Genomic DNA, 56,491 nt, shown 5'->3' with positions numbered 1-56,491 from the left:
ACTAACGACTTCCCTTCCACGCGTGTCCAGGTTAGTCAGCGGCCCCACCATGCAGCCGCGTGACTTCAAGGTGTTCGCCGGGAACTCGAATCCCGGCCTGGCGCATCGCATCTGCGAGTACCTCAAGCGTCCGCTGGGCAAGGCGGAGGTCGGTCGCTTCTCCGACGGGGAGATCCACGTCGAGATTGGCGAGAACGTCCGCGGACACGACATCTTCGTGCTCCAGTCCACCTGCCCGCCGGCCAACGACCACCTGATGGAGCTGCTCATCATGTGCGACGCCCTCAAGCGGGCGAGCGCCGGCTCCATCACCGCCGTCATTCCCTACTACGGCTACGCCCGGCAGGACCGGAAGGTCGCCCCGCGCACGCCGATCACGGCGAAGCTGATTGCCGACCTCCTGGAGGTCGCCGGTGCCGAGCGCGTGGTGTCCATGGACATGCACGCCGGGCAGATCCAGGGCTTCTTCAACATCCCCTCGGACCACCTCTACGGCTCGCCGGTGTTCCTGGAGGACCTGCGCAAGCGCTTCCCGGAGTCGCAGGAGCTCGTCATCGTGTCGCCGGACGCCGGCGGCGTGGAGCGCGCCCGTGCGTACTCGAAGCGGCTGAACACGGGCCTGGCCATCATCGACAAGCGCCGCCCGCGCCCCAACGCCTCCGAGGTGATGAACCTCATCGGCGACGTGAATGGCAAGGACGCGGTGCTGGTGGATGACATGGTGGACACCGCCGGCACGCTCGCCCAGGCGGCCGCCGCCCTGAAGGCGAAGGGCGCGCGCCGGGTGGTGGCCTACGCCGTCCACCCCATCCTCTCCGGCCCGGCCATCCAGCGCATCTCCGACTCGGTGCTGGAAGAGGTCGTCTTCACGGACACCGTGCCGCTGTCGCCCGCGGCGCAGGCCTGCTCGAAGATCCGCCTGCTCACCACCGAGCGCCTCTTCGGCGAGGCGATTGCCCGCATCCACCGCGCCGACTCGCTCAGCTCGCTGTTCGTCTGAGCCGTCGTCCGTCTGCCCGCCGGGCGGCTTGACTCCGAGCCTCCCGGCTGGCATGTGCACCCACCTCCATCGGTCCCCTTCTTCCCCAGGGCGCCGTCTTCGGGGCCTGCCATCGGGGCAGGATGCCGAGGGCGCCAGGGTGACTGGTGGCAACCGCAGTCCCCTTCAGTGAGGCATTTCCATGTCCGTCGACAAGAGCACCCTCGAGGCCAAGGCGCGTGAGGGCGCCGGCAAGGGCCCCGCCCGCCGCCTGCGCGCGCAGGGTCTGGTTCCCGCCGTGGTGTACGGCAAGCACCTCGAGAAGCCGGTGCACATCGCCGTGGACCCCAAGTCCGTGCGCGTGGCCATCAACACCCCGCACAAGTTCAACACCCTCATCCAGATCAAGGTGGAAGGTGGCACCCGTCAGGTCCTGCTGAAGGACTACCAGATGGACCCGCTCACCCGCGACATCCTCCACGTCGACTTCCTGGACGTGCGTGAGAACGAGCAGGTGAAGGTGAACGTGCCCCTGACGCTCGTGGGCAAGGCGCAGGGCGTGGCGGACGGCGGTCTGCTCACCCAGATCCGCCGCGAGCTCGCGCTCTGGGCGCTGCCGAACGCCATCCCCGAGCGCATCGAGGTGGACGTGACGCCGATGAAGATCAACGACGCGCTGCACGTCAACGACCTGAAGCTGCCCGCGGGCGTGTCCGTGAAGACGAACGTCAACTACACCGTGGCGGTCCTCAGCGCGCCCGAGGCGGCCGAGGCGGCTCCGGTGGCGGCGGCTGCGGCCCCCGCAGCGGCGGCTGCGGCTCCGGCGGCGGCGAAGGCGGGCGACAAGGCGGCGGCTCCTGCCGCGGCGGCCAAGGCCCCGGCGGCGAAGAAGTAGTCTTCGCCTCACGCAGTCCCACTGGAGCGGGGCTGGCCCGAAGAGGGGCTGGCCCCGTTCTCGTTTCAGGAGCCTTCCATGAAGCTCATCGTCGGGCTGGGCAACCCGGGGCGCGAGTACGAGCGGAACCGGCACAACATCGGGTTCATGGTGGTGGAGGCGCTGCTGCCCCGCGCGCGCGGGGAGCTCAACCAGGAGAAGTTCGCCGCGAAGGTGGGCCAGGGCACGCTGGCCGGTGAGCGCGTGCTCTTCGTGGAGCCCCAGACGTACATGAACCTGTCGGGCCGCTCGGTGGCGGAGGCGGCGCGCTTCTACAAGGTCGCCGTGGAGGACGTGCTCGTCATCCACGACGAGCTCGATTTGCCCTTCGGCCGGCTCCAGCTCAAGGCGGGCGGCGGCAGCGGCGGCCACAACGGCCTCAAGAGCACCGTGGCCAGCCTGGGCGACGAGTCCTTCATCCGCCTGCGCTTCGGCATCGGCAAGCCGGAGGGCCCCAACGCCCGCGAGCGCGTGTCCGGCTACGTGCTGGGCAACTTCGACGACGGCGAGCGCCGCCAGCTGGACGAGCTCATCGGCCGCGCGGTGGACATGACGGAGACCTGGATTCGCGAGGGCCTGTCGGTGGCGATGAACCGGTTCAACCGGAAGGCCTGAGGAGCCCGCCTGCCCCCCGGGCGGACGGAGAGACTGCCCGGCCGCTTGACTTGGAGGGGGCCCCCCCTTACAAGGCGCGTTCCTCTACCGGATGGGGTGCGCCTTGCGCACACCAGAGGCAGTACCGGTGGGATGTTCTTTCACAGCTTCCCGTGTTGGTGCACGGGACGTAGCGCGAAGGTGACGGGCGCGCGGTTTCCTGTCCCCGGCGGTGGCCCTCCTGGGTTTGCCGACCGTTTCCCCGCTCCTCGGATTCACCGGGGGGCACTCGACCCCAAGGGGAGAGAAAACATGGCTGAGACGCAGGCCGCGACGCGGCTTCGTGAGTACGAGACCATCTTCCTGGTCAAGCCGGACCTGACGGACGACAACGTGGACAAGCTCAAGGAGCGCGTCCGCGGCATCGTTGGCCGTGAGGGTGGCAAGCTCCTCCGCTTCACGGTGTGGGGCAAGAAGAAGACCCTGTTCCCCGTGGCGAAGCAGCCCCGCGCCATCTACGTGCACGCCAGCTACCTGGGCGGCTCGAAGCTGGTGGCCGAAGTGGAGCGCAACCTCCGCAACCTCGACGAGGTCTCCCGGTACATCTCCGTGAAGATCGCGGACGAGGTGGACCCCGAGTCCCGCCCGGTCCTCGAGGACCTGAAGCTGGCTGGCGACGTGGAGGAGACCCGTCCGGGCGCTCCCCTCGAGCGCGAGAGCCCGTTCCGGAGCGAGGAGCCGGTTGGCGACGCTGAGGAGGATGCGACCGAGGAGGCCTGAGGCCTTCGCAGGTCAGCTCCCTAGGGACCATTCCAGGAATCGAGAACGCTCATGAGCAACGGAACTGAGAGCAAGACGGGTGCTGCCTCCGGCGGCCGCAGTGGCGGCTTCGGTGGCGGTGGCGGTGGTGGATTCGGTGGCGGCTCGCGCGGTGGTGACCGCGGCGGCGACCGCGGCGGTCGTGACGACCGTGGCGGCCGTGACGACCGCGGCGGCGGGATGGGCGGCGACGACGACAAGCGTGGTGGTGGCCGTGGCTTCGGCCGCAAGAAGGTCTGCCGCTTCTGCGCCGAGAAGAACGCCTCGGTGGACTTCAAGGACCAGGCGACGCTGAAGTACTTCGTCACCGAGCGCGGCAAGATCATCCCCCGCCGCATCTCCGGCAACTGCGCGAAGCACCAGCGTGAGGTGGCGGTCGCCATCAAGCGCGCCCGCGGCATCGCGCTCCTCCCCTACAACGCGGTGGTCGGCTAGCCGCCGGGTCCGCACAGGAGACTGAACATGAAGGTCATTCTGCGTGAGGACATCGAGAACCTCGGCAAGTCCGGGGAGCTCGTCACCGTGAAGGACGGCTTCGGCCGCAACTACCTGCTGCCTCGCAAGAAGGCGGTTCTGGCGAGCGAGCAGAACCTGCGCCAGCTCGAGCACGAGAAGGGCGTCATCACCGCCCGGAACGCCAAGCTCAAGGGCGCGGCCGAGGAGCAGGCGAAGAAGATCGGCAACATCAAGGTCACCATCAAGCGCAAGGTCGGCGAGCAGGACAAGCTCTTCGGCTCCGTCACCGTGCTGGACATCGCCGAGGCGGTCGCTGCCCAGGGCCAGACGGTGGACCGTCGCGCCATCCACCTGCCCGAGCCCATCAAGTCGCTCGGCAGCTACGAGGTGGAGCTGCGCCTGCACCGCGAGGTCGTGGCGAAGATCAAGGTCGAGGTCGCGGCCGAGTAGTCGTCGGCTGTACCGCTGAAGTCCGAAGGGCCGTCCGGGGAGACCCGGGCGGCCCTTCTCCTTTCCGGCGCCGCCCCCGTCGTCCGGCTGGCGCCGTCCCCGGTCCGTCCCGCGACATGTGCATGGAGGGCGGGCCGCGCGGTGCGTATCCCGGAGTGGAAGGAGGCTCTCCCATGAGCACCCCCACACTGCCCCGGTCCACCCCCGACGAGCACCACCCTGACCTGGACTGGCTCCGCGTCGTCGCCATCCTGCTGCTGCACCTGTTCCACACGGGGATGATGTTCAACACCTGGGACTGGCACGTGAAGAGCCCCCAGGCGCTGCCCGTGCTGGAGCCGGTCATGGAGGTGATGCACCACCTGCGCATGCCGCTGCTGATGTTCATCTCCGGGGTGGGCACCGCGCTGGCCCTGCGGCGGCGCACGCTGGGAGGCTTCGCCGCGGACCGCGCGAAGCGGCTCCTGTGGCCCCTCGTCTTCGGCATCTTCGTGGTGGTGCCGCCGCAGATCTACGTGGAGCGGCTGCTCCGGGGACAGTTCCAGGGGGACTACGCGGCCTTCTACCCGTCGGTGTTCGAAATCGTGCCCTACCCGGCCGGCAGCTTCAGCTGGCACCACCTCTGGTTCGTCGCCTACCTCTTCGTCTACTGCGTGCTGGCGCTGCCCCTCTTCGCGGCGCTGGCCACGGCGCGAGGGCAGGCCTTCCTCGCGCGGGCGGAGGCCTGGCTGTGCCGGGGGTGGAACGTGTGCTGGTTCTTCCTCCCGCTCGCGCTCAACGGGGTGCTGCTGCACGAGTACCCGACGACACACGCGCTGTTCGACGACCCGAGGACCTTCGGCCACTACGGCCTGCTCTTCCTGATGGGCCACCTCTTCGGCCGCTGCCCGCGCATCTGGGACGTCCTGGTGGAGCGCCGGCGCGTGCTGCTGGCCCCCAGCGCGGTGCTCTTCGTCATCATGGTGCCGGACAGCGAGTTTCCCCTCGTCTGGGAGATGCTCGGCGCCATGGCCGCCCTGTGGCTCTTCATCCTGACGGCGCTCGGCTGGGCGCGGGCGCGCATCCACGTCCGCCGGCCGTGGCTGAAGTACGCGCAGGAGCGGGCCTATCCCTTCTACATCTTCCACCAGACGGTCATCATCGTCGTGGGGTACCTGATGCTCACGCTGCCGGTGGGGCCGTGGGCGCTGCTCGGGCTGGTGCTCACCGTGTCCTTTGCCGCCACCTGGGCCCTGAGCGAGGCCGTGTCGCGCGTGGGCTGGCTGCGGCCCTGCTTCGGGATGAAGCCGCGCACGGCGCAGGCCCGGGTCCCCCGGACGGCGGAGGCGGGGCATACTGCGTGACGAAGCCCATGTCCCCCTCCCCTTCCGAGGACGCGCCAGTCTCCACCGCCGGCTGGCAGTGGCCACGCATCCGCGCCCGCCCGGCGCTGGCGCTGTTCTGCCTCTTCCTCGGCATCGGGCTGGTGAACGGGCTGACGGTCTGCCTGACCATCCTGGGCAATGGCGGCACCGTCCCGGGGCTGGAGCCCTTCCTCTGGGAAATCACCGGGGCGCTGGCGGTATGGGTGGTGCTCCCCGTGGCCCAGACGGCGGTCCTCAATGCGCCGGGGCCGCGCGTCGGCTGGGCCCGCTTCGGGGTCATCCATGTGGCGGGCTTCGCGCTCTTCACCAGCCTGCACATCCTGGTGATGGTGCCGCTGAGGTACCCGCTCTACCGGCTGCTCGGCTGGGGCGAGTACGACTATGGAGCCCTGGCGTTCCGCATCCCCATGGAGGTGCTGAAGGACGTCATCGCGTACTCGGCCGGTGCCACGCTGTGGAGCTTCGTCAACGACTGGCGGGCGCGGCAGGCACAGGCGCTGCGGGAGTCGTCGCTGGAGAGCGAGCTGCGCGCGGCCCGGCTCCAGGCGCTCACGGGACAGCTCCACCCGCACTTCCTCTTCAACGCGCTGAACACCATCAGCGCGGTGATGTACGAGGACCTGGCGCGCACGGACCGGATGCTGAGCGATTTGGGCGGACTGCTGCGCGCCAGCCTCGAGCGCCAGGAGGCGACGTGGACGCTCGCGGAGGAGCGCGCCCATGCCGAGCGCTTCGTCGCGCTGCTGACCGCCCGCTTCGGCGAGCGCGTGACGGTGCGCTGGGACATGGCGCCCGGGCTGGACGGCGCGCGCGTGCCCTGCTTCGCGCTGCAGGCGCTGGTGGAGAACGCGGTGAAGCACAACCAGGACCGGCGGGAGGCGCTGGAGGTGCGCATCCGCGCCCGTGAGGATGGCGCCGGGTGGAGGCTGGAGGTGGAGGACACGGGGCGCGGCTTCGCGGAGTCCTCTCCTGCGGCGGGGCCCGGCGTGGGGCTGACGCACCTGGAGCGCATCCTCGCGCTGCTGCACGGCGGGCGGGCGCGGCTGGAGCGCGGGCGTGGCCCGGAAGGCGGGGCACGTGTGTCGCTGTGGCTGCCTCGTGAGGTGACTGCATGACGCCCTTCAACGTGCTGGTGGTGGACGACGAGGCGCCCGCGCGCACCAAGGTGAAGCGCCTGCTGGCGGATGACAGTCGCTTCGTCCTCGCGGGCGAGGCCGTAGACGGGACGGAGGCGCTGGCGCGGGTGGAGGCGCTGCGCCCGGACCTGGTGGTGCTCGACGTGCAGATGCCCGGCCTCACCGGCTTCGAGGTGCTGGAGGCGCTGGGACCGGAGGGCTGCCCCGCAGTCATCTTCTCCACCGCGTATGACGCCTTCGCGCTCCAGGCCTTCGAGGCGCATGCGGTGGACTACCTGCTGAAGCCCTATGACGCGGGCCGCTTCACCCGGGCGCTCGACAAGGCCCATGCGCTGCTCGTCGGAGGGCGGACGGAGGCCGAGGCCGGCCGGCTCCAGGCCCTGCTGGACGGCCTGTCCCGGGCCTCGCCCTCGCGCCCGCTGGAGCGGCTGGTGGTGAAGGTGGGCGAGGCGTGGGTGCCACTGCGGCTGGACTCCGTGTGGCGCCTGTCGTCCGAGGACAAGTACGTGCGGCTGTACACGGACCAGGGCGAGCACCTGGTGCGCCAGAGCCTGCGCGCGCTGGAGGAGCGGCTGGACCCGGCGCGCTTCGTCCGCGTGCACCGGGGCGACATCGTCAGCCTGGAGGCCGTGGCGCGCCTGGAGCCTTGGACCCACGGCGACGGCATCCTCGTCCTCAAGAACGGCACCACGGTGGTCCTCAGCCGCACGTGGCGTGAAGTCTTCCTGCAGCGCTGGGGCATGGAGGGGTGATCCAGGGGGTAGAGCCGCCCCCCTCCACCCACCCGGTGCTACAGGTCTGTGGCAGAAAATTGGGCGATGTCAGGCACGCCTGTAGAGTGGGCAGGCAGCCATGGATAACGTCCTCGACATCAGAGAAGGCCGGCGGGTTCACGAGGATCTGGCCGCTGAGCGCGCGGTGCTGGGTGCCATCCTCGCGGACAACACGCTCACGGCCGCCGTCGGTGAGGTGGTCCATCCGGACGACTTCTCCAGTCCCGCGCACGCGCAGATCTTCGCGGCGATGCTCAAGCTGGACGGCCAGTCCAAGCAGGTCGACCACCTGACGCTGGCCGAGGAGCTGAAGGTCCTCGGGCAGCTCGTCGCCGTGGGCGGCCCCGCGTACCTGATGCGGCTGGACCAGGTGGTGCCGCTGGCGTCCAACGCCGTCCAGTACGCGCAGATCGTCAAGGACCAGGCCCTGCGGCGGCGCCTGGCCCACGTGGGCAAGGAGATTCAAGACCTCGCCAGCACCGAGACGGGCGAGCTGGAGGTGCTGCTCGACGAGGCCGAGCGCAAGGTGTTCCTCCTCGCGGAGAAGAAGCGCGAGGGCGACCTGCGCCCCGTCAGCGAGCTGATGGAGCAGACGCTCGACCTGCTCGACAAGATGAAGGCCGCGGCCACGGGCGTGACGGGCCTGTCCACGGGCTACATCGACCTGGACATGCAGCTCACGGGTCTGCACGCGGGCGAGCTCATCATCCTCGCGGCGCGTCCCGGCGTCGGCAAGACGTCCTTCGCGATGAACATCGCGGTGCACGCGGCGCTGAAGGAGAACAAGGCGGTCGGCATCTTCAGCCTGGAAATGCCCGCGGACCAGCTGCTGATGCGTCTGCTGGCGTCCACCGCGCGCGTGGACATGAAGAAGCTGCGCGGCGGCCGGCTGACGCCGCACGACGAGGAGAAGTTCCAGGAGATGGCGGGCGCGCTCTACAACGCCCCCATCTACATCGACGACTCGGGTGGTCTGTCCCCGTTCGACCTTCGCGCCAAGGCGCGCCGCGTGAAGCAGAAGGACCCGCGGCTGTCGCTGCTCGTCATCGACTACCTCCAGCTGATGCACCAGAAGGGCAAGGTGGAGAGCCGGCAGCTCGAGGTCGCCGAAATCTCCCGCGCGCTGAAGCAGCTGGCCAAGGAGCTGGAGGTGCCCATCATCGCGCTCAGCCAGCTCAACCGTAAGGTGGAGGAGCGCAAGGGCGGCAAGCCCATGCTGTCGGACCTGCGTGAGTCCGGCTCCATCGAGCAGGACGCCGACGTGGTGATGTTCATCCACCGCGAGGAGTCCGAGGAGGGCCCGGATGGCGCGCCGGCCCAGTCCTCCAGCACCGTCATCCCCGTCGAGCTCATCATCGCCAAGCAGCGTAACGGCCCGGTGGGCTCCATCGACCTGGTGTTCCTCTCCGAGTACACACGCTTCGAGAGCCGCACGCGCGGCGAGTAGCGACCGCGCGCCACGTCGTTCCCGCTCGCGAAGCCCCGCCCATGACTCGCGACCGGGCTCGCGGAGCGCCGCATCACGCGCGGCGCCATGAGCCCATCGGGGCGCCGCGCCCGTGCGCACGTAGCGCACCACCAGCCCTCGCCGCTACTCCGTACCCGTACGCAGGTAGCGCACCACCAGCTCGCGGGCCGCGCGCACCGCCGTGTCCAGCGTGCGTCCCCGTCCGAGCTCCGTCGCCAGCGCGGAGGCCAGCCGGCAGCCGGTGCCCCTCCGCCCCGGCGTGCGCGCCAGCCACTTCCCGTGCAGCACCCGCACCCGTGCCGGCGTGGCCAGCACGTCCGCCAGCCCCTCCACGTCCGGCAGGTGCCCGCCCTTCACCAGCACCGCACCAAAGCCGTACCGGGCCAGCGCGGTGGCGGCCTCCACGGCCTCATCCACCGTGCGGGCGACTGGCCGGCGCAGCAACCAGGCCGCCTCGTCCAGGTTGGGCGTGAGCACCACGCGCGGGCCCGCCAGCGCCAGGTAGCCCCGCGCGGACAGGCGCGACAGCGACTCTCCGCGCGACGTGCGCACCACCGGGTCCACCACCCACCACGCGTCCATGCCCGCGAGGGCCCTGCTCGCGGCGGCCAGCTGCGCGGGCCCGGGCACCATACCCCACTTCACCGCGTGCAGCGGCCCCAGCTCACACGCGGCGGCCACCTGCGCGGCCAGGATGCGCGGCGCGGACGCAAGCCAGGTGAACGTCGCGGTGCCCTGCGCCGTCTGCGCCGTGGGCACGGCTACCGGCAGCCCGCCCCGGGCGCGCACGGCGGCCACGTCCGCCAGCAACCCCGCCCTCCCCGTGGGCTCGTGCCCGGCCAGCAGGAGGACCCGGGGACTCAACGCCGGTGCTCGCGCGCCTTCTGCACGAAGGACTTGTACAGGCCCACGTGCACCGGAATGGTGGTGGCCATGTACTCGGGGTGCCACTGCACGCCCACGGCGAAGACATGCGCCGTGGACTCGATGGCCTCCACCACGCCGTCCGGCGCCACCGCGCAGACATTCACATTCTGACCGGCGGCCCGCACCGCCTGGTGGTGCGTGGAGTTGACCATCAGCTGCCCGTAGCCCACCGCCTCCGCCAGCAGCGTGCCGTTCTTCACCTCCACCGGGTGCTGCGGCTGGGTGCGGTCATGCTTCTGCTCGTGCTCGCGGGCACCCGGCACCTCGCGGCCGATGTCCTGGAACAGCGTGCCGCCCAGCACCACGTTGAGCAGCTGCATGCCGCCACACACGCCCAGCACCGGCATGTTGCGCTTGAGCGCGCCCTTCATCAGCGCCGCCTCGAACGCGGTGCGGCCTTCCTTCAGCGCCCCCAGGCCCTCGCGCGCCGTCTCCCCGTACGCCTCCGGAGGGATGTCGAACGCGCCACCGGTGATGAGCACTCCGGAGACGCGGTCCAGGTACGCCTCCACGCACGTCGGGTCGTCCGAGTACGGCAGCACGAAGGGCAGCCCGCCCGCGCGCAGCACCGCGTCCGAGTACGGCACCTTCAGCTCATAGCGGGGGAAGGCCTGGTCCTCGGGCTGGCTCCAGTCCGGGGTGATGCCGATGTTCGGGCGGCGCGGCGGCGGCCCGTGGTGACGCGGATGGTTGTTCATGGCGCTCCTGAGCCTTCGAGGCTAGTCCCCCGACCTTCCCCGTTCAAACGCGGCCAGGAGCAGCCGCACCCGCTCGGCGATGTCCTCGGCGAGCAGGGCGTCGGACACCACCGCCGCGCCATGCGCGCCCGCCGCCGCCACCCGGCCGATGTTCGCCAGCCCCACGCCGCCAATGCCCACCACCGGCAGCGGACTGTCCCGCACCACCGCGGCGAAGGACTCCAGGCCCAGCACCGGCGCCGCCACCTGCTTCGTCGTCGTGCCGAAGAGCGGCCCCACGCCCACGTAGTCCGCGCCCGCCGCCTGGGCCACCCGCGCCCCCTCCACCCCCCGCACCGTCACGCCCACCAGCCTGCCGGGCCCCAGCAGCTCGCGCGCGGCCTCCGGCGGCAGGTCGTCGTCGCCCACATGCACCCCGTCCGCGCCCGCCAGCAGCGCCAGGTCCACCCGGTCGTTCACCAGGCACAGCGCGCCCGCGCGGCGGCACAGCGCGGCCACCTCCCGCGCGGCGGCCAGGGCATCCCGGGGCGGTGTGCGCTTCATGCGCAGTTGCACCACCCGCGCCCCACCCGCGACCAGCCGCGCCGCCTTGTCCACCAGCGGGACGTCCGGCAGGACGGTGTCGTCGCACAGCAGATACGGGCCTCGGGGAAGCATGGGGCGGGACGGGACGTTCATCGGCTCCGGTAGGCGGGACGGCGGCGTTGACAGATGGCCTCCCTGCTATAAGGTGGCGCGCTGATTTCCAAGCAATTCTGAGGATTTGAACATGGCGGATGCGGCGGACCCGAAGTACCTGGATAAGCGCACGGCGGAGCGGTACCTGCGCTCCGGCCACCTGGACGAGAAGGCGTACGAGCGCCACGTCAAGGGCCTGCCGGACGTGGCGGAGAAGTCCGTCCCCGTCGAGACGCTGATGCTCGACGACGTCGACGACTACGAGGATGACGAGGACGACGAGGACGAGGACGACGCCGAGGATGAAGGCGACGACACCGACGACGAGGGTTCGGCCTCCGCATGAGCTCCGGGGACGAGAAGCGCGGCGAGACCTTCGTGATGCGGGGGGAAGCGCGCTCCGCGTCCGAGGAGTCCATTTCGTTCAGCACCTTCATCGTGGGGTTGGGCTCCGCGGTGCTCATCCACCTCGGTGACGCTCCGAATCCGGAGACGGGCCAGAAGGAGAAGGACCTGCCGCTGGCCCGGCAGAACCTGGACCTGCTGTCCATGCTGCGGCTGAAGACGCGGGGCAACCTGACGGCGGAGGAGGAGAAGCTCTTCGACGGGCTCCTCACCGACCTGCGCCTGCGCTTCGTGGAGGCGAGCAAGCGGTGACGGTGTCTGCTTCCCGCTCGAGCGGGCTGCCTCGGGGCATCCGCTTCGCGGCCATGGTGAGTCTGGTGCTGGCCGCCTTCACCGGCTGGTCCGCCCTGCGCGAGGCCACGGAGCTCGCCCACTTCTACGAGGTCCGCGAGCTCCACCTGGAGAACGAGCCTCCCGCCTGGATGGGCGACAGGAACGTCATCCAGCAGGTGGTGAAGACGCAGTACGCCGCCCTGGAGCCCATGCGCGAGCCCCGCGCGGTGCTGATGGGCATCCTCTCCGTGGCGTGCGCCTTCGTCTTCGTGGCCGCCGGACGCATGCTCCGTCCGGACGGGCTTCCGCGAGAGGGCATGCGGCGGCTGCTCGGCCGGGCGGCCATCACCGTGGCCGTGCTGCGCACCATCGACGGCGCCCAGTTCGCCGTGGTGTCGCGGCGCATGGGCACCGTGCTGGCGGAGACGCTCGGCCGGCTGCCGGAGAACCAGGACCCCGTGGCCGCCCAGGTGGTGAACTCCGTCGCCCCGTGGTTCGCGGTGGGCCTGTCCGTCCTCGGGACGGTGCTGGTGGCGGGCACCTTCGCCCTGCTCGGCCAGTACTTCCGCAGCGACGCGGTCCGCGACGTCGTCCTCGCCCACGACGGCCCTCAGGACGAGTAGGCAGCACCGGGAGCCACGACGCCCTTCAGGGGCGTCCAGGCCGTGCCGCCGCCGCGCCCCTCAGTGCGCGTCCGGCACCGGGTGCGGCATGCGCGAGCCCGGCAGCAGGGCCTCCAGCGCCTCGGCGACATCCTGCGCGGCGCCGTCCAGCGGCAGCACCTGCGCGGGAGACACGAGCGGCAGGCGCAGCAGCTCCTTGCGCGTGAGCCCGAAGACGTAGGCCAGGTGTCCCAGGGGCCAGCGCTCCTGCATATGCGTGAAGGCCGCTTCGTCCACGTCCTCCGGACGACCGGGCAGCTCCACGTCCTCGTAGACCACCCGCTCACCGCCCACGCGCCTGCCGTTGCCGTAGGCGATGACCTCTTCGCCCTCGTCCGGGTCATACACGCAGGCGTGCACCGTGACGTTGGCCGCGCGCGACAGCAGCCTCGGCAGCGCGTGGTGCGCCGCGTACCAGTGGGCGCCCTGCCGTCCGGCGGTGAAGGGCCCCACATAGGCCAGCCGGACCACCTTGCGACGCCGGTTCACCGAGACGTGCAGGCCCGTGGCGCCCGCCGCTCCGTCCAGCACCAGCGCCTCACGCGCCAACTGGATGAGCTCCAGGCCGCTGAGGCTTTCGAGTCTTACGAGATAACCGCCGTGCGCTTCCAGGATCTGCCCCCCGGGATGGGCGCCGCCTATACCCGGCCGCGCGATGACTGGCAACCCCGGCTCCGTGAAAAGCCGGCTGCTACCAGGGGTCCAAAGTATTCCATGGCAGGCGGACATTCGACGCGCTGCGCCAACTTGCCATGACCTCTTGGGCTCTTACGTTCAGTGCATGCGACTCGACAAGTACACGGTTAAGGCACAAGAGGCGATCCACGAGGGTCAGTCGCTTGCCCGGCGAGCGGACCACCCGCAGTACGAGCCTGAACACCTGGCGACCGCGCTGCTCGGCCAGAAGGACGGCATCGTCGAGCCCCTGCTCCGGAAGATTGGCGTGGACGCCAAGCTCTTCGCGGCGCGACTGGCGGAGGCGCTCGGCAAGCTTCCGCGGATGCAGGGCGGTGAGGCCGCCATGCTCGGCCAGCGCCTGCTCAAGACCTTCGACAAGGCCGAGGACGAGGCCAAGGGCCTCAAGGACGAGTTCATCTCCTCCGAGCACCTGCTGCTCGCGCTGACGCACGACAAGGGCTCTGTCGGCGAGGTGATGAAGTCCTCCGGCGTGACGCGTGAGCGCGTGCTGGCCGGCCTCAAGGAGGTCCGCGGCTCCGGGCGCGTGACGAGCCAGGACGCCGAGGCCACCTACCAGGCGTTGGAGAAGTACGGGCGCGACCTCACCGAGGCGGCCCGCTCCGGCAAGCTGGACCCCGTCATCGGCCGCGACGAGGAGATTCGCCGCTGCATCCAGGTGCTGAGCCGGCGCACCAAGAACAACCCGGTGCTCATCGGTGAGCCGGGCGTGGGCAAGACGGCCATCGCCGAGGGGCTCGCGCGCCGCATCATCGACGGCGACGTGCCCGAGGGCCTGAAGAACAAGCGGCTGGTGTCGCTGGACCTGGGCGCCATGGTGGCCGGCGCGAAGTACCGCGGCGAGTTCGAGGAGCGCCTCAAGGCGGTCCTCAAGGAGATTGCCGACGCGGCCGGGGAGATCATCCTCTTCATCGACGAGATGCACACCATCGTCGGCGCGGGCAAGGCGGAAGGCGCCATGGACGCGGGCAACATGCTCAAGCCGGCGCTGGCGCGCGGCGAGCTGCACTGCATCGGCGCCACCACGCTGGACGAGTACCGCAAGCACATCGAGAAGGACGCGGCCCTGGAGCGGCGCTTCCAGCCCGTCATGGTGGGCGAGCCCAGCGTGCACGACACCATCAGCATCCTGCGCGGCCTGAAGGAGCGCTACGAGGTGCACCACGGCGTGCGCATCCAGGACAACGCCCTGGTGGCCGCCGCCACGCTCAGCCACCGCTACATCTCGGACCGGTTCCTCCCGGACAAGGCCATCGACCTGGTGGACGAGTCCTCCAGCCGCCTGCGCATCGAAATCGACTCGATGCCGACGGAGCTGGACGACGTGCGCCGCAAGATGACGCAGCTGCAAATCGAGAAGGAGGGCCTGAAGAAGGAGACGGACCCCCACTCGCAGGAGCGGCTGGGCCAGATTGAGCGCGAGCTGGCGAACCTGGGCGAGAAGTTCAACGCACTCAAGGTGCACTGGGACGCGGAGAAGCAGGCCATTGGCGCCATCCGCGGCCTGAAGGAGAAGCTGGAGAAGGCGAAGAACGACCAGGCGGCGGCCGAGCGTCAGGGCGACCTGAACAAGGCGGCGGAGCTGAAGTTCGGCGTCATCCCCTCCTTGGAGAAGGAGCTGAAGGCGCAGAACGAGAAGCTGGCCGAGCTGCAGAAGACGCAGAAGTTCCTCAAGGAAGAAGTCGACGCGGACGACATCGCCGAGGTCGTGGCCAAGTGGACGGGCATCCCCGTCTCGCGGCTGATGGAGGGCGAGGTCCAGAAGCTGGTCCACATGGAGGAGCGGCTGGCGAACCGGGTGATTGGCCAGCGCAGCGCGATTGAGGCCGTGTCCAACGCCGTGCGCCGCGCGCGCAGCGGGCTGCAGGACCCGAACCGTCCCATCGGCTCGTTCATCTTCCTGGGCCCCACGGGCGTGGGCAAGACGGAGACGGCGAAGGCGCTGGCGGAGTTCCTCTTCGACGACGACGCGGCCATGGTCCGCATCGACATGTCCGAGTACATGGAGAAGCACGCCGTGTCGCGGCTGGTCGGCGCGCCTCCGGGCTACGTCGGCTACGACGAGGGCGGCCAGCTCACCGAGGCGGTGCGCCGGCGGCCGTACACGGTGGTGCTCTTCGACGAAATCGAGAAGGCGCACCAGGACGTGTTCAACGTCCTCCTCCAGATTCTGGACGAGGGCCGGCTGACGGACAGCCAGGGCCGCACGGTGGACTTCAAGAACACGGTGCTCATCATGACGTCCAACCTGGGCTCGCAGGACATCCAGGCGGGCATGGCGGGCAAGGACGTGCTGGACGAGAAGACGCGCGACGAGGTGATGGACGCGCTGCGCGGACACTTCCGGCCGGAGTTCCTCAACCGCGTGGACGAGGTCGTCGTCTTCGAGCCGCTGCGCAAGAAGGACATCTTCCGCATCGTGGACCTGCAGCTCGGAAGGCTGTCGAAGCTGCTGGCCGACAAGCGGCTCACGCTGGAGCTGACGGACAAGGCGCGCGACTTCCTCGCGGAGCGCGGCTACGACCCGACGTACGGCGCCCGACCGCTGAAGCGCGCCATCCAGAAGTACCTGCTGGACACGCTGGCGCTGAAGGTGCTCAACGCCGAGTTCGTCCCTGGCGACCACATCCAGGCCGACGCGGGCCCCAACGGCCTCACGTTCGCCAAGGTGCTGGTGGACACCGCGAAGAACGTGAAGCGCTCGGCGTAACGCGCGGGGCAGGCCTCATGGAGCACGGGCTCGGAACCGCTCACCGGTTCCGGGCCCGTTGTCTTTCGTCCCCGGGCCCGTGGTTCAGCCCGATGACGGAGCCGGGACGCCGCTCAGCCCACGGAGCGGGCCGCGACCTGGGACGGCGGAGCCCACGTGCTGTTGAGGGCCTGGATGGTCGTGAGCGGGATGCCCAGCAGGTACATGTAATAGAGCGCCCGGTGCTGGTCGTTCACCTCGGACTCGAACTTCCCGACGAGGCCCGTGGAGTAGAGCTGGCCGGGGAGGCTCGTGCTGGAGGCGGGCTGCTGGTACGTCAGGCCCGCCTTCTGGAGCGCTTCCAGGGTCCCCTCCACTGCCTTCTTGCAGAGCCAGCCGCACTGCGGCCCTCCGACGTACATCGACAGGATGGACTCCAGCCCGCTGGCCGGCCACAGGCGGGGCACCACGTCCAGCGTGTTGAAGTAGCGCATGGCGCTGCCGAAGGCGGTGTCGAAGGCCGAGGCGAAGGCCGGGTTGCCCGCCGTGGGCGCGGCAAAGGTGAGGGGCAGGAGGGTGGCCCCGGTGAGCGCGCTCTGGAACCACGCCGCGAGCACGGTGGCCATCTGCCCGCCGAGGCTGTGGCCGGTGATGAGGATGCTCGGCGCGCCCGACAGTCCCTGCAGGAACGACAAGAGCGAGCCCGTGCCCGAGCCCGGCACCGAGGAGACCATCTTGTCGATGTTCGTCCAGACCTCCACCACACCCTCGGACACCATGGCCCCCGAGAACGAGGGCGCGGCGGTGAAGGGCAGCGGCTCCTGCTTCTTGACGCGCTTGTCCTGGATGACGTCCTCGATGCGGTCGAACAGCGTGCCCCGCACCACCACCGCGTACTCGCCTGCATTGTTGGAGGCGACGTAGACGAGGTCCTCGCCCTGCGTCGCCGGGCCCCAGACGATGTTCCACCCGCCCTGCACCGTGGAGGCCATGGCCTGGTTCATCAGGGTGAAGCGCTCGGAGTTCGTGTTGAGCTGCCCCAGGTACGAGATGGCGGACAGCGTGATGGCGACCTGCGCGGTGCTGAAAGTGGAGGACATGGGCGTTTCCTTTCGTTGCCGGACCCCAGTGCAGCGGTCGTGCCGGGACGCAGGTGCCTGGAATCCCTCGTGCGGCCGCTGCCGGGCACCCCGCCGACGTGTCGGGCCGACGTGTCGGCGGCACCGGAGTGCCTTGACGTGGCGCGGCCTCCGCGCGAAGAGCCCCCTGCATGAAGCCCTGGGAGACGCTCGACACCACGCAGGTCCCCGAGGTGGGGGAAGTCACACTGGCCCGGCGCGGTGACGAGTACGTCCTGCGGGTGCGCGGACAGACGCTCATGTCCAGCCGGAGGCATGGCTCCGAAGAGGCGCTGGCGGAGGCGGGCTGCGCGGACCTCGTGAGCCGGGGCACGGGCCGGGTGCTAGTGGGAGGCCTGGGCTTCGGCTACACGGTCCGGGCCGTGCTGGACCGCGTGGGCCCCGGCGTGCGCGTGACGGTGGCGGAGCTGCTGCCGGCGGTGGTGTCCTGGAACCGGGGCCTGCTCGCCCCGCTCGCGGGCGCACCGCTCGAGGACTCCCGCGTCACCGTCGTCGAAGGCGACGTGGGCGCGCTGATGGGCCGGCATGCCAGCACCTTCGACGTCATCCTGCTCGACGTGGACAACGGCCCCAGCGCCCTCACCCACCCCGACAACCAGGGGCTCTACGGGCTCTACGGGCTCACGCGAGCCGCCACGGCCCTGCGCTCGAAGGGTGTGCTCGGCGTCTGGAGCGCGGGGCCCGCGCCCGGCTTCGAGCGCCGCATGGAGCAGGCCGGCTTCACCGTCCAGGTGCTGCACCCGGCCGCGCATGGCACGAAGGGCACGCGACACACGCTCTTCATGGGCAGACGCCGCTGAGTCAGCCGCGCGCTGTGACGAGGCGTGCCACTGAAACACTGATACATGTGACAGGGCACGCTACAGCAGGCAATTCCTCCCAGCGGCGCTCTCCTCTGGAGCAGGCCCCGGGTCCGTGACGAACCGCGCTGGCGCGAGGGGTGCAATGTCTTCCCAGCGCCGCCCACGAGGACCGCGTGCCGCAGGGGGGACATGGCACCGGAACGCGTGTGGCGGGCAGACAGCATCCCCACAACCAACGAGGTAATACATGCATCCGAAGATGATGGGACGACTGCTGGCCGCCGCGCTCCTGAGCGTCGCAGCTGGTTGCCAGGGCGATGGAACCGACGACGCGCAGGACGCGCTCGGGACCCAGGAAGCGAACGCGGAGACGCAGTGTGTGCAGCGCTTCGACGGCATCAACAGCTGCGCCACTGGCAACGCGCGGCTGACCCAGAGCACCCAGGGGCTCAAGGTCTCCGGGCTCGTGGACGCGACGCGGGACGGTGTCGCCAGCAGGTTCAGCAACGCCGTGAAGTGGTCGCAGAGCACCGACATCAAGTTCGGCGGCCCGCAGGGACGCCTGGAGCTGGCCGCGCGCTCTGGCGACCAGGTCGTCAGCACGCTGAAGGTCGTCCCGGGCCGCGACGGGAGCTCGGCGGCCATCCTGCCGACCTTCACCGGCTCGCCGGGCGGCTCCGCCTACCGGATGAGCGTGTACAACAACGGCGTCCTCCAGGGGACGTCGACCCAGCCGGCCGGGCGCATGATGGTCTTCAACAGCTGGCGGGACCTCATCCGCTGGGTCGTCGCCAATTTCGACTTCCTCCAGTACGACATCATCATCTGGAAGAACGGCGTGCAGGCGTCCGCGGAGCAGCCCGAGGTGGGTGCCTGCGCGTGGCGCATGCGCGACACCCGCGGCACGTTCTCGGTGACGCTGGATGACGGCCGGGTCCTCACGGGCAACGAGGTCGAGTTCACCGAGGTCATCGCCGATGGCCACTATCCGTACACCGCGTTCACGGGCATCGACGTGAAGGCCGCCGCGAGCGAGCTCACCATCCTGGGTGAGTCCATCGTCCAGGCGAAGTAGTCCCGTCCCATCCGGGCGTGTCGCCGGGCAGGCGCTGTGTCCTGCCCGGCGTCCCCCGGAGTCCCCTCCCCTCCGGCTTGGCCAGGAGCGTCTTCGATGCGCGGGCGGTTGTTCCTTCCAGGCATTCCCATCGTCGCCCTCGTGCTCACCGCGGTGTGGGCCGACACGGTGCGACGTCCACCGCTGCTCGAGCTGGGGGAGCTCGCGTCCGCGGCGGAGCCGGGAGAGGAGCTCTCGGGCGGGGCCACCACGGTGGTGGACGCGGGGCGCAACTCCTTCGGCCGCTCGCCCATGAACCTGGACCGGGCGCGCTGGCCGGACTTCCACCACGGGAAGAAGGTGTTCGCCCGTGACTGGAGCGACCCGCGCAAGACGCCCGTCCCCGTGGGCCCGCTCTTCAGCGCGGCCTCCTGCATGACGTGCCACGTGAAGGACGGGCGCGGGCGTCCGCCGGCCTCGCCCGCGGAGCCTCCCGTCTCCATCGTCTTCCAGCTCAGCGCCTCGGGAGGACGGGGGCCGCACCCGAGCTACGGCGAGCAGCTCGACTTCCACGGCGTGGGCGGCAGCGCGGGCGAGGGCAGCGTCACGGTGGACTACGACGAGCGCTCCGACGAGTTCGCGTCGGGCGAGTCCTTCTCGCTGCTCCAGCCGCGCTACACCTTCAAGCACCTGGCCCGGGGCCCGCTCGGCGAGGGCGTGCCCTTCTCCCCTCGCGTCGCTCCGGTCAACTTCGGGCTGGGGCTGCTGGAGGCGATTCCCGAGGAGGCGCTGCTCGCGCTGGCGGACCCGGACGACCGGGACCAGGACGGAATCTCAGGCCGGCCCAATCAGGTCGAGGACGTCGCCGAGCGGCGGACGAAGCTCGGCCGCTTCGGCTGGAAGGCCAACCAGCCCTCCGTCCTCCAGCAGTCCGCGCACGCGCTGTTCGCGGACATGGGGCTCACCACGGAGCTGTTCCCCGGGCAGGCGGGCTCCGCGCCCGAGGTGACACCGGAAGACCTGGAGCGGCTCCTCTTCTACACGCGGCTCGTCGCGGTGCCCCGGCGCAGGAACTGGGACGCGCCGCCGGTGCTGCGGGGCAAGGCCGTGTTCCGTGCCATCGGCTGCTCCGGCTGCCACGTCTCCACGCCGTTCGAGACAGGGGACGTCCCCGGCTTCCCGGAGCTGTCACGCCAGAGAATCTTCCCGTACACGGACCTGCTGCTGCATGACCTGGGAGCGGGGCTCGCGGACGGCCGTCCGGACGGACAGGCCAGCGGGCAGGAGTGGCGCACCCCGCCCCTGTGGGGAATCGGGCTGGTGGAGGCAGTCAACGGCCACACCCGCTTCCTGCACGACGGCCGGGCGCGGAACCTGGAGGAGGCCATCCTGTGGCACGGAGGCGAGGCCGCCCCCACGCAGGAGCGCTACGTCCGGCTGCCCCGCGAGGACCGCGAGGCGCTGCTCGCGTTCCTGAACTCGCTCTGAAATTGCCTGTCAGGGTCTATTGCCCGCGCCGTCCGTGAGGATTGAGCGCGCCCGGCCGGAAAGGTCCTACACGCTTGCCTGACGGTTCGACTCCGTCCACCTCCACTTGTCTATGGGGGTGCTGCCGAGGGTTCGGCGTCTGACTCCAACTCAGAATCCCCAACGGCTTTTTCACTCGGGCGCGCTCTACCTCTTCCTCTCGTCGCCTCAGGACGTCGCCGCTCCCGCGGCCCCCTCCCGCGCCGCCAGGCGCATGGGCTGGACGCGGCCGTAGGTGAGCGAGCGCCACAGCCACTCGGCCGGGCCGAAGCGGAAGCGCGCCAGCCACCAGTGGCTGAGCACCACCTGCACGGCGAAGATGCCCAGCGCCATCGCCACGACGCGCGAGGGCGGCAGCTGGCCGATGAGCCCCAGCCCCCAGCCGTTGTAGAGGCACACGCTGATGACGGACTGGAGCAGGTACATGGAGAGCGCCATGCGCCCCACCGGCTCCAGGACGCCCAGCACCCGCCGCCAGCGCTCGCGCTGGAACAGCAGGGCGAAGAGGGACACGTACCCCGCGGCCATCGCCACGTAGCCAATCTCCTGGCTGGAGTTCAGCAGGAACATCCACACGTTGTCCGGCGGCGTGTAGACGCCCGCCGTGCGCAGGCGCTGCATCACCAGCCCGGTGCCGTTGAGCAGCAGGCCCACCGCCAGCCCCCAGGGGAGGATGCGGCGGTGCAGGGCACGGCGCCCCTCCACGTCCTGGAGCAGGAGGAGCCGCCCCGCCAGCAGACCGAAGAGGAACCGGGACAGGATGAGGCCCATCCAGAGCAGCTTGTTGGGCCTGATGAGCGTGTCCAGGAAGTAGCGCCCGTTGCCCGCCTGGGCGGTGAAGAACGCGTCACTCGACAGCGCCGCCAGCAGTCGTGCCCGGTGGCCGGCTTCCTCCGCCGTCCTCGCCTTCGCCGCCTCGTCCGCCGCCTCCGCGCCGTGCAGCAGCACCGGCCCGTACTTGAGGATGGAGGGCACCAGCAGCGGCATCACCACCAGCAGCCCGAAGGCCCATATCGCCACCGTCCGGGTCGAGCGACTCCGGAAGAGCAGCAGCGCCAGGCCGACGATGGCATACGTGTGGAGGATGTCGCCGACCCAGATGGCGAACAGGTGCGTCAGCCCGAGGCCCAGCAGGATGAGCAGCCGCCGCGTGTAGAGCGGGACGATGGAGGCCCCGCGCGCCTCGGCCCGGGACATCTGGATGGAGAAACCCAGCCCGAACAGGAACGAGAAGAGGGTGATGAACTTCTGATTCACGAAGAACTGGTAGAGGGAGCCGACCACGACCTCCAGCAGCGGCGCCATCTGCGCCTGGGCCTGCTCCCGCGGCAGGAGCGTCCTGCCGCTGAACCACATGAAGCTGTTGGAGATGAAGACCCCGCACAGCGCGAAGCCGCGCAGTGCGTCCAGCAGGTTGACGCGCTCCGTGAGGCCTACCGGGCGGGCCGGGGTGTCCGCATCGGTCGGGGGAGCTGATGGCGTGAGCTCGGACATGCGCCAAGCAGACGCCTCCGGCCCGAAAGCGTCAACCGCAACGCGGTGTCATACCGAGCGCAGCGCGGGGAGTACGTGCTGCGCGAACGCCTCGATGAAGGCGTCCTGCCCGCGGTTGACGTTGTGCAGGTACAGGCGGCTGAACCCGAGCCGCACGTCCTCCGCCAGCCAGTCCACGTGACGCTGGAGGCTGGAGGACACCCGCACATGGCCCTCCAGGTCCTTCGGTTGCACCGTGCGCGCCATCTCCTCGAACTGCGCGGGACGCCGCAGGTCCGTCAGCACGGAGCTGGCGAAGATGTTGGTGCCCCACTGCTCCATGGCGCCCTGGAGCGCCACCGCCTCTTCCGGCGCCCACGACAGCTGCACCTTGAGGAACATGGGCTTGCCCTCGCCGCCCCCGCGCCGGAAGGCGTCCACCATCTTCCGCAGCTCCTCCGGCGGCTTGCTCACGGTGATGAGCGCGTCCGCCCAGCTGCCCACCCACTCCGCCGTCTGGGGGGTAATCGCCGCGCCCACCAGCATGGGCGGCGTCGCCGGGCGGGAGTAGAGCTTCGCCTCCTCCACGCGGACGAGCCCCCGGTGCGTCACCGTCTCGCCCCGGAAGAGCGCGCGCATCACGTCCACGCACTCGCGCAGCCGGGCGTTGCGCAGGTCCTTCGGCGGCCACGTGTCGCCGGTGATGCCCTCGTTGACGAGCTGCCCGCTGCCCAGCGCCGCCCAGGCGCGTCCGGGGAACATCTCCGCGAGCGTGCCCAGCGCCTGCGCGATGATGGCCGGGTGGTAGCGCTGGCCCGGGGCGTTCACCACGCCCACGCTGGTCAGCTTCGTGGTGGCCAGCGCCGCGCCCATCCAGCTCCAGGCGAAGCCGCTGTGCCCCTGCGCTTCGTTCCAGGGGTGGAAGTGGTCCGAGTTGAGCGCCGCCGTGAAGCCAGCCGCGTCCGCCTTCTGCGCCAGGCGCAGCAGCTCGCTGGGAGGAAACTGTTCGTGGGAGGCGTGGTAGCCGAGGGTGAGCATGCGGCCGCGCACGTTGGGCCCCCTCCCCCGCCTCCGCGAGCCTCCCGTGCACCGGAGTGTCCGCTGATGGAAGGCGTGGCCCCCCGGTTGTGCGCTGGCGCACGCACCATGCAGGTCACCCTGACGACTTCCGCGCGCAAGCCCCACCCTTGGGCCCAGGGAGACGGAATGATTCAGGACCTCTGGTACAAGAACGCGGTCGTGTACTGCCTGGACGTCGAGACGTTCATGGACGGCAACGGCGACGGCGTGGGCGACTTCATCGGGCTCCAGCGGCGGCTGGACTACCTGGCGGGCCTGGGCGTCACCTGTCTGTGGCTGATGCCCTTCCAGCCCACGCCCAACCGCGACAACGGCTACGACATCACCGACCACTACGGCGTGGACCCGCGGCTGGGCTCACCGGGCGACTTCGTGGAGTTCACCCACCACGCGAAGCAGCGCGGCATGCGCGTCATCATCGACCTGGTGGTCAACCACACCAGTGACAAGCACCCGTGGTTCCAGTCCGCGCGAAAGGACCCGGACAGCCCCTTCCGCGACTTCTACGTCTGGGCGGACAAGAAGCCGAAGGACGCGCACAAGGGCATGGTGTTCCCCGGCTCGCAGGACTCGACGTGGACGTATGACCGCGAGGCGAAGGGCTGGTACTTCCACCGCTTCTTCCCCTTCCAGCCGGAGCTCAACGTCGCCAACCCCAAGGTGCGCGAGGAGCTGCTCAAGGTGATGGGCTACTGGCTGGAGCTGGGCGTGTCCGGCTTCCGCGTGGACGCGGTGCCCTTCCTCGTGGAGCTCAAGGGCGTGAAGGGCCACGGCATCGAGGACCCGTACCAGCTGCTGACAGAGATGCGGGAGTTCCTCACGTGGCGCACCGGCGACGCCATCCTCCTGGCGGAGGCCAACGTCACCATGGACGAGGTGATGAACTTCTACGGCACGGACGGGGACCGCATGCAGATGGTCTTCAACTTCGCCGCCAACCAGAACCTCTTCCTGTCGCTGGTGACGGAGGACGCCACGCCGCTGGCGGAGTCGCTGGCCTCCGCGCCGGACCTGCCCCACACCGCGCAGTGGGCCAACTTCCTGCGCAACCACGACGAGCTGGACCTGGGGCGGCTGCCCGCCGCCGGGCGCAAGCGCGTGTTCGCCGAGCTGGGCCCGGAGCCGAAGATGCAGCTCTATGGCCGAGGCTTGAGGCGGCGCCTGGCGCCCATGCTCTCCGGAGACCGCCGCCGGCTGGAGCTGGCCTTCAGCCTGATGCTGTCACTGCCGGGCACGCCGGTGCTCTGGTACGGGGACGAGCTGGGCATGGGCGAGGACCTGTCCCTCTTCGAACGCCAGAGCGTGCGCACGCCCATGCAGTGGTCGGCGGAGCCCCACGGCGGCTTCACCCGCTCGGCCGAGCCCTTCCGGCCCGTGGTGGCGGAGGCGCCCTACGGCTACCGCCAGGTGAACGTGGAGCAGCAGCGCAGGGACCCGGCCTCGCTGCTCAACTGGATGGAGCGCATGGTGCGCATGCGCAAGGAGTGCCCCGAGCTGGGCTGGGGCGAGTGGAAGGTGCTGCGGGTGAAGCCGGAGAACGTGCTCGCGCTGCGCTACGACTGGAAGGGCGAGACGCTGGTGACGCTGCACAACCTCTCCGGCAAGGCGTGCGAGGTGAGCTTCTCCCCGGGAGGGCCTCCGGCGCGGCTCGTCCACGCGCTGTCGGAAGCACACTCCGCGCCCGGCAAGGGCGGCAGGCACCGCGTGACGCTGGAGGGGTACGGGTACCGGTGGTTCCGGGTGGAGCCCCTGGAGGCCGGGGACGAGGAGGGCTGAGGCGCCACTCAGGCCTTCCGCAGCACCCGGCCCGACGTGGGTGGCAGGGGCCCGAGCTGGAGCCGCCCACCGCGCAGCGGGAAGCGCCGCGAGGGCTCCAGCAGGTCCACCCACTCGCCGTCCGGCGCGCCCGGCATGGGCAGGTCCACCCCGTCCGACGGCTTGTCCGCGAGGTTGACCGCTACGACGAGGGCGTCGGCACCCAGCTCGCGCGCGTAGGCGAGCTGCTCGTTGCGGACGAGCAGCTCCCGGTAGTGCCCGCGCCTGAGCGGCTCGTGCTGGTGGCGGAGCGAGATGAAGCGGGAGAGGGCCGCGCGCAGGCCCGGTGGATTGTCGGGCGGGCCCGGCGGCGCTGGCAGCGGCGGCCGGAGCGGCCGGTCATTCCCGCCCTCCTTGCGTCCCTGCTTGCCCCACTCGCCGCCGTAGTACAGCGACGGCGCGCCCGGCAGCGTGAAGAGGAGCAGGTAGAGCAGCGGGAGGTGCCGCAGGTCCTTGAGGAGGCTCGCGACGCGGTTCACGTCGTGGTTGTCCGCGAAGGTGTAGAGGGTGAGCCCCTCGTACATGCCCTCGCCCTGCGCCACCTGCCGCTTCAGCGTGTGGGCCAGCTCGAAGTAGTTCCTGTCGTTGTGGCTGGACCAGAGCGCCTTCCACAGCGCGTAGTCCGTGGTGGCGTGCAGCCGCCCCGGCCGGGCCCAGTTGCGGTAGTCGCCGTGGATGACCTCGCCCATCAGCCACAGGGGCTTGTCCAGGCCCCGGCAGAAGGCGTGGAGCCCGTCGAAGAAGTCCAGGTCCATGTCGTCCGCGGCGTCCAGCCGCAGGCCGTCGATGCCGTAGCGCGCCACCCAGTGGGCCACCGCGTCGAAGAGGTGCCGGCGCACCGCGTCCTGGCGCAGGTCCAGCTTCACCAGCTCCTCCACCCCGCGCCACCCCTGGTAGACGAACGGGTCGCCGAAGCGGTTGCGCCCGTCGAAGCGCAGGCCGGAGAACCAGCTCCGGTACGGCGACGCCTGCCCCTTCTCCCTCACGTCGCGGAAGGCCCAGAAGCCCCGCCCCACGTGGTGGAAGACGGCATCCACCACCAGCTTCATCCCCCGCGCATGCAGCCCGTCCGCCAGCCGGGCAAGCGCCGCGTCGTCGCCGAGGCGCCGGTCCACGTGGAAGTAGTCCGCCGTGTCGTAGCCGTGGGTGGACGACTCGAAGACGGGGCCCAGGTAGACGGCGTTCACCCCCAGCGCGGCCCAGTGGTCGAGCCATGGCAGGAGGCCGTCCAGCCTCGCGACTGGCGCACCGTGGAAGTCATTGGTGGCGGGGGCGTCGCAGGCGCCCAGCGGGTACACGTGGAGGAAGACGGCGTCGTGTATCCAGGCGGGGGCTGCGAGCGGAGTCTCGGTAGGCATTACAGCCATGGGTGTGCACCCCGGGTACGGACCTCAACGCCGTGCGTCGAGGTGTGCTCTATTGCCCGCCGTTCCCCCCACGGACAGGAGACCGCCTGGTGAAATCGCTTGCCCTGCTTGCCGCCCTCTTCGCCTGTGTCGCCGCGCCCGGCGGTACCGCGCTCGCGGCGGACGCGCCCTCGCCCGTCCTGGGCGGCATCGACGCGCTCTACCCGGAGTTGGACGCGCTCTACCGGGACCTGCACCAGACGCCCGAGCTGTCACTCCAGGAGGAGAAGACGGCGGCGAAGCTGGCCGAGCGCCTGAAGAAGCTGGGCTACGAGGTGACGACGAAGGTGGGCGGACACGGCGTGGTGGCGCTCATGCGCAACGGCACGGGCCCCACGGTGATGCTGCGCACGGACCTGGACGCGCTGCCCGTGGAGGAGAAGACGGGCCTGCCCTACGCCAGCAAGGTGAAGGTGAAGGACGCCACGGGCGCCACGGTGTCGGTGATGCACGCGTGCGGGCACGACGTGCACATGACGACGTGGCTGGGCACCGCCACGCTGCTGGCGAAGTCGAAGGACCGGTGGCGTGGCACGGTGATGCTGGTGGGCCAGCCGGCCGAGGAGCTCGGCGCGGGCGCCCGGGCCATGCTGGCCGATGGCCTCTTCAAGCGCTTCGGCAAGCCGGACTTCGCAGTGGCCCAGCACACCGTGGCCACCGCCGCGGCGGGCACGGTGCAGTTCACCCCCGGCTACTCGATGGCGAGCGTGGACTCCATCGACGTCACGCTCTACGGGAAGGGCGGGCACGGCGCCTACCCGCACACCACGGTGGACCCGGTGGTGATGGCGGCGCGCACCATCCTCTCCTTCCAGATGCTCGTCAGCCGAGAGAAGAGCCCGCTGGAGCCGGCGGTGCTGACGGTGGGCTCCATCCACGGCGGCACGAAGCACAACATCATCCCGGACGAGGTGCGCCTGCAGCTCACGCTGCGCACGTACAAGCCGGAGGTGCGCAAGGCGCTGATTGCCGGCATCGAGCGCGTGGCGAAGGCCGAGGCCCAGGCCTCCGGCGCGCCCCGCCCGCCCGACATCTCCGTCACCGAGGGCACGCCCGCGACGTTCAATGACCCCGAGCTGACGAAGCGGCTGGTGGCAGCGGTGGGGCGGGTGCTCGGCGAGAAGAACCTCAGCGAGGCCCCGCCCGTCATGGGCGGCGAGGACTTCTCCGAGTACGGCCGCGCGGGCGTCCCCGCGGTGATGCTGTGGCTGGGCATCACCGAGCCGAAGCGCTTCGCCCAGGCGAAGGCTGCGGGCGAGACGCTGCCCTCGGCGCACTCGCCTCTCTACGCGCCGGACCGGGAGCGCACGCTGCGCACCGGCGTCACCACGCTGACCACCGCCGCGCTGGAGCTCCTGGGCAAGCCCTGACGTCAGGGCTTCCGCGCGACGAGGCGCAGGCCCACCGGCTTCAGCACGCCGGAGGCCACGTCTCGCCGCTCGGCTTCGAAGAGCTGGGCCGACAGCGACTCCATCAGCTGGATGTCCCCGCCCACCGCCTCCGCCACACCCGCGACGAGGTACCGGTACAGGTAGGGACCTTCGCGTGCGTCGAGCAGCTCCAGCCGCCGGCCCACTTCCTCCCGCATGCGCCGGCCCTCCGAGAGCGGCTCATGCTCATGCGCGTGCCGCCAGCGCTCCAGCGGGTCCATGGAGGCGTCGCCGGTGATTCGCTCGGGCGGGTAGCGGCCCGCGGCGGCCAGCAGCTCCTGCACGCCGTAGTACCAGCGCGCGGTGGTGGCATCCGGCGCCTCCAGCGCGAACTCCTCGACGAGGAGCAGCCCGCCGGGCACCAGCAGCCGGCGCGCCTGCTCCACCGCGTCGGCCAGCGGACTGAGGTGGTGCAGCGACGTCACGAAGAGGATGGCGTCGAACGGCTCCGACTCGAATGTGAGGAAGCCCTCCTCGTGCCAGGTGAGCCCCGGCACGGGGGCGGGCGCCATGGGCAGCTTCACGTCCAGGGCCGTCACCTCATGGCCCGCCCATGCGAGCGCCTGGGCCAGCTCGCCCTGCCCGCAGCCCACGTCGAGGACGCGGCGGCGCCCCTGGAGCAGGGGCTCGAGGAAGGCCCGCGTCTCCCCCAGCGCCCGGGTCGCTGACAGCGGCACTCCGTGCTTGTGGTACTGCATCCGCATGACTCCCTCTCGCTTCAGCTGAAGGCCTGGAGGCCCGTCTGCGCGCGCCCGAGGATGAGCGCGTGTACGTCGTGCGTGCCCTCGTAGGTGTTCACCGCCTCCAGGTTCATCACGTGGCGGATGACGTGGTACTCGTCCGCGATGCCGTTGCCGCCCAGCATGTCCCGGGCGGTGCGCGCGATGTCGAGCGCCTTGCCGCAGTTGTTGCGCTTGAGCAGGGAGATGGCCTCCGGCGCGGCCCGCTCCGCATCCTTCAGCCGTCCCAGGCGCAGCACCGCCGTCAGCCCCAGGGTGATTTCCGTCTGCATGTCCGCCAGCTTCTTCTGGATGAGCTGCGTGGCCGCCAGCGGCCGGCCGAACATCATCCGCTCCAGCGTGTACGTGCGCGCCGTGTGCCAGCAGAACTCCGCCGCGCCCATGGCGCCCCAGCAGATGCCGTAGCGCGCGTTGTTCAGGCACCCGAACGGGCCCTTCAGCCCCTTCACACCCGCGAGCAGATGCTCCTCGGGGACGAACACGTCATCCATGGCGATGCCGCCCGTCACCGAGGCGCGCAGCGAGAACTTGCCTTCAATCTTCGGCGCGCTGAGCCCCTTCATGCCCTTCTCCAGCACGAAGCCGCGAATCTCGTCTTGCTCGTCCTTCGCCCAGACGACGAAGACGTCCGCGATGGGGGAGTTGGTAATCCACTGCTTGGTGCCGGAGAGGCGGTAGCCCCCAGGGGCCTTCACCGCCCTGCTCCGCATGGAGCCGGGGTCCGAGCCCGCATCGGGCTCCGTCAGGCCGAAGCAGCCGACGAGCTCTCCCTTCGCCAGGCCCGGCAGGTACTTGCGCCGCTGCGCCTCCGAGCCGTACGCGAAGATGGGGTACATGACGAGCGAGGACTGCACGCTCATCGCCGAGCGGTATCCCGAGTCCACGCGCTCCACCTCGCGCGCGAGCAGCCCGTAGCTCACGTACGACGCCCCCGCGCCCCCGTACTCGGCGGGTAGCGTCGCGCCCAGCAGGCCGAGACTCCCCATCTCGTTCATGATCTCCCGGTGGAAGACCTCGTGCCGGTTCGCCTCCAGCACGCGCGGCATCAGCTGCTCCTGGCAGTACGCGCGGGCGCTGTCGCGCAGCAGCCGCTCCTCCTCCCGCAGCTCCTCGTCCAGCAGGAGCGGGTCTTCCCATTGGAATGGGGTTCGCTGGCTCATCCGCCGAGCGTAACCCGCCACCGCAACCGGCTCCCCTGGTGGGACCCCGCGTCACGGGACTGTGAAACCCAGGACATCGGACCGCTCGAACTTACAGTCCGAGTGAATTTGACTCTACTCACTGTAGAACTGTAAACAGTAAATCTTGTAGGTCCCGCGAGAGGATTTATTCCGTGTTCAACAGCAGACGCGCGACGAAGGCCCTGATGGGCACCGCGCTGTGGCTTGTCAGTGGTTGCCAGAGCTCCTCCTTCATCAGCCACGAGGCACGAGTCGAGAGCGGTGCTTCCGTCCCCCTCGAGCTGCATGCGAGGTTCGGCTCGGGTGCGTCCTCGTCGCTGGACGGACAGATGGTGGCCTGCGTGGCCCTGCCCACGGGCTGGAGCGCGCCGAGCGGCAGCTACTCCTTCAACGGTGGCAGCAGCGCCGAGGGACGTGCGGCCGCGGAGGTCGCCACGGAGGCCCAGGCTGCCCACGCGGTGGAGGGCGCCGCGTGGCACTGCCTCACGTCGGACCGCGTCACCATCGAGGGCCAGACGGCGTCCACCGCGAAGGCCTCGCTGTCGCTGAGCGTTCCCGCCGTGGCCCAGGGCGCGTACCGCCTGGCGTACGCCACGGGCTTCCGCGCGGTGGAGCCGGGCGAGGGCGAGCCCACCTACGCCGGCACGAAGTTCTCCGGGCGGCTGGAGCGCGTGCTCCACGTCAACGTGGCCGCGGCCACGACGTTCGACGTCTGGGCGGCCTCGTCCTACGGCACCGACGGCTCCGATTCCCTCGCGTCGCGCGTGTGGTACGGCAACGGCGGCTTCCTGGCGCTGTCGGGTGAGACGTCCCTGCTGAGCTCGACGGACGGCCGTGAGTGGAGTCGCATCACGCCGGTGCGCGAGGGCACCGAGGACAGCCTCTCCATCAACCACCTGGCCTTCGCCCACGAGAAGTGGTTCGGCATCTCGGGCGGCGGCATCTTCTCCTCGGCGGATGGCGGTCACACCTGGGCCGCCGTCTACAGCGACCCGGTGGCCGAGGGCGCCGAGACGGGCCGCGAGTTCGTGGCGCTGGCCGCCAACGGCACGCGCCTGGTGGCCACGGGCCACGCGGGCCTCATCGCCGTCTCCGCCAACGGCACCGAGTGGACTGACCAGACCGCGAACCGCGCGTACACCTTCTCGCGCGTGGTCGCCGCGCAGGACACGTTCATCGCCGTGGGCACGCCGGAGGACGCGGAGGCCACCACGGGCGACATCCTGGTGCGCGCGAACGCGGAGGGCTCCGGCTGGGACGTGCTGGAGTCGGCCGCGCTGGCGGGCCGCGAGGTTCCCCAACTGGTCGCCGGCAACGGCCGCCTGATGGCCTTCACCTGGAAGGAGAGCGGCGAGACGCCTTCCACCGAGTCGCCGGGCAGCCTCTTCCTGTCCAGGGACCGGGGCACGAGCTGGACGAAGGTGGAGGGAATGACCGCCGTGGGCACGGCCGTCGCTCCGGAGTCCATCCTGCTGACGTTCGTGGACCGCACCTTCGTGGTCGCCACGACGCTGGCCCGCCTCGACACCCTGGAGACGCTGAACCCGCTCGAGCTGCAGGCCTCGCCGGATGGCATCACCTGGACGTCGCACGCCACCGGCGCCGCGGGAGCCTTCAGCGCCGACTCCTTCGCGACGGGCACCACGACGGTCGTCGGCGTGAGCGAGGAGCTGGCGCTGGTCGCCGAGCGCAAGGCGTGGGCCGGTCCGGAGATCGTCACCGCCGCGCTGCCGTACGCCGTCATCGGCACCGCCTACAGCGTCGAGCTGGAGACGCGCGGCCCCGGCGGGAAGACGGACTTCGTGGTGGAGGGCACGATGCCCGCGGGCCTGAGCCTCGCGGACGGCGTCATCTCCGGCAGCCCCACCGCGGAGGCCTCCGCCGCCCTGACCGTGGTGGCCACGGACGCGCGCGGTGAGCGCGCCGCGCGCCCCTACACGCTCGACGTGGTGCGGGCGCTGGCCATCTCGGGCGGCGGCCCGACGACCATCGTCCCGAAGGGCGCTGGCTTCGAGGCGCGCCTCACCGCCGACGGTGGCCGCGCGCCGTACACGTGGAGCCACACGGGCGCGGTGGCCCCGGGCACGACGCTGCAGCAGGAGGGCGCCGCCTACGTGCTCTCCGGCACGCTGACCGCCACCGGCACCTTCGCCTACACCGCGTCGGTGGTGGATGCGCTGGGGCAGAAGTCGACGCGGTCCGTGTCCATCCGGGTCGTCCCGGGGGCCGTCCCGGAAGTCGTCCCCGAGGAGACCGACTCGCAGAGCTGCGGCGGCTGCAGCGGCACCGGTGGCGCGGGCTTCCAGGCGCTGGGCCTCGCCGCCCTCGCCCTGCTGCGCCGCTCGCGCCGGAAGAAGTAGTCCGGACGACGTCGCTGTGAAAGCGCCCTGCTGCCCGTGAGGGTGGCAGGGCGCTTTCTCTTGTAGAACGGCGGCATGATTGGAACGTCCTCCGCCCGCTCCTCCGTCCCACGGCTGCTGCTCGTCGCGTGCTGTGGCCTGCTCGCCTGCGCGCGGCAGGTTCCCGCCTCCGCGCCTCCCGAGCCGACCGGAAGCCCCCAGGCCACCACCGCCCGGAAGGAGTCCTTCCCGGAGCTGGTGGATGCCATCTTCGACGCGGCCTTCGCCTTCGCGCCCTCCAATGGCACCGCGTACGGCCTGCACGCGTACGACGCCCGGCTGGAGGACCTGAGCCGCCCGCGCATCGAGGCACGCATCCGCGAGCTGGAGACGCTGCTGGCCCGCCTGCGCGCGGTGGACCGCGCGTCACTCTCCTTCGACGAGGCCGTCGACGCCGAGGCGCTGGAGCACCAGCTGCTGTCGGACCATCACGAGCTGAGCGTGACGCGGAGCTGGGAGAAGAACCCCATGCTCTACGCCGGGCTGCCGGGCGGCGCGGTGGACGGGCTGATGAAGCGCGACTTCGCCCCGAAGGCGGAGCGGCTGCGCTCGGTCATCGCGCGCCTGAAGGCGGTGCCCGCCGTGTTCGCCGCCGGCAAGGCCAACGTCCAGGAGCCGCCCCGCGAGTTCACCGACCTGGCCCTGCGCATGTCGAAGGGCTCGGTGGGCTTCTTCGAGGGCTCGGTGGCGCAGTGGGCGAAGGACGCGGCGGGCGGTGACGCCGCGCTGCTGGCCGAGTTCGCCCAGGCCAACGCCCAGGCCGTGGCGGCGGTGAAGGACTTCACGCGCTGGCTGGAGCAGGACCTGCTGCCCCGCTCCACCGGCAGGTATGCGCTGGGTGAGGAGCGCTTCCTCACCAAGCTCCGCTACGAGGAGATGATCGACCTGCCGCTGCCGGAGCTGCTCGCGCGGGGCGAGGCGAACCTCGAGAAGGACTACCAGGAGTTCGTCGCCACCGCGAAGCGCATCAACCCCAGGCTCACACCCGCGCAGGTGATGGCCTCGCTGGAGGAGGACCACCCCACCGCGGAGGGCCTGATTCCGTCCGTGCGCCGCTCGGTGGAGGACGTGCGCCGGTTCCTCGTGGAGAAGGACCTGGTCACCATTCCTTCCGAGGTCCGCCCGCGCGTGGAGGAGACGCCGCCCTACGCGCGCTCGGGAAGCTTCGCGTCCATGGACACGCCGGGGCCGTACGAGACGAAGGCCACCGAGGCCTTCTACTACGTTACGCCGGTGGAGCCCAAGTGGGACGCGAAGCACAAGGAGGAGCACCTGCGCCTCTACAACAAGCCCGTCGTGGAGGTCATCAACATCCACGAGGTGTGGCCCGGCCACTACTTCCAGTTCCTCTACGCGCCGCGCTTCCCCACCAAGGTGCGCAAGCTGGTGAGCGTGGGCAGCAACGCGGAGGGCTGGGCGCACTACACGGAGCAGATGATGCTCGACCAGGGCTACGGCAACGGGGACCCGAAGCTGCGGCTGGCCCAGCTCTCCGAGGCGCTGCTGCGAGACTGCCGCTACGTGACGGGCATCAAGCTGCACACCGCGGGCTGGACGGTGGAGGACGGCGCGCGGCTCTTCCGCGAGAGGTGCTTCCAGCAGCCGTCCACGGCGTACGAGGAGGCCCGCCGTGGCGCGTACAACCCCACGTACCTCTACTACACGTTCGGCAAGCTGGAGGTTCAGCGGCTGGCGCGCGACTACACGGCGAAGGGCGCCAGCCTCAAGCAGTTCCACGACGCCTTCGTGGCCCAGGGCAGCCTGCCCCTGCCGCTCGTGCGCAGGCTGCTGCTGCGCTGAGGGGCGCGGCGGGTCGGGCACAGCCTGTCCGACTGTCCGACAGGTTGGCTGCCTGCCCCTGCCCGGGCGGGCACTCGCACGGTAGCGCGGGAAGCTCCTCGGAGCCTGGAGGCACGGCCATCTTCAAAGGTGGGCCGTGCCTGGAACGGCAACGGAAGGAGCGACCATGCGGAAGCACCTGATGGCGATGGCGGCAATGTGCCTGGGCGCGCTCTGCGTGGCGCAGGCGCAGGACGTGGATGAACAGGCCTCCCAGTCCACCTGGGACGACGGCTCCTCCGTGAGCTACGAATGGCAGCAGCCCGTGCCCGGGGACCTGACGCCGCAGCAGGACTCCGCATGGCAGCAGTCCCTGGCTGGGGACGAATACGCGCTGGAGCAGCCGCTGGCGGGCAGCTACCAGCTCGAACAGCCGCTGGCGGGCAGCTACCAGCTCGAACAGCCGCTCGTCGGCAGCTATCAGCTCCAGCAGCCCATTGCGGGCAGCTACCAGCTCCAGCAGCCCATGGCCGGTAGCTATCAGCTTCGGCAGCCGATGGCCGGCAGCTACCAGCTCCGCCAACCCATGGCGGGCAGCTACCAGCTCCGGCGCCCCATCGGCTCGCGGTAGCCGCGGCGCCAGCCCCGTGCCTCTAACTACGGCTGTGCCAGCAGCGCCGAGAGCTCCGGCACGGTCCGGAACGAGGTCAGCGTCGGGTCGTCGAGCACGGCCTTGCGAGACAGGCCCGCGTCCAACGACTGCCGCAGCTCGCGCACCGCCAGGGCCGTGTCTCCCCGCTTCGCATGGAGGTGGGCCAGCCCTACGAGCACGCGGGGCACCAGCATGTTGCGCGGTCCCACCGCCGCTTCGTAGCCCTGCACGGCCCGCTGGAACAGCGCCTCCGCCTCCGCGTGCGTCTCCGGGGTCTCCGTCAGCACCAGGCCCAGGTTGTACGTCGCGTGCAGCGTCTGCATGTGCTTCGGCCCCAGCACGCGCTCCATCCCGGCGTGCGCCTCGCGCATCAGCGGCGCCGCGCGCGCGGAGTCGCCCGTGCGGCGGTACAGCAGCGCGAGGTTCTGCATGGACACCAGCGTCTCGGGGTGGTCCGGCCCCTGGACCTCCCGCCGCACGCCCAGCACCCGCTGGTTGAGGGCAATCGACTCGTCGTAGCGCCCCAGGCTCTTGTACACGACGGCCAGGTTCGAGGCAGCCGCCAGCGTGTCCGGGTGGCGCTCCCCCAGCTTGCGCTCCCGTGCGTGAAGCACGGTGGTGAAGAGCTCCGCCGACTCCGTGTACCGGCCCGACTGTCCGCGCGACGCCGCCAGGTCGCTGGCCACCGCCAGCGTCCGCACGTCCCCGAGCCCCACCTCCGTCCGCAGCCCCTCGTAGGCCGCCTCCAGCAGGGGCGTCGCCTCCGGCAGCCGCTCCTGGCCGAGGTACACCGCGGCGAGCCCGCTGGTCGCCAACCACACCTCCGGATGCCGGGGCCCCAGCGCCCTTCGCGCGGCCTCCAGCGTCTGCTTGAAGGTGGCCTCGGACTCCTTCAGCCGGCCCAGGCGGCGCTGCACCAGGGCCACCTCGCGCCGCAGCACGAAGGTGTTCTCCAGGTCCTCTCCCAGCAACTGCCGGCTGTCGGCCAGCGCCTGCTCCACCAGAGGCAGCGCCTCCGCGTACAGGCCCAGGTTGAGGTGCGCGCGCCCCAGCGCCTGGAGCAGCCGGGCGCGCGCGGGCGACGGCGTGGGCAGGTCCGCCAGCACGCGCTTCGTGCCCCGGTCCAGCAGTTGCCGCGCCGTGAGCTCCGCGCCCGCGGCACGGGCGTTGGGGTCGGCGGCGCGGAACACCTCGGCCAGCAGCTCCGTCACGCGGTTCGCGGTGGCGGCCTCGGCGTTGGCGCGGTCCCGCTCATGCGCCACCTCGCGCGCCTGCCGCGCCAGCAGCACCGAGGAGAGCGAGAGCACCGCCACCACCAGCGCGACGGCCCCCGTGAAGGCGCGGTGCCGGCGCACGAGCTTGCCCAGGCTGTAGGCCAGCGACGGCGCATGCGCCTCCACGGGCTCGTCCTTCAGGTGCCGCGACAGGTCTCCCGCCAGCGCCGCCGCCGTGGGGTAGCGACGCGAGCGGTCCCGGGCCAGCGCGCGGAGGACAATCCAGTCCACGTCTCCCGACAGGCGACGCGCCAGCGCCCCCACCGAGTCCGCGCCGCAGCGCCGTGCCTGGGCGGCCCCCTCCTCCGAGCCCCGCACCCGCGCGCTCGGCTTGGGTGGGTCCACCTCCCGCAGCCGGGCCTGTACCTCCGCGAGCGCATCTCCCCGCTTGCCGAAGCCATGGGGCGTTGCCCCCGTGAGCAGCTCGTAGAGGATGGCGCCGAGCGCGTACACGTCGGTGCGCGTGTCCACGTCCAGGGGCGTGCCCGCCGCCTGCTCCGGGCTCATGTAGTCCGGCGTGCCCATCATGTGGCCCACGCGCGTGTGCAGGCTCGAGTCCGTGAGCGGGGCGCTCGTCGCCTTGGCGATGCCGAAGTCGATGACCTTGGGCTGGGGCTGGCCGTCCACCTCGGTGACGAGGATGTTGGAGGGCTTCAGGTCACGGTGGATGACGCCCTTGTGGTGTGCGTGCTGCACGGCCGCGCAGACGTCGAGCATCAGCCGCAGGCGCGCCTCCACGCCCAGGCCGGCCTCGTCGCAGTAGCGCGTCAGGGGCACGCCCGGCACGTACTCCATGACGAAGTACGGCCGCCCCGCCTCCGTCGCTCCCGCGTCCAGGATGCGGGCGATGTGCGGATGGGACATCAAGGCCAGCGCCTGGCGCTCGGCATCGAAGCGCGCCAGCACCTCGCGGCTGTCCATGCCGGGCTTCACGACCTTGACGGCCACCAGCCGCCGCACGGGCTGGGACTGGGCTGCGAGGAACACCGTCCCCATGCCACCCTCGCCCAGCCGCTGCAGCAGCTTGTAGCCGCCGAGGAACTCCCGGGGCACGCCCTCCGCGCCGTCCGCCGGAGAGAACGTCGTCGTGACTGCCCGCTCGTGGATGCCCAGCAGCCGCCGCACCCGCTCCACCAGCGCCGAGTCCCCGCCGGAGAGGGCCTGCTGGAGCCGGTCCGCGCGGGCCTCGGGCTCCAGGTCCAGGCACTCCAGGAACAGCTCCTGCTCCCGCTGCTGCGCCGCCGCGCGCTCCTGTTTCATCGGCTCGCCGGACACGGCGGCCCTCCCGTCTTCAGTTGCCCAGACGCTCCAGCAGCCAGGCCCGGGCGTAGGCCCAGTCCCGCTTGACGGTGGCCGGGGAGACCCCCAGCGCCGCCGCCGTCTCGAGGATGCCCAGGCCCGCGAAGTAGCGGAGCTCCAGCATGCGGGCCAGCCTCGGCTGGAAGGTCTCCAGCTCCGACAGCGCCTGCTCCAGCTCCAGCACCTCGATGTCCACGCCGGCCGGGGCCTCCACCTCCACGTCACTGAGGCTCAGCCGCTCCTGCCCCGCGTCGCGCTTCTGCGCCCGGCGCACCCGCGCCCGGTCCACCAGCACCCGGCGCATGGCCTGCGCCGCCGCACCGAAGAAGTGACGCCGGTTCTCGAAGGCCACCCCGCCGCTGGACAGGCGCATCCACGCCTCGTTCACCAGCGCCGTCGGCTGTAGGGTGCTGTGTGAGGCCTCGCTCCGCATGGCCGAGTGGGCCAGCTGCCGAAGCTCCTGGTAGGCCACCGCCATCAGCGCATCGCGCGCGCCCCGGTCTCCCTTGCGCGCGCCGTCCAGCAGCACTGTCAGCTCCGACGTACTCATGGTGCCCTCCGGGGCAGTCGTGCACCGAGACGCGGCCTCGTCTCAATGCCCTCCCATGACCTACGGCTTCGCCGGAAATCCTTGAGTAGGAGGAGCAAAATGGCTTCACGGGGAAACCATTTCTTCGCCCCAAGGTCGGGTAACCCACAGCATCCCACACCCAGCGGGTCAGGTCTGCCCCTCACCCAGGACTCAGCCCGCGGCCTTCCGCGCTCCGGGCCGCCACGTCATCAGCGCGTGCAGGCTCACGTAGAGGCAGGGCACGACGAAGAGCGTAAGGAGGGTGCCCACCCCGAGGCCGAAGAGGGTGACGAGGGCCAGCGGGCGAAGCAGCTCGGTGCCCTCGCCGAAGCCGATGGCGAGCGGCACCAGGCCCAGGGTGGCCAGCAGCGTGGTGATGAGGATGGGACGCAGGCGCATGGGGGCGGCGAGCCGCATGGCCGTCAGCCGTGACATGTCGGGCGACTCCTCCCGGAGCTGGTTGGCCAGCTCCACCAGGATGATGCCGTTGCCGACGATGATGCCCACCAGCAGCACCGCGCCGATGAGGGCGGTGGCCCCCAGCGCCACCCCCGTGAGCACCAGCCCCGCCAGCCCTCCGACGAGGGCCAGGGGGATGGTAAAGAGGATGACGAAGGGGTCGATGAGCGAGTCGTACTGCACCGCCATCACCGTGAGCACCAGGAACACCGCGAGCGCGCCCAGGATGGCCAGCGAGCTCTGCAGCTCCCGGTTGCTCTGGGCGGCGTTGCTCGGCAGCAGCGACACGCCCTGGGGCAGCTTCACGCCGGCGACGATTCGCTCCGTCTCCGCGAGGGCGTCTCCCAGGCTCTCCCCTTCCGCCAGGTCGCCGGCGAGGATGAACACCTCGCGCTGGTTGATGCGCTGGACCTCGCCCGGAGTGGTGCCCTCGGTGACGGTGGCCACCTCGGACAGCCGCACCGGGGCCCGGCCGGAGAAGACGAGCGGGAGCTGCTCGAGCTGGGCCTGCGTGCGCAGCGACTCGGGCGCCAGCCGGACGCGCACGTCCACCAGGCGCTCGCCGCGCTGGAGCTGCGTGGCGATGGAGCCCTCCAGGGCCGTCGCCACCGCCTGGCCGATGTCACCGGAGGACAGCCCGAGCAGCCCCGCGCGCTCGGCGTCCCTGCGGACCTGGATTTCCGACTGCGTGGGGTCCGCGTCCGGGCGGAAGCGCGCCAGCTTCGCGCTGGCGTCGAGCGCCTCCAGCACCTGCCGGCCGGCACGCTGCAGCGCCTCGGTGTCGTCCCCCGTGAGCACCACGTCCACCTCCGCGCGCACCGGGGAGTTGCTGGTGATGAGGCCACGAATCTGCTCCGGCGACAGCCGCAGCCGGATGTCCACGAGGTTGAGCTTCGCCAGCTCCTTGTTCATCCGGGCGACGAACGCCTGCGTGTCCGTGCCCTGCTTCAGGGTGATGGTGGACGAGGCGCGCAGCGGGTTCTCCGACGTCGCATTGCCGAAGAGGAAGCCGCCCACGGTGGAGAAGACGTAGCTCACATCCGGCTGACTCATCAGCAGCGCATCCACCTGCTTCATCAGCCGCTGGCTCTCGCTGACGGGCTGCCCGGGAGGGAACTGGGCGATGAGCCGCGCCTGACCGGTGCCCACGCGAGGGAGGATTTCCGTGGAGAGGAAGGGCAGCATCAGGAGCGCCGCCAGGCCCAGCCCGCCGAAGACACCGGCCAGCACCCACCGCCGGTGCTGGAGCGTGCGCCACAGCAGGGAGGCATAGCGGTCCGTGAGGCGCTCCACCCGGACGGCAAAGGCACGCATCACCTTCAGCCGGGACAGGCCGCTCGTCCGGCGCACCGCGAGCAGCCGCGCCGCGAGGGAGGGCACCACCGTGAGCGCGGTGAGCAGCGACGCGCCCACCGTGAAGAGGACGGTGAGGATGAGCTCGTTGAAGAGCAGCGCCACGAAGCCGCCGATGAGCAGGAACGGCACCACGGCGACGAGGTTGGTGGTGGTGGACGCCACCAGCGCGGACTCCAGCTCCGTGCTGCGCGACTCGGCCAGGGGGACCAGCTCGGACAGGGCCAGGGGCTCCGAGTCCGAGGGGGCTTCCGAGGTGCCCGTGGCCGCGTCCGGCTCCGGCGCCGACTCCGTGGTCGACGCGGGCGCCACCAGCGGCGCTCCCGCGCCCTCGCCCGTCCTCCGCCTGCGCCGCTCGTCCACGCCGCGCACGATGTTCTCCAGCACGACGATGCAGCTGTCCACCGCGCCGATGCCCACGGCCAGCCCGCCCAGGCTGAAGATGTTGAGCGAGGCGCCCGACAGCGCCAGCAGGCAGACCGACAGCAGCGTGCCGAGCGGAATGGCCAGCACCACGAGGAAGGTCTGCCGCAGCGAGCCGAGGAACAGCAGCACCACCGCCGCCGCGAGCGCCGCGCCGGCCAGGCCGGAGAACGCCACGTCCCGGATGGAGCGCTTGATGAAGACGGACTCGTCGAGCGTCGCGGTGAGCACCGCGCCCTCCGGCAGCCGCCCGCTGCCGCGCAGCTCCTCCACCTTCGCCTTCACCGCATCCACCACGTCCACGGTGTTGGCATCCGGCTGCTTCTGCACGCTCACCTTCACCGCCGGCTGGCCGTTGAGGGTGACGAAGACGCGCTCGTCCTCGGTGCCATCGACGATGGTGGCCAGCTCGCCCAGCATCACCCTGCGCTGCTGCGGCGGCGCCGTGGCGAGCACGGGCGTCCCGGCCGCCGCCTGCGGGGCCGGCACCAGGAAGGACACCTTCGCCAGCTCGGACGCCTTGCGGAAGCGTCCCACCGTGCGGACGAGCGACTCGGTGCGCTGGCCCTCCAGCCGGCCGCCCGAGACGTCCTGGTTCTCCGCCTCCAGCGCCTGCAGCACCTCCAGCAGCCCCAGCCCCGAGGCCTGCAGGCGCTGCAGGTCCAGGTTGACCTGCACCTCCTCCACCGCCCCGCCGGACACGTCCACCGACGCCACGCCGGGCACGACCGCCAGCTCGCGCGCCAGCTCCTCGTCCGCGAAGACGCGGAGCGCCTTTCCCGACAGGCCGGGCGAGGTGAGCGCGAACTCCACGACGGGTTGCTGCGACGGGTCCACCTTGAAGAGGCGGGGCTGCTCGATGGTGTCGGGCAGGTTGCCCCGGGCGCGGTTGACCGCGGCGGTGGCGTCATTGAGCGCCTGGTCCACGTCGCCGCCCGGCTGGAAGTACAGGTCCACGCTGACGCGCCCCTCGCGCGTCTGCGAGTACACCTGCACCACGCCCTCCGTCGCCGCGAGCGCCTCCTCCAGCGGGCGGGTGATCTCCTCCACCGCCACCTCGGGCGAGATGCCCGGCGCATCCAGGCGCACGCCGATGCGCGGGTAGGTGATGGACGGCAGCAGGTCCACCGGCATGCGGAGCAGGAAGAAGAACCCGAGCACCACCGCGGTGAGCGCGAGCATCATCGTGCCAATCGGCCGACGCACCGCGAGCGCACTCAACCCACCGCGACGGCCACCGCCCCCCGGTGCTCCGTCGCTCACGTCCCGCCTCCCCGCCCACCGTCACCGGCCGCGCCGCCGTCCTGCCTGCTTCCTCCCGGGCCCGGACCCGCGGGGTCGGACAAGGCACTGGGACGCACCGCCATGCCCGACTGGAGCGGCTTCTCGCCGCGCACCACCACGCGGTCTCCCTCCTTCAGTCCGGAGAGGACCTCCACCTGTCCGTCCGCACGCGCGCCCACGCGGACCTCTCGCGCCACCACGCGGGGCGTGCCGCCATCGCCCGCCTCGACCACGAACACGCGTCCCTGGCCCCCCGCCTCCACTCCCGCGCCACCATCCGCGCCTCCCGGCGGCGCACGGGTTCCCGCAGGCCCCCGCGGCTTGTCCACCAGGAGCGCCGACTCCAGGACGAGCAGCCGCTCCTCGCCGCCGTCATCCAGCTGCACCCGGGCGAGCAGCCCGCTGCCGATGCGCCCGTCGGGGTTCTCCAGCGCCACCTCCACAGGCACCAGCCGGCTCACCGGGTCCGCCTGCGGAGACACGCGCGCAATCCGGCCCGTGAAGACCTTGTCCGGAAACGCGTCGAGCCGCACCGGCACCTGCTTCCCGGGCTCGACTCGCGACAGCTCCAGCTCGGACACGGAGATGGCCACCTCCACGCTGGAGAAGTCCCCCACGCGCAGCACCTCGCCGCCGGGCTGCACCAGGTCACCCGCGGAATGGAGGCGCGCCACCACCAGGCCGTCCAGCGGGGAGCGCAGGGACGCGAAGTCGCGCCGCTGCTGCGCCCCCGACACCAGCGCGCCCTGGGCCTGCACGCGCGAGCCCGCGGCCGCCGCGAGGCTCTCCTGGGCACGCACCTGCTGCGTGGCCGCCTCCACCGCCTGCCTCGCGGTGCGGGCGGTGATTTCACGCTGCTCCGCCTCCTGCCGGCTGGCGATGCCCCGCTCCGCGAGCCGTGCGTAACGCTCCTGCTCCACCTCCGCCTGCTGCAGCGCGAGCCGGGCCTGCTCCAGCGCGCTGCGCGCCTGGACGACGGACGCCTCCGCGCTCGCCGCTTCCGCGCGGGCCCCCGCCACCCCGGACTCCGCCTCGCGGACCTCCGAGTCGAGGAGCGACGTGTCCAGCCGCCCCAGCTCCTGGCCCGAGCGCACGACGTCGCCCACGTCCACCGTCAGAGACTCCAGGTGCCCCTCCACTCGCGCCCGCACCGACACCAGCTCGCGAGGTTGGGTGGTTCCCACCAGGGTGAGCGGGGCATTCAGGCGTCCTCGACGCACCTCCTTCACGTCCACGGCCGGCGCGCGGTCGCCGCCGTCACCCGCTCCGCCGTCTCCGCGTCCGCCCTCTCCGCCCCGGGAGCACGCCCCCAGCACCACGAGCAGGGCGAGCCAGGGGCCCGTGCATGAGCGCCGCTGCGTCACCACGCGCATTCCGCCTCCGCCATCAGCGAAGCCACCTGAGCCTGCACCCGCCCCAGCTCGGACGGGGCGGTCCAGGTGCTCGGCAACGAGCGCTGCCGCATCACCACGCGCATTCCGCCTCCGCCATCAAGGAATCCACACGTGCCTGCACCAGCTCCAGCTCGCGCAGGGCGAGCGTCCGCTCCGCCTCGCGCAGCTCCTCCGCGCTCTGCACCAGCTCCAGGCTGGTCCCCACGCCCTCACGAAACGCCTCGCCCGTGAGCTGGTCCGTCAGGGCCGCCGCCTCGCGTGCTCGCCGCGCCGTCAGCTGCTGGGCCTCCGCCAGCGCCACGCCCCGCCGTGCCTGCGCCACCTCGACGGACAGCGCCCTGCGCACCGACTCGAGCTGCTGGTCCGCGATGGCCCGGTTGGCCCGCTCCGTGCGCACCGCCGCGCCGCGCGCGCCGCCATCCCAGAGGCTGAACCCCAGCACGGCGGCGATGTTCCACTGGTTCACCCGGGCCGTCCCCGGTGTGACGGACGTCGCCGTCAGCGAGCTCTGCAGCCCCAGCGTCGGCGCATACTCGGCCCTCGCCGCGTCCACCTCGCGCCCGGCCGCTCGCAGTTCCTCCCGCGCCGCCACCAGGTCCGCTCGCGCCGCGCCCTCCAGCGGGCGGCACACCTCGGCCACGCTCCGTCCCAGGCCGTCCAGCTGGAACCCCGGCACGACGCCCGCCTCGCCCTCCACCCCGAGCGCGCTGCCCAGCGCCTCGCGGGTGCGCCGCAAGGACTCCACGCTCTCCAGCAGCGCGGCACGCGCCACCTCCAAATCCCTCGCGGTGCGCAGCGCGTCCAGCTTGCGCCCGGTGCCCAGCGCCTCCGCCTCCAGCGTGAGCTGGTGTCGCTCCCGGGCCTGGGCAAGCCCCATCCGGTCCAGCTCCACCACCCGCTCCGCTGTCACCACCGCCACCAGGCTGCGCGCCAGCTCGCGAACCAGCAAGCGCCACGCGTCCTGGGTGCTGGCCCGCGCGGCGCGCTCCCTCGCCCGCGCCGCGGAGAGCTGCAGCCACGCCGGTACGTCGACCAGGGACTGGCTCGCCGTCGCGCGCAGCGCCACCAGGGGCGACGTGGGCCGGGGCTCGTCCTCGCCCCCTTCTCCCACGGGAATGTTGCCACCTCCGCCCTCGACGCTGACCGAGCCTCCACCCGCCAGCCGCTCCTGGACGGAGAGCGAGCCCGTCACGCCCGGCAACAGCGGAGAGAGGGCCAGGCGCGACTCGGCCCCGGCCAGCTCCAGCTGGGCGAGCGCGAGCTGGAGGTCCACCGAGCGCGCCCGGAGCCGGGCCAGCGCATCGTCCCAGCTCCCCAGCGCCAGCGCCGGTCCAGGTGGGGCCAGGAGCGCCTCGTCGATTCCCACGCCTGTTGCCGCCAGCACGGCCGGCACGCCCGCGTCGGTGCCAGCGGTGAACGGGTCGGGGAGCGCGACGAGGAAGAAGAGGGTCAGGAGCATGCGCGGGGGTGGTCCTCCGGGATAGCCGCTGCCGCGTGGCCCGACATCCCGAGTCGCGCCCGAGGGACGGCGAGCGTCCGGCAGGCGACAGCCCCCTGTCCGCTGGTACACGCTCCCGGGGCGAGCCCTCGCCTACGGCTTCGCCGCGCAGTGAGGCAGCCACAGCACGAAGCGCGCGCCGCCCTCCGTCACGCGCTCGTAGCGGAGGTCGGCCTTCATGCTCCTCGCCAGCCGCCGGCAGAGCGCCAGCCCCAGCCCCACCCCTGGCGCCGTCTTCGCGGCCGTCTGCACGGACTTGGAGAAGGGCTCGAAGAGGCGCCGCGCCGTCACGGCATCCACGCCGGGCCCGTGGTCCCTCACCACCAGGCCCACCCGGCCCCGGCTCCGCTCCACCTCCACGTGGATGCGCCGGTCCTCCGCCGGGGCGGCGTACTTGGACGCGTTGTCCACCAGGTTGAAGAGCACCTGCTCCACGGCGGAAGGGTCCGTCAGCACGGCCACGCCCTGGGGCACGTCCACGCACAGCTCCATGTCCGCCTGGGCCGCCCGCTGCGCCAGCCGCTCCTCCATCCGGGCCACCATGGCGCGCACGTCCACCGGCTCCAGCCGGGCCGGCGCCCGCCCCTTCTCGATTCGGGCGTACGCCAGCACGTTCTCCACCAGGTGGCTCAGCCGCTCCGCCTCGCGGTGGAGGATGTCGAAGTACTCCTGGCGCCGCGCCTCGTCCGGCACCATGCCCGCCGCCAGCATCTCCGTGTACATCCGGAACGTCGTCAGCGGTGTGCGCAGCTCGTGCGTCACCGCGGAGACGAACGCGCCCCGCCGCTCGCTCAGCGCCACCACGCCCACCAGCAGCGCGAACACCGCCACGCACGCCAGCAGCACGCCGCTCCACGCCACCGTCAGCACCACCGGCAGCGAGGACACGGACACCGTCCCATACCCGCCCTCCGGCGCCTGCCCCGGCACCAGCCGCACCGGCAGCGCCGCCAGCATCCGGCCATCGCCCTCCGGCACCACCCCGCTCGCGACGGGCTCCAGCACCGCGGAGGGCAGCAGGTCGCGAATCTGCCCGAGCAGCCACGTACGCAGCCCGGGCCAGTCCAGCCAGCAGCCCTGGATGTACTCGTGCCCGTCCAGCCAGACGCGCCGCCCCAGCAGCAGCGTGTCCCCCACCCAGACGGCCTGCATCACGTCCCCGGCGTCCTGCTGGGACTTCGAGGGGGACCGATTGAAGGTGTCATCGTAGGCGTTCGAGGTGGACCCGCTCATCCCCCGGACGGCCTGGTTCGCGCTCCGGGTGCGGGCGCTGAACTCGCTCGCGTTCTTCGCCATCTGGGAGACCTCGGCGAGCGTGCTCTCGATGCGCGCGAGCGGCGCCTCGGGGCGGCGAAGCTGCGGGGGCGGCTCGCTCAGCGTCTGGCGGAGGTTCGTCCCGCTCAGCAGGCCTCGCAGCGTCTCCAGCCGGGCCTCCAGCGCGGCCAGCTCGGTCACGGGCAGCGTGGCGCCCACCGACTCGCGCAGGCCGGGCTCCACCACCTGGGGCGAGGACACGCTCCCGTCCGGGGCGACCTGGAAGTGGAGCAGCACATGCTCCGGCAGCGGGGACAGCAGCGGCGAGGCCAGCAGCGCCTCCCCTTCCAGCATGGGACGCAGCCGCGAGTCGAGCACCCCGCGCGCCGCGGACACGGGGCGGTACGCCTCCGGGGCCACCGCGCTCTCCCGGGCCACCAGCGGCAGCAGGTCCGAGTCCAGCCGCCACAGCGCCAGCCGCGCGTTCTCCTCCCGCGCCGCGCTCTCCCGGACCCGTTGGTCCGCGCGGTCCAACCGCAGGGCGAAGACGGACAGCGCCACCACGCCCGCCAGCGCCAGGCACAGGCACGCACTCACCGCAATCCAGATGCGCCAGGAGCGAATCACGACGCGGTGCCCTTCGTCGCGAACATGTAGCCCTTGCCCCGGACGGTGAGGATGACGCGGGGCTCCTCGGAGTCGTCCCGGAGCTTCTCCCGCAGCCGCGCCATGGTCATGTCCACCGTGCGGGTCTGCACGCTCCGGGCGGGCAGGTGCCACACGCGCTCCAGCAGCTCCTCGCGGGAGATGGCGCGCCCGGCGTTGTCCCCCAGGTAGCGCAGCGCATCCGCCTCGCGCTCGGCCAGGTCCACCCGCGAGCCGTCGTCGAAGCTCAGCTCGCGCCGCTCCACCTCGAAGTGGCCGCCCGGGAAGTCGATGCGGCCGGTGCCCGTGGGCCGCTCGGCCGAGCGGCGGAGCACCGCGCCCGCGCGGGCCAGCAGCTCGCGCACCGAGAAGGGCTTCACCACGTAGTCATCCGCGCCGAGCTTCAGGCCGTTGACCCGGTCCTCCTCCTGCCCCCGGGCGGTGAGGATGATGACGGGGAGCGTGGGGCGGCTCTTGCGCACCGCCCGGAGCAGCTCCAACCCGTCCCCGTCGGGGAGGACCAGGTCGAGCAGCACCAGGTCGCAAGGGGTGCGCTCGGCCAGCCGCTGCCCCTCCTCACGGGCCCCGGCCTCGAGGACCTCATAGCCCTCGAAGCGCAGGGCATCCACGATTCCGCGCCGGATGGCGGGGTCATCCTCCACGACGAGCACTCGGCGCGCGGCCATGGCGACATCCTACTCCAGCGTGAGGTTGCGCTTCTTCGCCTCGCGCTCCACGACCTGGCCGATGGCGCCCTCCAGCGTGGCGGTGCCCGGCGCGGCCTGCTGCTTGCGGGCCTCGGTGAGGAACTGCTCGCGCTCGGCGTTGAGCGCCTGGATGCGCTGCTGGAGCTGCGTCCGCTCCTGCTCGCGCGTCTCCAGCCACGCCTTGCGGCCGGCGGCGTCCAGGCCCCGCATCGGCTCGGGCAGGTCGTCGGCCCGGACGGTGGCCACGTCCACCTGGTTCTTCTTCACCGCGTCCACCAGGTCCCAGCTCTCGTTGGAGTAGTTGCCCGACGACTTCGTCACCGAGCGGGACACCATGCTGGAGAGGGAGAGGCCGAGCGAGTTCTGGTCCTGCGCCTCCTGGCGGAGCTGGTTCTGCCGGCCGGCGGCGCCATAGGCCACGTACGTCTTGTTCAGCTCGGCGCCCAGCCGGGCGATTTCCGCGTCCTGCGGCGCGGCAAGCTCCACCACGCGCTGGTTGTGGTCGATGTTCATGTAGCTGCCGTCGGCGAGCGCCGCCGCGTCCTTCCACTTGCCGGAGACGCCCTGCTCGTAGTCGCCACAGTGGATGGTGTTGACGGTGATGCCGCGCTCGCGGGCGCCCTTCACCGCGGCGTCGAAGTCGACGGGGCCCTGGGTGAAGGGCTCGTTGCCGGCGATGAAGATGAGCCGCATGGCGTCCGGATTCGCGCTCCAGGCGAGCTGCCGGGTGGCGTCGTGGATGACCTCTCCGCAGTGCTCGTCACCGCCGGAGATCTGCAGCGAGAAGAGGCGCTCGGAGAGCAGGTCCAGGTCGGTGGTGAAGGGGAGCACCTGGCGGATTTCATTGGCGTTGGCGCCCGGCTCGGTGTTGCCGTAGGCGTAGAGGGCAATCTGGAGCTGTGGGGCCACCCCGTCGCGCTTCGCATGGGAGAAGCGGTTGACGATGTTCCACAGCTGCGTGCGGGCCTGGTCGAGCAGGCCCTGCATGCTGCCGCTGGTGTCCAGGAGCAGGGCAATCTGGATGATGGGCTGCTTCGCGTCCGCCGGGACGACGGGGACCACCGCTGGCGTCCCGGGAGCCTTGGGCACCTTGGGAGTCGCGGGTCGGTTGACCAGGGGCGTGGGCGGCCTGGGCTCGACCGGAGCGGGCTTGCCCAGCAGAAGCGCGGAGACCGCGAGCACCGCGGCCGAGCCGAGGATGACGGGAAGCTTGAGGGCCGATTTCATCGTGCGTCCTTTCGTACGGCGGTGCCCGATTGAGCACGCTGAGGACAGTACGGGTGAAGGCCCGCGAAGGGTGTAACCGGCTTGTAACCGGCGGTGACGACGCGGGTTACGGCTCGAGCCAGAGGATGGCCAGGTTCAGCTCGATGGCTTCGAATGGCTCGACGCGGACACCCATGTTCCCCGACGCCCGTCTCCATTTCCATGCACGCGGAGATAGCACCGGGGTCTGACGTGCCAGGGCGTCAGCAGCGCCCCCACCCCCATAGGTTGTCCCCGGCCGCGCCAAAGTGCAAGCTCGGCCTCCGCTCACGTCCCCCGCGCCATCAGCCGCTCCACCACCGAGCGCACCTCGCGCAGGCGCGAGGGGTCCGTCACGGCGACGAAGATGGTGTCGTCCCCCGCCACGGTGCCGGCGAGGCCCGGCACGTCCGGCTCGCGGTCCAGCGCCAGCGCGAACACCTGCGCGTAGCCGGGCGCCGTCTTCAGCACCAGCAGGCTGGGCGGCGCCTCGATGATCCTCAGCCACGGCCGCGGCGCCGGAGCCGGCGCCACCACCGGCGGCGGCGCCACGCGCTGGTAGCGCCCGCCCACCTTCTGCACGCCCAGCTTCTTCAGCCGCCGCGACAGCGTGGACTGGCTCGGCGCCTCCCCCTGCGCCTCCAGCAGCTCCTGTAACACCGCCTGATCACTGATCTCCTGATCGGAGATGAGCCTCAGGATGGTCTCGTCCAGGTTCATTCCCGGCACCCTGCATGTGCATGCATATTCATTCAAGCGGCTGCATGAAGATTTCTGCAATAAGACGCTTGCGCGCTGCGTCTTTCTGCATAATATCCGCGCCTCATTTAGTAATGCACGAATTTTCACGCATTTTCGTGCATATTCACACCCCCTGCATCCGGCCCGCAGCCGGTTGGGAGCACAGGCCCATGAAGCACGTCACCCACATCCAGGACCTCGGGCCCGAGGGCGTCGAGGCGGTGCTCGCGCAGGCGGCCGCATGGAAGAAGAAGGGGCCGACGCAGCCGCTGTTCCCCGGCTCCATCCTCGGCATGGTGTTCTTCAACCCGTCGCTGCGCACGCGCACCTCGTTCGAGGCCGTCATGCTGCGCGGGGGTGGCAACGCCATCATCCTCGACGTGGGCTCCGGCGTGTGGAAGCTGGAGCACCGCGAGGGCGCGGTGATGAACGCGGACCGGGCCGAGCACCTCAAGGAGGCGGCGCCCGTCCTGTCGCGCTTCGTGGACATGCTGGGCGTGCGGACCTTCTCGCAGGGTGGCGGTGACGAGGAGGACGAGGTCGACCCCGTCATCAATGCCTTCCGCAAGTGGGCCACCGTCCCCGTGGTCAGCATGGAGTCCGCGCGCGAGCACCCCTGCCAGGGCCTGGCCGACGTGCTCACCCTGCGCGAGACGTTCGGCACGACGAAGAAGCTCCCGGTGACGCTCACCTGGGCGCCTCACATCAAGCCGCTGCCCAAGGCGGTGCCCAACTCGTTCCTCCTCAGCGCCGCCGCCGCGGGCTGCGAGGTCCGCGTGGCGCACCCTCCCGGCTTCGAGCTGCACCCCGCCGTGCGCGCGGAGGCCGAGGCGTACGCGAAGGCCACCGGCGGCAGCATCACCTACACGCACGACCAGGACGAGGCGCTCGAGGGCAGCCGCGCCGTCTACGCCAAGTCGTGGGGCCCCACGGCCGCGGCGGCCTTCTCGCCCAACGACGTCACGGCCCTCCTGGCGTCGTACTCCGGCTGGATGCCCACGCTGCGCACCATGTCGCGTGCGTCGAAGGACGCCGCGTTCCTCCACTGTCTTCCCGTGCGCCGCAACGTCGAGGTAGCGGACGAGGTGCTGGACCACCCGAGCAGCCGCGTCGTGGACGAGGCGGGCAACCGCTACCACGTCCAGCGCGCCCTGCTCCATTGGATGCGCTCGTTCTGAGCTTCCCTCCCCTTCTTCCTTTCGAGGTCTCCCGTGCCCCTGTCGCCCGACCCGTACTCCGCGCTCCGAAACGCCGCGCGCTACGTCCAGCAGTTCCGCCGCAAGACGTTCGTCGTGAAGCTCGGCGGCGCCATGCTGAGCGACCCGAAGCTGCGCCGCTCCGCGTGCGAGCAGATTGCCCTGCTGTGGACCTTCTCCATCCGCCCCGTCGTCGTGCACGGCGGCGGCCCGGAGCTGGACGCGCTGTGTGACGCGCTCCACCTGCCCATCGAGAAGGTGGCGGGCCGCCGCATCACCTCCGCGCCCGTGCTGGACGCGGCGAAGATGGTGCTCGCGGGCAAGCTGCACACGGACCTGCTGGCGGACCTCCAGGCGGCGGGCGTTCCGGCCGTCGGCCTGAGCGGCGTGGACGCCGGGCTCATCAAGGCGCGCAAGCGGCCTCCCGTCATGGTGACGGAGCCGGGCGCCAGCGAGGGCAGGCTGGTCGACTACGGGCTGGTGGGCGACATCGAGTCGGTGGACACGCGCGTGGTGGAGCACCTGCGCTCGGCGGACTACGTCCCGGTGATTGCGCCCCTGTCGGGCGGGACGGACGGCGCCGTCTACAACACCAACGCGGACACGGTGGCGGCGGCGCTCGCGGTGGCGCTGTCCGCGGAGAAGCTCTTCTTCCTCGTGCAGGTGCCCGGCCTCCTGCGAGACCTCAACGACCCGACGTCGCTCGTCACCCTGGCGAACCTGACGGACCTGGCCACCATGGAGAACAAGGGGACCATCTCCGGCGGGATGCGGCCCAAGGCGCACGCCATCCGCCACGCGCTGGTGGGCGGGGTGGGCAGCGTGCACCTGGTCAGCGGGGTGCAGCCCAACGCGCTCCTGGAGGAGGTCTTCACCAACGAGGGCAGCGGCACCATGGTGGTGCGCGAGTCGGTGCCCAAGCCCGCCGGGGGCGTGGGATGAAGGCGGCGGAGCTGCTCCAGGCGCTGGTGGCCATCCCCAGCGTCTCGGGTGACGAGAAGCTCATCGCGGACACGGTGTCCGGGTGGGCAGAGGGCTGGGGCGCGCGCGTCCAGCGGAAGGGCCACAACGTGTGGTTCTCCGTCGGGAGCGGGCCGCGCCGGCTGCTCGTCAACTCGCACCTGGACACGGTGAAGCCGTGCGCCGGGTGGACGTATGCGCCGCACGCGCCCGAGTGGCGCGAGGACCGGCTGTACGGCCTGGGCAGCAACGACGCCAAGGGCTGCGTGGCGGGGATGCTCCTCACCGCCCGCACCCTGCTGAAGGAGGGAGTACCCGCGGGTGGAGAAGTGGTCTTCGCCCTCACTGCCGAAGAAGAAACGGGAGGTCAGGGACTGGGAACGATTCTGCCAGAGCTGGGGCCGCTGGACGCGGCGGTGGTGGGCGAGCCCACCAGCCTGAAGCCCTGCACCGCGCAGCGGGGCATGCTGCTCCTGCGCTGCACGGCGCATGGCCGCAGCGGGCACGTGGCGCACGCGCACAGCACCCCGGCGGTGAATGCCATCCACCTGGCGGCAACGGACATCTCCGTCCTGGCGGAGCTGCGCTTCCCGTCCCACCCGCTGCTGGGTGAGGCGCGGGCGCAGGTGACCCAGATTTCCGGCGGGCTGGCGCGCAACCAGGTGCCGGACAAGTGCGAGTTCTTCGTGGACCTGCGCACCACGCCGGGCATGGAGCACGCGAGGGTCGCCGAGCAGGTGGCGCGGGCGCTGAAGAGCGAGGTGCAGGTGCACTCGGCGCGCTACCTGCCGAAGGCGACGGCGGACCACCAGCCCATCGTCCGCGCGGCGGTGGCGGCGGCGGGCGCGGAGCCGGTGGGCTCCAGCACGGCGTCCGACTGGGCCTTCCTGGGCGAGCTGCCCGCGGTGAAGGTGGGCCCCGGCGACACGCTGCGCAGCCATCAGGCGGACGAGTACCTCACCCGGGCGGAGCTCGAAGCGGGCGCCGCCTTCTACACGCGACTGGTGCGTGGCTACTTCGAGGAGGTGGCCCGTGGCTGACACCCTGTGGGGCAAGGGCATCGCCCTGGACGCGGCCATCCACCGCTTCACGGTGGGCGACGACCCGGTGGTGGACCTGGCGCTGGCGCCGCACGACGCGCTCGGCAGCGCCGCGCATGCGCGGATGCTGGCGCACGTGGGCCTCTTGCGCGCGGAGGAGGCAAAGGCCCTGGTGGCGGCGCTGAAGACGCTGCACGACGAGGCGCGCGCCGGCACGTTCACCATCCGCCCGGAGCAGGAGGACGGCCACACCGCGCTGGAGGCGGCGCTCGTGGAGCGCGTGGGCGAGGCGGGCAAGCGCATCCACCTGGCGCGCTCGCGCAACGACCAGGTGCAGCTGGCCCTGCGCCTGCTGCTGCGTGAGGAGGTGCTGGCCATGGGCGCCCGCGCGGTGGAGCTGGCGGGCACCTTCCTGGACTTCGCCCAGGCGCACGCGGGCGTGGCGCTGCCGGGCTACACGCACCTGCGCCGGGCCATGCCGTCGACGTTCGGCCTGTGGGCCATGGCCTTCGCGGAGGGGCTGCTGGAGGAGCTGGAGGCGCTGCGCGGCGTGTGGGCCCGCCTGGACAGGTGCCCGCTGGGCGCGGCGGCGGGCTTCGGCGTGCCGCTGCCCATCGACCGGGAGTACGTGGCGAAGCTGCTCGGCTTCGCGAAGGTGCAGCGCAGCCCCATCGACGTGCAGAACGGCCGGGGCCGGCACGAGGCGGCGGTGCTGGGATGGGCGTGCTCGGTGGCGGGCACGCTGGAGAAGTGGCTCTGGGACGTGCAGCTCTACAGCATGGACGAGTTCGGCTTCCTGGCGCTGCCGGACGCGTACACCACCGGCTCGTCCATCATGCCGCAGAAGAAGAACCCGGACGTGGTGGAGCTGGCGCGCGGTCGCTGCCGCGAGCTGCGGGGCCTGGCGCACCAGGTGGAAGCCGTGGCCGGCGGCCTGCCGTCCAGCTACCACCGCGACTTCCAGCTGCTCAAGCGCCCCACCCTCGCGGCCCTGGACTCCATGAAGGCGCTGCTGGACGTGCTCACCCGCCTGGTGCCCGCGCTGCAGGTCAAGGCGGACGCGGCGGCGCGCGCCTCTGACGACACGCTGTACGCGGCCCACCATGCCTACGCGCTCGTGGCGAAGGGGCTGCCCTTCCGCGACGCGTACCGGCAGGTGGGGCGCGAGCTGGCGGACGGGACGTTCCACCCGGACCGCGGCGCACTGACGGCCACCCACCTGGGTGGCGCCGGCAACCTGGGGCTGCCCCAGGCCCGGGAGGAGCTGGCCGCCGCGCGCGCCTGGCTCGACGACACCCACCGCGCGGCGACCTCCGCCGCGGCCCGCGTGTGGGCGCTGTGAACCCCTTCCCCGTGAGGAGTGAAGAGATGAGCAAGAAGAACGTGGTGCTGGCCTTCTCCGGCGGACTCGATACCGCTTTCTGCACCGTCTACCTGCGCGAGCAGGGCTACGCCGTCACCACCGTGACGGTGGACACCGGTGGCTTCCCGCCCGAGCAGTTGGCGAACATCGCCGCGCTGTCGGCGAAGCTGGGCGCGGTGGCGCACCACACGGTGGACGCGCGCGACACCCTCTTCCAGGGCTACCTGCGCTACCTCATCGCCGGCAACGTGCTGCGCGGGCAGGTGTACCCGCTCAGCGTCTCCGCCGAGCGCGCCTGCCAGGCCGTGGAGGCCGTGCGCATGGCGCGCGAGCTGGGCGCGCAGGCCATCGCCCACGGCAGCACGGGCGCGGGCAACGACCAGGTGCGCTTCGACGTGGCCTTCCGCTCGCTGGCGCCGGAGCTGGAGCTGCTCACGCCCATCCGCTCGCTGGGGCTGAGCCGCCAGCAGGAGCTGTCCTTCCTCGCCGAGCGCGGCATCCACATGCCGCCGAAGCTGGGCTCCTACTCGGTCAACGAGGGCATGTGGGGCACGTCCGTCGGCGGCCGCGAGACGCTGGACTCGTGGAGCGCGCTGCCCGAGGCGGCCTTCCCCGGCGGGGAGATTCCCACCGACTTGAAGCCCCGCACGCTCACCGTGTCCTTCGAGCAGGGCATCCCCACGGCGCTGGACGGCGAGAAGCTGGGCCCCGTGAAGCTGGTGGAGGTGCTCAACGCGCTGGGGCGCACCTACGGCATCGGCCGGGGCGTGCACCTGGGCGACACCATCCTCGGCATCAAGGGCCGGGTGGGCTTCGAGGCGCCCGCGGCGCACCTGCTCATCACCTCCCACCGCGAGCTGGAGAAGGTGGTGCTCTCCGGCAAGCAGCTCTTCTGGAAGGAGACGGTGGGCAACCTGTACGGCTCGCTGCTGCACGAGGGCCACTTCTTCGACCCGCTGGTGAAGGACCTGGAGGCGTTCCTCAGCTCGTCGCAGGAGCGCGTGACGGGCGAGGTGCGGCTGGTGCTTCACCCCCGGACGCTGGTGGTGGAGGGCGTGAAGTCGCCACACTCGCTGATGGACGCGAAGGTGGCGACGTACGGGGAAGCAAACGTGCTGTGGACGGGTTCTGAAGCGGCTGGATTCGCCAAGCTGTACGGCGTGGCGCAGATGCTCTCGCATCGGGCCAAGGGAGGTTGACATGAAGGTCTTCGTCGACAAGGTGGGCAGCGTCACCCGCAACCTGGGCCTGGGACGCACGGTACACCTCGCCCCCGAGGTGAAGGCCGAGGAGGGCGCCGTCGTCGCCGTGCGCATCCACGGGGAGAAGAGCGTCTACAACCAGCTCGAGGACCCGCACGGGCGGCTCGTCACGCTGCACGCCGGTGACATCGTCGTGGGGGCCCTGGGCCACCGCAACGCGCTGCACGGCTACGAGGGCGTGGTGCCGGAGTCCGTCACCGTGGGCCAGCGGCTGCACGTGCTGAACATGGGCGGCGTCATCGGCAAGTGCACCTCGCACAACCACGGCGTGGGCCTGCCCTTCGAGGCGGAGATCCTGGGCCAGGTGCTGGAGTTCCCGGAGCTGATGTCGCGCACCGGGCAGCCGGCGCACGTGTCCTCCGGCGCGCTGAAGGGCACGGCGACGCCGGTGAAGTGCCCGGTGGTGTTCGTGGTGGGCACCTGCATGAACGCGGGGAAGACGTTCGCCGCCAGCGCCATGGTGCGCAAGCTGGCGCAGGCGGGCTACCGCGTGGGCGGCGCGAAGCTGACCGGCGTGTCGCTGATGCGGGACACGCTGAGCATGCAGGACTCCGGCGCGGACGTGGTGATGGACTTCACGGACGCGGGCATCGTCTGCACGGGCCCCCGCACGGGTGCGCGCGTGGCGCGGGTGCTCTTCTCCGAGCTGGCGGCGGAGAACGTGGACGTCATCGTCGCGGAGACGGGCGACGGCATCATGGGCGAGTACGGGGTGCAGGGCATCCTGGCGGACCCGGAGCTGAAGGCGCTGGCGGGCGCGTGGGTGCTGTGCGCCAACGACCCGGTGGGCGCGGCCGGCGGCGTGCGGCACCTCCGGGAGACGTACGACATCAACGTGGACGTGGTGGCAGGGCCTGCCACGGACAACGCGGTGGGCGTGCGCTTCGTGGAGCAGGTCGTGGGCATTCCCGCCCGCAACGCCCGCGCGGACGCGGCGGCGCTGGGCGGGCTCATCCTGGAGAAGCTCGCGTCCAAGCTGGGCGCGGGGAGGCAGCAATGACGACGACGCGGGCGAACATCTACATCCTGGGGGCCTCCGGTTTCGGCGGGGGCGAGCTGCTGCGCATCCTCTCCGGGCATCCCGCGGTGGCGGGCATCCGCGTGGTGTCGCGGCACCATGCGGGCGAGCCCATCCACAAGGTGCACCCGCACCTGCGCGGGCTGGTGGACGGCCGCTTCGAGGCGGAGCCGGACTGGCGCTGGCTGGCGGACTCGCAGCAGCCGGTGGTCTTCAGCGCGCTGGGACACGGCGAGCTGGCGGCCCAGTTCAAGAACCTCGAGGCGAAGTGGGCCGAGGCCGGCATCGCGGACCGGATGCTGCTCATCGACCTGTCCTCCGACTTCCGGCTGGACCACCCGGGCCGCTACGCGGGCGCCTACGGCCGGCCCCACCCCGCCCCCGAGCTGCTCGGCACCTTCACCTACGGCCTCACCGAGTGGAAGCGCGAGGAGGTCAAGAAGGCGAAGCGCATCGCCAACCCGGGCTGCTTCGCCACCGCTGTGCAGCTCGCGCTGCTGCCCATTGCCTCCACGCCCGGCCTGGGGCTGCTGGCCGTGTCGGGTGTGACGGGCTCGTCCGGCTCCGGCTCGCTGCCGGGCGAGGGCACGCACCACCCGACGCGCGCCCATGACTTCCGCGCGTACAAGCCGCTGGAGCACCAGCACGAAGCAGAAGTCGAGGTCATGCTGGTGGCGCACGGCGCGCAGCGGCACCGGCTGGCCTTCGTGCCGCACTCGGCGCCCATGGTGCGCGGCATCTTCGCCACCGTGCAGTTCGAGTGGCCGGAGCATGGCGGCGCGGTGGTGACGGCGTCGCTGATGGAGAAATTCCGGCGCTACTACGAGGGGCACAAGTTCGTGCGCATCGTCGAGGGCACGCCCCGCATCGCCGCGGTGACGGGCAGCAACTTCTGCGACATCGCGGTGGCCACCAAGGGCCGCTCGGTGGCGGTGATGGCCGCGCTGGACAACCTGGTGAAGGGCATGGCCGGCCAGGCCGTGCAGAACTTCAACGTGGCCCTCGGCTTCCCCGAGGACACGGCGC

General features: G+C 71.3%; 49 protein-coding genes (2 of these 49 only partly in view). 30 read left to right on the top strand and 19 right to left on the bottom strand.

The features are described from left to right. The 11 genes from spoVG to dnaB all read left to right on the top strand — a co-directional run. Window positions 1-5: the final stretch of a septation regulator SpoVG gene (spoVG, locus tag LXT23_RS25795; RefSeq protein ID WP_253982948.1), read on the top strand. Its footprint begins 295 nt before the window's first position; 5 of the gene's 300 nt are visible here — the last part of the coding sequence; its start codon lies beyond the left edge, outside the window; its stop codon occupies window positions 3-5. Window positions 6-49: 44 nt separating this feature from the next. Next, complete coding sequence (locus LXT23_RS25790; RefSeq protein WP_253982947.1) at window positions 50-1,000, top strand: ribose-phosphate pyrophosphokinase; 951 nt, start codon at window positions 50-52, stop codon at window positions 998-1,000. Window positions 1,001-1,181: 181 nt separating this feature from the next. Next, window positions 1,182-1,874, top strand: a complete 693-nt coding sequence (locus LXT23_RS25785) for a 50S ribosomal protein L25/general stress protein Ctc (RefSeq protein ID WP_253982946.1) — start codon at window positions 1,182-1,184, stop codon at window positions 1,872-1,874. Between the two features lie 78 nt (window positions 1,875-1,952). Next, window positions 1,953-2,528, top strand: coding sequence for an aminoacyl-tRNA hydrolase (gene pth / locus LXT23_RS25780; protein WP_253982945.1), 576 nt, complete (start codon window positions 1,953-1,955; stop codon window positions 2,526-2,528). A gap of 291 nt (window positions 2,529-2,819) precedes the next feature. Further along, window positions 2,820-3,287 carry a 30S ribosomal protein S6 gene (rpsF, locus tag LXT23_RS25775; RefSeq protein WP_253982944.1) on the top strand — a complete coding sequence of 156 codons (468 nt, stop codon included), beginning with the start codon at window positions 2,820-2,822 and terminating at the stop codon, window positions 3,285-3,287. Between the two features lie 51 nt (window positions 3,288-3,338). Further along, window positions 3,339-3,761, top strand: a complete 423-nt coding sequence (gene rpsR, locus LXT23_RS25770; protein ID WP_253982943.1) for a 30S ribosomal protein S18 — start codon at window positions 3,339-3,341, stop codon at window positions 3,759-3,761. Window positions 3,762-3,788: 27 nt separating this feature from the next. Further along, window positions 3,789-4,232 (top strand): 50S ribosomal protein L9, encoded by a 444-nt coding sequence (gene rplI / locus LXT23_RS25765; protein ID WP_253982942.1) that lies wholly within the window; start codon window positions 3,789-3,791, stop codon window positions 4,230-4,232. Window positions 4,233-4,405: 173 nt separating this feature from the next. Next, complete coding sequence (locus tag LXT23_RS25760; RefSeq protein WP_253982941.1) at window positions 4,406-5,575, top strand: acyltransferase family protein; 1,170 nt, start codon at window positions 4,406-4,408, stop codon at window positions 5,573-5,575. A gap of 8 nt (window positions 5,576-5,583) precedes the next feature. After that, window positions 5,584-6,711 (top strand): sensor histidine kinase, encoded by a 1,128-nt coding sequence (locus LXT23_RS25755; protein WP_253982940.1) that lies wholly within the window; start codon window positions 5,584-5,586, stop codon window positions 6,709-6,711. Then, the gene (locus LXT23_RS25750; RefSeq protein ID WP_253982939.1) at window positions 6,708-7,484 is read left to right on the top strand and encodes a LytR/AlgR family response regulator transcription factor; all 777 of its coding nucleotides are present in this window, start codon (window positions 6,708-6,710) and stop codon (window positions 7,482-7,484) included. The genes LXT23_RS25755 and LXT23_RS25750 overlap by 4 nt, the downstream gene beginning before the upstream one ends. Before the next feature lie 100 nt (window positions 7,485-7,584). Beyond that, on the top strand, window positions 7,585-8,952 hold the full coding sequence (gene dnaB, locus LXT23_RS25745; protein ID WP_253982938.1) for a replicative DNA helicase: 1,368 nt from the start codon (window positions 7,585-7,587) through the stop codon (window positions 8,950-8,952). A 144-nt stretch (window positions 8,953-9,096) separates the two neighbouring features. On the opposite strand, the gene thiD is transcribed toward dnaB, so the two are convergent. Genes thiD through thiE form a run of 3 tightly spaced genes read right to left on the bottom strand, consistent with a single transcriptional unit; the run spans window position 9,097 to window position 11,276 of the window. Beyond that, a complete protein-coding gene (thiD, locus tag LXT23_RS25740; protein ID WP_253982937.1) occupies window positions 9,097-9,837 on the bottom strand; it encodes a bifunctional hydroxymethylpyrimidine kinase/phosphomethylpyrimidine kinase in 741 nt (246 codons plus the stop codon). After that, window positions 9,834-10,598, bottom strand: a complete 765-nt coding sequence (locus LXT23_RS25735) for a gamma-glutamyl-gamma-aminobutyrate hydrolase family protein (protein WP_253982936.1) — start codon at window positions 10,596-10,598, stop codon at window positions 9,834-9,836. Before LXT23_RS25735 ends, thiD begins: the two co-directional genes overlap by 4 nt. A 21-nt stretch (window positions 10,599-10,619) precedes the next feature. Then, on the bottom strand, window positions 10,620-11,276 hold the full coding sequence (thiE, locus tag LXT23_RS25730; RefSeq protein WP_253982935.1) for a thiamine phosphate synthase: 657 nt from the start codon (window positions 11,274-11,276) through the stop codon (window positions 10,620-10,622). Window positions 11,277-11,367: 91 nt separating this feature from the next. On the opposite strand from thiE, the gene LXT23_RS25725 reads away from it, so the two are divergent. The 3 genes from LXT23_RS25725 to LXT23_RS25715 are packed head-to-tail and all read left to right on the top strand — an operon-like array spanning window position 11,368 to window position 12,577. Beyond that, on the top strand, window positions 11,368-11,622 hold the full coding sequence (locus LXT23_RS25725) for a hypothetical protein (protein ID WP_253982934.1): 255 nt from the start codon (window positions 11,368-11,370) through the stop codon (window positions 11,620-11,622). Further along, the gene (locus LXT23_RS25720; RefSeq protein WP_253982933.1) at window positions 11,619-11,933 is read left to right on the top strand and encodes a DUF1844 domain-containing protein; all 315 of its coding nucleotides are present in this window, start codon (window positions 11,619-11,621) and stop codon (window positions 11,931-11,933) included. The genes LXT23_RS25725 and LXT23_RS25720 overlap by 4 nt, the downstream gene beginning before the upstream one ends. Continuing rightward, window positions 11,930-12,577, top strand: a complete 648-nt coding sequence (locus tag LXT23_RS25715) for a hypothetical protein (RefSeq protein ID WP_253982932.1) — start codon at window positions 11,930-11,932, stop codon at window positions 12,575-12,577. The genes LXT23_RS25720 and LXT23_RS25715 overlap by 4 nt, the downstream gene beginning before the upstream one ends. 60 nt (window positions 12,578-12,637) lie before the next feature. On the opposite strand, the gene LXT23_RS25710 is transcribed toward LXT23_RS25715, so the two are convergent. Beyond that, complete coding sequence (locus tag LXT23_RS25710) at window positions 12,638-13,282, bottom strand: hypothetical protein (protein WP_253982931.1); 645 nt, start codon at window positions 13,280-13,282, stop codon at window positions 12,638-12,640. Window positions 13,283-13,397: 115 nt separating this feature from the next. On the opposite strand from LXT23_RS25710, the gene clpB reads away from it, so the two are divergent. Continuing rightward, window positions 13,398-16,022, top strand: a complete 2,625-nt coding sequence (gene clpB, locus LXT23_RS25705) for an ATP-dependent chaperone ClpB (RefSeq protein ID WP_253982930.1) — start codon at window positions 13,398-13,400, stop codon at window positions 16,020-16,022. Between the two features lie 113 nt (window positions 16,023-16,135). Here clpB and LXT23_RS25700 read toward each other — a convergent pair whose 3' ends face one another. Continuing rightward, window positions 16,136-17,101, bottom strand: a complete 966-nt coding sequence (locus LXT23_RS25700; RefSeq protein WP_253982929.1) for a lipase family protein — start codon at window positions 17,099-17,101, stop codon at window positions 16,136-16,138. 170 nt (window positions 17,102-17,271) lie between these two features. Between LXT23_RS25700 and LXT23_RS25695 the strand changes: the two genes are divergently transcribed. From LXT23_RS25695 to LXT23_RS25685, 3 genes are all read left to right on the top strand, one after another. Continuing rightward, window positions 17,272-17,940, top strand: coding sequence for a spermidine synthase family protein (locus LXT23_RS25695; RefSeq protein ID WP_253982928.1), 669 nt, complete (start codon window positions 17,272-17,274; stop codon window positions 17,938-17,940). Between the two features lie 250 nt (window positions 17,941-18,190). Further along, the gene (locus LXT23_RS25690; protein ID WP_253982927.1) at window positions 18,191-19,018 is read left to right on the top strand and encodes a hypothetical protein; all 828 of its coding nucleotides are present in this window, start codon (window positions 18,191-18,193) and stop codon (window positions 19,016-19,018) included. A gap of 96 nt (window positions 19,019-19,114) precedes the next feature. Continuing rightward, window positions 19,115-20,485 carry a di-heme oxidoreductase family protein gene (locus LXT23_RS25685; protein ID WP_253982926.1) on the top strand — a complete coding sequence of 457 codons (1,371 nt, stop codon included), beginning with the start codon at window positions 19,115-19,117 and terminating at the stop codon, window positions 20,483-20,485. 207 nt (window positions 20,486-20,692) lie between these two features. Here the strand turns inward: LXT23_RS25685 and LXT23_RS25680 are convergent, their stop codons facing one another. Together LXT23_RS25680 and LXT23_RS25675 are read right to left on the bottom strand one after the other, a co-directional pair. Then, window positions 20,693-22,018: a DUF418 domain-containing protein gene (locus LXT23_RS25680; protein WP_253982925.1), complete on the bottom strand. Its 1,326-nt coding sequence runs from the start codon at window positions 22,016-22,018 to the stop codon at window positions 20,693-20,695. A 48-nt stretch (window positions 22,019-22,066) separates the two neighbouring features. After that, window positions 22,067-23,047, bottom strand: a complete 981-nt coding sequence (locus LXT23_RS25675; protein WP_253982924.1) for a TIGR03885 family FMN-dependent LLM class oxidoreductase — start codon at window positions 23,045-23,047, stop codon at window positions 22,067-22,069. A gap of 156 nt (window positions 23,048-23,203) precedes the next feature. On the opposite strand from LXT23_RS25675, the gene LXT23_RS25670 reads away from it, so the two are divergent. Further along, window positions 23,204-24,853 (top strand): alpha-amylase family protein, encoded by a 1,650-nt coding sequence (locus LXT23_RS25670; protein ID WP_253982923.1) that lies wholly within the window; start codon window positions 23,204-23,206, stop codon window positions 24,851-24,853. An 8-nt stretch (window positions 24,854-24,861) separates the two neighbouring features. Here the strand turns inward: LXT23_RS25670 and LXT23_RS25665 are convergent, their stop codons facing one another. Further along, complete coding sequence (locus tag LXT23_RS25665) at window positions 24,862-26,259, bottom strand: alpha-amylase family glycosyl hydrolase (protein WP_253982922.1); 1,398 nt, start codon at window positions 26,257-26,259, stop codon at window positions 24,862-24,864. A gap of 89 nt (window positions 26,260-26,348) precedes the next feature. Here LXT23_RS25665 and LXT23_RS25660 point away from each other — a divergent pair, with 89 nt between their 5' ends. Beyond that, a complete protein-coding gene (locus LXT23_RS25660; protein ID WP_253982921.1) occupies window positions 26,349-27,668 on the top strand; it encodes an amidohydrolase in 1,320 nt (439 codons plus the stop codon). Window positions 27,669-27,670: 2 nt separating this feature from the next. Here the strand turns inward: LXT23_RS25660 and LXT23_RS25655 are convergent, their stop codons facing one another. Further along, window positions 27,671-28,432, bottom strand: a complete 762-nt coding sequence (locus tag LXT23_RS25655) for a class I SAM-dependent methyltransferase (RefSeq protein ID WP_253982920.1) — start codon at window positions 28,430-28,432, stop codon at window positions 27,671-27,673. 14 nt (window positions 28,433-28,446) lie between these two features. Next, window positions 28,447-29,628 (bottom strand): acyl-CoA dehydrogenase, encoded by a 1,182-nt coding sequence (locus LXT23_RS25650; protein WP_253982919.1) that lies wholly within the window; start codon window positions 29,626-29,628, stop codon window positions 28,447-28,449. 173 nt (window positions 29,629-29,801) lie between these two features. On the opposite strand from LXT23_RS25650, the gene LXT23_RS50415 reads away from it, so the two are divergent. The 3 genes from LXT23_RS50415 (at window position 29,802) to LXT23_RS25635 (ending at window position 34,458) form a co-directional block, all read left to right on the top strand. After that, a complete protein-coding gene (locus tag LXT23_RS50415) occupies window positions 29,802-32,009 on the top strand; it encodes an Ig domain-containing protein (RefSeq protein ID WP_253982918.1) in 2,208 nt (735 codons plus the stop codon). 75 nt (window positions 32,010-32,084) lie between these two features. Continuing rightward, on the top strand, window positions 32,085-33,848 hold the full coding sequence (locus LXT23_RS25640) for a DUF885 domain-containing protein (protein ID WP_253982917.1): 1,764 nt from the start codon (window positions 32,085-32,087) through the stop codon (window positions 33,846-33,848). Window positions 33,849-34,014: 166 nt separating this feature from the next. Then, complete coding sequence (locus tag LXT23_RS25635) at window positions 34,015-34,458, top strand: hypothetical protein (RefSeq protein ID WP_253982916.1); 444 nt, start codon at window positions 34,015-34,017, stop codon at window positions 34,456-34,458. Between the two features lie 26 nt (window positions 34,459-34,484). Here the strand turns inward: LXT23_RS25635 and LXT23_RS25630 are convergent, their stop codons facing one another. The 9 genes from LXT23_RS25630 to LXT23_RS25585 form a co-directional block, all read right to left on the bottom strand. After that, entirely contained in the window at window positions 34,485-37,028 is a 2,544-nt protein-coding gene (locus tag LXT23_RS25630) for a serine/threonine-protein kinase (RefSeq protein WP_253982915.1), read from the bottom strand. A 16-nt stretch (window positions 37,029-37,044) separates the two neighbouring features. Further along, window positions 37,045-37,602 (bottom strand): sigma-70 family RNA polymerase sigma factor, encoded by a 558-nt coding sequence (locus LXT23_RS25625; protein WP_253982914.1) that lies wholly within the window; start codon window positions 37,600-37,602, stop codon window positions 37,045-37,047. Window positions 37,603-37,794: 192 nt separating this feature from the next. Then, window positions 37,795-41,121, bottom strand: a complete 3,327-nt coding sequence (locus tag LXT23_RS25620; RefSeq protein ID WP_253982913.1) for an efflux RND transporter permease subunit — start codon at window positions 41,119-41,121, stop codon at window positions 37,795-37,797. Continuing rightward, window positions 41,118-42,515, bottom strand: a complete 1,398-nt coding sequence (locus LXT23_RS25615) for an efflux RND transporter periplasmic adaptor subunit (RefSeq protein WP_253982912.1) — start codon at window positions 42,513-42,515, stop codon at window positions 41,118-41,120. The genes LXT23_RS25620 and LXT23_RS25615 overlap by 4 nt, the downstream gene beginning before the upstream one ends. 91 nt (window positions 42,516-42,606) lie before the next feature. After that, window positions 42,607-43,995 (bottom strand): TolC family protein, encoded by a 1,389-nt coding sequence (locus LXT23_RS50165; RefSeq protein WP_267146710.1) that lies wholly within the window; start codon window positions 43,993-43,995, stop codon window positions 42,607-42,609. A 132-nt stretch (window positions 43,996-44,127) separates the two neighbouring features. Beyond that, a complete protein-coding gene (locus LXT23_RS25600) occupies window positions 44,128-45,915 on the bottom strand; it encodes a sensor histidine kinase (RefSeq protein WP_253982911.1) in 1,788 nt (595 codons plus the stop codon). Continuing rightward, a complete protein-coding gene (locus LXT23_RS25595; protein WP_253982910.1) occupies window positions 45,912-46,619 on the bottom strand; it encodes a response regulator transcription factor in 708 nt (235 codons plus the stop codon). The genes LXT23_RS25600 and LXT23_RS25595 overlap by 4 nt, the downstream gene beginning before the upstream one ends. A 9-nt stretch (window positions 46,620-46,628) precedes the next feature. Then, window positions 46,629-47,867: a vWA domain-containing protein gene (locus tag LXT23_RS25590; protein ID WP_253982909.1), complete on the bottom strand. Its 1,239-nt coding sequence runs from the start codon at window positions 47,865-47,867 to the stop codon at window positions 46,629-46,631. Between the two features lie 306 nt (window positions 47,868-48,173). Further along, entirely contained in the window at window positions 48,174-48,605 is a 432-nt protein-coding gene (locus LXT23_RS25585; protein ID WP_253982908.1) for an arginine repressor, read from the bottom strand. A 191-nt stretch (window positions 48,606-48,796) separates the two neighbouring features. On the opposite strand from LXT23_RS25585, the gene LXT23_RS25580 reads away from it, so the two are divergent. The 7 genes in view from LXT23_RS25580 to argC are tightly spaced (at most 33 nt apart) and all read left to right on the top strand, a layout consistent with a single transcriptional unit that may run on beyond the window. Further along, window positions 48,797-49,804: an N-acetylornithine carbamoyltransferase gene (locus LXT23_RS25580; RefSeq protein ID WP_253982907.1), complete on the top strand. Its 1,008-nt coding sequence runs from the start codon at window positions 48,797-48,799 to the stop codon at window positions 49,802-49,804. 33 nt (window positions 49,805-49,837) lie between these two features. Continuing rightward, on the top strand, window positions 49,838-50,764 hold the full coding sequence (gene argB / locus LXT23_RS25575) for an acetylglutamate kinase (RefSeq protein ID WP_253982906.1): 927 nt from the start codon (window positions 49,838-49,840) through the stop codon (window positions 50,762-50,764). Then, window positions 50,761-51,822, top strand: coding sequence for a M20/M25/M40 family metallo-hydrolase (locus tag LXT23_RS25570; protein WP_253982905.1), 1,062 nt, complete (start codon window positions 50,761-50,763; stop codon window positions 51,820-51,822). Before argB ends, LXT23_RS25570 begins: the two co-directional genes overlap by 4 nt. After that, window positions 51,815-53,164: an argininosuccinate lyase gene (argH, locus tag LXT23_RS25565; RefSeq protein WP_253982904.1), complete on the top strand. Its 1,350-nt coding sequence runs from the start codon at window positions 51,815-51,817 to the stop codon at window positions 53,162-53,164. Before LXT23_RS25570 ends, argH begins: the two co-directional genes overlap by 8 nt. Before the next feature lie 26 nt (window positions 53,165-53,190). Then, complete coding sequence (gene argG, locus LXT23_RS25560) at window positions 53,191-54,384, top strand: argininosuccinate synthase (RefSeq protein ID WP_253982903.1); 1,194 nt, start codon at window positions 53,191-53,193, stop codon at window positions 54,382-54,384. Window position 54,385: 1 nt separating this feature from the next. Beyond that, the gene (locus LXT23_RS25555; RefSeq protein ID WP_253982902.1) at window positions 54,386-55,447 is read left to right on the top strand and encodes a DUF1611 domain-containing protein; all 1,062 of its coding nucleotides are present in this window, start codon (window positions 54,386-54,388) and stop codon (window positions 55,445-55,447) included. After that, on the top strand, window positions 55,444-56,491 hold the 5' portion of the coding sequence (gene argC / locus LXT23_RS25550; RefSeq protein WP_253982901.1) for an N-acetyl-gamma-glutamyl-phosphate reductase. The gene runs 26 nt beyond the window's last position; only the first 1,048 of its 1,074 coding nucleotides appear in the window; it begins with the start codon at window positions 55,444-55,446; its stop codon lies off the right edge, out of view. Before LXT23_RS25555 ends, argC begins: the two co-directional genes overlap by 4 nt.

The sequence above is a fragment of the Pyxidicoccus xibeiensis genome (assembly GCF_024198175.1).
Classification (GTDB): domain Bacteria; phylum Myxococcota; class Myxococcia; order Myxococcales; family Myxococcaceae; genus Myxococcus; species Myxococcus xibeiensis.
The sequence above is the reverse complement of the archived record's forward strand: the minus strand, read 5'-3'. Positions and strand labels throughout refer to the sequence as shown.

Bases quoted from the DNA above. Each gene is read 5' to 3' on its own strand.
- LXT23_RS25585 (WP_253982908.1), bottom strand. From the start codon at position 48,605: ATGAACCTGGACGAGACCATCCTGAGGCTCATCTCCGATCAGGAGATC.
- LXT23_RS25640 (WP_253982917.1), top strand. From the start codon at position 32,085: ATGATTGGAACGTCCTCCGCCCGCTCCTCCGTCCCACGGCTGCTGCTC.
- LXT23_RS25790 (WP_253982947.1), top strand. From the start codon at position 50: ATGCAGCCGCGTGACTTCAAGGTGTTCGCCGGGAACTCGAATCCCGGC.
- LXT23_RS25570 (WP_253982905.1), top strand. From the start codon at position 50,761: ATGAAGGCGGCGGAGCTGCTCCAGGCGCTGGTGGCCATCCCCAGCGTC.
- LXT23_RS25685 (WP_253982926.1), top strand. From the start codon at position 19,115: ATGCGCGGGCGGTTGTTCCTTCCAGGCATTCCCATCGTCGCCCTCGTG.
- LXT23_RS25720 (WP_253982933.1), top strand. From the start codon at position 11,619: ATGAGCTCCGGGGACGAGAAGCGCGGCGAGACCTTCGTGATGCGGGGG.
- LXT23_RS25670 (WP_253982923.1), top strand. From the start codon at position 23,204: ATGATTCAGGACCTCTGGTACAAGAACGCGGTCGTGTACTGCCTGGAC.
- LXT23_RS25725 (WP_253982934.1), top strand. From the start codon at position 11,368: ATGGCGGATGCGGCGGACCCGAAGTACCTGGATAAGCGCACGGCGGAG.
- LXT23_RS25580 (WP_253982907.1), top strand. From the start codon at position 48,797: ATGAAGCACGTCACCCACATCCAGGACCTCGGGCCCGAGGGCGTCGAG.
- LXT23_RS50165 (WP_267146710.1), bottom strand. From the start codon at position 43,995: ATGCTCCTGACCCTCTTCTTCCTCGTCGCGCTCCCCGACCCGTTCACC.
- LXT23_RS25555 (WP_253982902.1), top strand. From the start codon at position 54,386: ATGAAGGTCTTCGTCGACAAGGTGGGCAGCGTCACCCGCAACCTGGGC.
- clpB (WP_253982930.1), top strand. From the start codon at position 13,398: ATGCGACTCGACAAGTACACGGTTAAGGCACAAGAGGCGATCCACGAG.
- pth (WP_253982945.1), top strand. From the start codon at position 1,953: ATGAAGCTCATCGTCGGGCTGGGCAACCCGGGGCGCGAGTACGAGCGG.
- LXT23_RS25650 (WP_253982919.1), bottom strand. From the start codon at position 29,628: ATGAGCCAGCGAACCCCATTCCAATGGGAAGACCCGCTCCTGCTGGAC.
- LXT23_RS25655 (WP_253982920.1), bottom strand. From the start codon at position 28,432: ATGCGGATGCAGTACCACAAGCACGGAGTGCCGCTGTCAGCGACCCGG.
- LXT23_RS25625 (WP_253982914.1), bottom strand. From the start codon at position 37,602: ATGAGTACGTCGGAGCTGACAGTGCTGCTGGACGGCGCGCGCAAGGGA.
- LXT23_RS25700 (WP_253982929.1), bottom strand. From the start codon at position 17,101: ATGTCCTCCACTTTCAGCACCGCGCAGGTCGCCATCACGCTGTCCGCC.
- LXT23_RS25635 (WP_253982916.1), top strand. From the start codon at position 34,015: ATGCGGAAGCACCTGATGGCGATGGCGGCAATGTGCCTGGGCGCGCTC.
- LXT23_RS25615 (WP_253982912.1), bottom strand. From the start codon at position 42,515: ATGCGCGTGGTGACGCAGCGGCGCTCATGCACGGGCCCCTGGCTCGCC.
- LXT23_RS25785 (WP_253982946.1), top strand. From the start codon at position 1,182: ATGTCCGTCGACAAGAGCACCCTCGAGGCCAAGGCGCGTGAGGGCGCC.
- LXT23_RS25680 (WP_253982925.1), bottom strand. From the start codon at position 22,018: ATGTCCGAGCTCACGCCATCAGCTCCCCCGACCGATGCGGACACCCCG.
- rpsF (WP_253982944.1), top strand. From the start codon at position 2,820: ATGGCTGAGACGCAGGCCGCGACGCGGCTTCGTGAGTACGAGACCATC.
- LXT23_RS25590 (WP_253982909.1), bottom strand. From the start codon at position 47,867: ATGAAATCGGCCCTCAAGCTTCCCGTCATCCTCGGCTCGGCCGCGGTG.
- LXT23_RS25760 (WP_253982941.1), top strand. From the start codon at position 4,406: ATGAGCACCCCCACACTGCCCCGGTCCACCCCCGACGAGCACCACCCT.
- LXT23_RS25750 (WP_253982939.1), top strand. From the start codon at position 6,708: ATGACGCCCTTCAACGTGCTGGTGGTGGACGACGAGGCGCCCGCGCGC.
- LXT23_RS25755 (WP_253982940.1), top strand. From the start codon at position 5,584: ATGTCCCCCTCCCCTTCCGAGGACGCGCCAGTCTCCACCGCCGGCTGG.
- argG (WP_253982903.1), top strand. From the start codon at position 53,191: ATGAGCAAGAAGAACGTGGTGCTGGCCTTCTCCGGCGGACTCGATACC.
- LXT23_RS25665 (WP_253982922.1), bottom strand. From the start codon at position 26,259: ATGGCTGTAATGCCTACCGAGACTCCGCTCGCAGCCCCCGCCTGGATA.
- LXT23_RS25735 (WP_253982936.1), bottom strand. From the start codon at position 10,598: ATGAACAACCATCCGCGTCACCACGGGCCGCCGCCGCGCCGCCCGAAC.
- dnaB (WP_253982938.1), top strand. From the start codon at position 7,585: ATGGATAACGTCCTCGACATCAGAGAAGGCCGGCGGGTTCACGAGGAT.
- LXT23_RS25695 (WP_253982928.1), top strand. From the start codon at position 17,272: ATGAAGCCCTGGGAGACGCTCGACACCACGCAGGTCCCCGAGGTGGGG.
- thiE (WP_253982935.1), bottom strand. From the start codon at position 11,276: ATGAACGTCCCGTCCCGCCCCATGCTTCCCCGAGGCCCGTATCTGCTG.
- LXT23_RS25690 (WP_253982927.1), top strand. From the start codon at position 18,191: ATGCATCCGAAGATGATGGGACGACTGCTGGCCGCCGCGCTCCTGAGC.
- rpsR (WP_253982943.1), top strand. From the start codon at position 3,339: ATGAGCAACGGAACTGAGAGCAAGACGGGTGCTGCCTCCGGCGGCCGC.
- rplI (WP_253982942.1), top strand. From the start codon at position 3,789: ATGAAGGTCATTCTGCGTGAGGACATCGAGAACCTCGGCAAGTCCGGG.
- LXT23_RS25595 (WP_253982910.1), bottom strand. From the start codon at position 46,619: ATGGCCGCGCGCCGAGTGCTCGTCGTGGAGGATGACCCCGCCATCCGG.